Annotated in this window: 55 protein-coding genes (2 of these 55 cut by a window edge); 10 read left to right on the top strand and 45 right to left on the bottom strand. The window is 67.8% G+C overall.

The features are described 5' to 3' along the window. Both hpaB and BLQ10_RS06185 read right to left on the bottom strand, forming a co-directional pair. Window positions 1–37, bottom strand: the 5' end (the start) of a protein-coding gene (gene hpaB / locus BLQ10_RS06190) for a 4-hydroxyphenylacetate 3-monooxygenase, oxygenase component (protein ID WP_091559604.1). Its footprint begins 1,418 nt before the window's first position; 37 of the gene's 1,455 nt are visible here — the first part of the coding sequence; the start codon lies at window positions 35–37; its stop codon lies off the left edge, out of view. Window positions 38–93: 56 nt separating this feature from the next. Then, a complete protein-coding gene (locus tag BLQ10_RS06185) occupies window positions 94–633 on the bottom strand; it encodes a flavin reductase family protein (protein WP_091559601.1) in 540 nt (179 codons plus the stop codon). 249 nt (window positions 634–882) lie between these two features. Between BLQ10_RS06185 and BLQ10_RS06180 the strand changes: the two genes are divergently transcribed. Next, a complete protein-coding gene (locus BLQ10_RS06180; protein ID WP_091559598.1) occupies window positions 883–1,599 on the top strand; it encodes an IclR family transcriptional regulator in 717 nt (238 codons plus the stop codon). 49 nt (window positions 1,600–1,648) lie between these two features. On the opposite strand, the gene BLQ10_RS06175 is transcribed toward BLQ10_RS06180, so the two are convergent. From BLQ10_RS06175 to BLQ10_RS06150, 6 genes are all read right to left on the bottom strand, one after another. Beyond that, on the bottom strand, window positions 1,649–3,073 hold the full coding sequence (locus BLQ10_RS06175; RefSeq protein WP_175558493.1) for an MFS transporter: 1,425 nt from the start codon (window positions 3,071–3,073) through the stop codon (window positions 1,649–1,651). A 120-nt stretch (window positions 3,074–3,193) separates the two neighbouring features. After that, window positions 3,194–6,277 carry an AAA family ATPase gene (locus BLQ10_RS06170; RefSeq protein ID WP_091559597.1) on the bottom strand — a complete coding sequence of 1,028 codons (3,084 nt, stop codon included), beginning with the start codon at window positions 6,275–6,277 and terminating at the stop codon, window positions 3,194–3,196. Next, window positions 6,274–7,455 (bottom strand): exonuclease SbcCD subunit D, encoded by a 1,182-nt coding sequence (locus tag BLQ10_RS06165; RefSeq protein ID WP_091559594.1) that lies wholly within the window; start codon window positions 7,453–7,455, stop codon window positions 6,274–6,276. The genes BLQ10_RS06170 and BLQ10_RS06165 overlap by 4 nt, the downstream gene beginning before the upstream one ends. An 82-nt stretch (window positions 7,456–7,537) precedes the next feature. After that, a complete protein-coding gene (locus tag BLQ10_RS06160) occupies window positions 7,538–8,572 on the bottom strand; it encodes an MIP/aquaporin family protein (RefSeq protein WP_091559591.1) in 1,035 nt (344 codons plus the stop codon). Between the two features lie 236 nt (window positions 8,573–8,808). Next, complete coding sequence (locus BLQ10_RS06155) at window positions 8,809–9,150, bottom strand: DUF202 domain-containing protein (RefSeq protein ID WP_091559590.1); 342 nt, start codon at window positions 9,148–9,150, stop codon at window positions 8,809–8,811. Next, entirely contained in the window at window positions 9,147–9,503 is a 357-nt protein-coding gene (locus tag BLQ10_RS06150) for a YidH family protein (protein ID WP_091559587.1), read from the bottom strand. Before BLQ10_RS06150 ends, BLQ10_RS06155 begins: the two co-directional genes overlap by 4 nt. 186 nt (window positions 9,504–9,689) lie before the next feature. On the opposite strand from BLQ10_RS06150, the gene BLQ10_RS06145 reads away from it, so the two are divergent. After that, the gene (locus BLQ10_RS06145) at window positions 9,690–10,856 is read left to right on the top strand and encodes an ADP-ribosylglycohydrolase family protein (RefSeq protein WP_091559586.1); all 1,167 of its coding nucleotides are present in this window, start codon (window positions 9,690–9,692) and stop codon (window positions 10,854–10,856) included. An 865-nt stretch (window positions 10,857–11,721) separates the two neighbouring features. Here BLQ10_RS06145 and BLQ10_RS06140 read toward each other — a convergent pair. Together BLQ10_RS06140 and BLQ10_RS06135 are read right to left on the bottom strand one after the other, a co-directional pair. After that, window positions 11,722–12,303: a DUF4395 domain-containing protein gene (locus tag BLQ10_RS06140; protein WP_254785414.1), complete on the bottom strand. Its 582-nt coding sequence runs from the start codon at window positions 12,301–12,303 to the stop codon at window positions 11,722–11,724. A gap of 78 nt (window positions 12,304–12,381) precedes the next feature. Further along, window positions 12,382–13,398, bottom strand: a complete 1,017-nt coding sequence (locus BLQ10_RS06135) for a 3'-5' exonuclease (protein ID WP_091559583.1) — start codon at window positions 13,396–13,398, stop codon at window positions 12,382–12,384. 101 nt (window positions 13,399–13,499) lie between these two features. Here BLQ10_RS06135 and BLQ10_RS06130 point away from each other — a divergent pair, with 101 nt between their 5' ends. Next, the gene (locus tag BLQ10_RS06130; RefSeq protein WP_091559580.1) at window positions 13,500–14,267 is read left to right on the top strand and encodes a VTT domain-containing protein; all 768 of its coding nucleotides are present in this window, start codon (window positions 13,500–13,502) and stop codon (window positions 14,265–14,267) included. 40 nt (window positions 14,268–14,307) lie between these two features. On the opposite strand, the gene rdgB is transcribed toward BLQ10_RS06130, so the two are convergent. The 6 genes from rdgB to clpS all read right to left on the bottom strand — a co-directional run bounded on the left by rdgB (window position 14,308) and on the right by clpS (window position 18,674). Beyond that, complete coding sequence (gene rdgB / locus BLQ10_RS06125) at window positions 14,308–14,985, bottom strand: RdgB/HAM1 family non-canonical purine NTP pyrophosphatase (RefSeq protein WP_091559578.1); 678 nt, start codon at window positions 14,983–14,985, stop codon at window positions 14,308–14,310. Further along, the gene (rph, locus tag BLQ10_RS06120) at window positions 14,982–15,740 is read right to left on the bottom strand and encodes a ribonuclease PH (protein ID WP_090581458.1); all 759 of its coding nucleotides are present in this window, start codon (window positions 15,738–15,740) and stop codon (window positions 14,982–14,984) included. The genes rdgB and rph overlap by 4 nt, the downstream gene beginning before the upstream one ends. Before the next feature lie 92 nt (window positions 15,741–15,832). Beyond that, window positions 15,833–16,630, bottom strand: a complete 798-nt coding sequence (locus tag BLQ10_RS06115; RefSeq protein ID WP_091559576.1) for an MBL fold metallo-hydrolase — start codon at window positions 16,628–16,630, stop codon at window positions 15,833–15,835. Further along, window positions 16,627–17,664, bottom strand: coding sequence for a glutamate racemase (murI, locus tag BLQ10_RS06110; RefSeq protein ID WP_254785413.1), 1,038 nt, complete (start codon window positions 17,662–17,664; stop codon window positions 16,627–16,629). The genes BLQ10_RS06115 and murI overlap by 4 nt, the downstream gene beginning before the upstream one ends. Window positions 17,665–17,749: 85 nt before the next feature. Beyond that, on the bottom strand, window positions 17,750–18,316 hold the full coding sequence (locus BLQ10_RS06105) for a DUF2017 domain-containing protein (RefSeq protein WP_091559572.1): 567 nt from the start codon (window positions 18,314–18,316) through the stop codon (window positions 17,750–17,752). Next, entirely contained in the window at window positions 18,309–18,674 is a 366-nt protein-coding gene (clpS, locus tag BLQ10_RS06100; protein ID WP_091559570.1) for an ATP-dependent Clp protease adapter ClpS, read from the bottom strand. Before clpS ends, BLQ10_RS06105 begins: the two co-directional genes overlap by 8 nt. A gap of 37 nt (window positions 18,675–18,711) precedes the next feature. Here clpS and BLQ10_RS06095 point away from each other — a divergent pair, with 37 nt between their 5' ends. From BLQ10_RS06095 to BLQ10_RS06085, 3 genes are all read left to right on the top strand, one after another. Then, entirely contained in the window at window positions 18,712–20,040 is a 1,329-nt protein-coding gene (locus BLQ10_RS06095; RefSeq protein WP_254785412.1) for a nicotinate phosphoribosyltransferase, read from the top strand. Then, window positions 20,041–20,694, top strand: coding sequence for an isochorismatase family protein (locus tag BLQ10_RS06090; RefSeq protein ID WP_091559567.1), 654 nt, complete (start codon window positions 20,041–20,043; stop codon window positions 20,692–20,694). Between the two features lie 120 nt (window positions 20,695–20,814). Next, window positions 20,815–21,162, top strand: a complete 348-nt coding sequence (locus tag BLQ10_RS06085; RefSeq protein ID WP_091559566.1) for a hypothetical protein — start codon at window positions 20,815–20,817, stop codon at window positions 21,160–21,162. Window positions 21,163–21,273: 111 nt separating this feature from the next. On the opposite strand, the gene BLQ10_RS06080 is transcribed toward BLQ10_RS06085, so the two are convergent. The 8 genes from BLQ10_RS06080 to BLQ10_RS06045 form a co-directional block, all read right to left on the bottom strand. Continuing rightward, a complete protein-coding gene (locus BLQ10_RS06080) occupies window positions 21,274–23,061 on the bottom strand; it encodes a DEAD/DEAH box helicase (protein ID WP_091559564.1) in 1,788 nt (595 codons plus the stop codon). Between the two features lie 245 nt (window positions 23,062–23,306). Then, window positions 23,307–23,633, bottom strand: coding sequence for a DUF3039 domain-containing protein (locus BLQ10_RS06075; protein ID WP_091559562.1), 327 nt, complete (start codon window positions 23,631–23,633; stop codon window positions 23,307–23,309). Between the two features lie 51 nt (window positions 23,634–23,684). Then, on the bottom strand, window positions 23,685–24,467 hold the full coding sequence (nagB, locus tag BLQ10_RS06070) for a glucosamine-6-phosphate deaminase (RefSeq protein ID WP_091559559.1): 783 nt from the start codon (window positions 24,465–24,467) through the stop codon (window positions 23,685–23,687). 51 nt (window positions 24,468–24,518) lie between these two features. Beyond that, entirely contained in the window at window positions 24,519–26,090 is a 1,572-nt protein-coding gene (locus tag BLQ10_RS06065; protein ID WP_091559556.1) for a transporter, read from the bottom strand. Continuing rightward, window positions 26,072–26,869, bottom strand: a complete 798-nt coding sequence (locus BLQ10_RS06060) for an ABC transporter ATP-binding protein (protein WP_091559555.1) — start codon at window positions 26,867–26,869, stop codon at window positions 26,072–26,074. The genes BLQ10_RS06065 and BLQ10_RS06060 overlap by 19 nt, the downstream gene beginning before the upstream one ends. 90 nt (window positions 26,870–26,959) lie before the next feature. Continuing rightward, window positions 26,960–28,060, bottom strand: a complete 1,101-nt coding sequence (locus BLQ10_RS06055) for an NADH:flavin oxidoreductase/NADH oxidase (RefSeq protein ID WP_091559552.1) — start codon at window positions 28,058–28,060, stop codon at window positions 26,960–26,962. After that, window positions 28,060–29,085 (bottom strand): tetratricopeptide repeat protein, encoded by a 1,026-nt coding sequence (locus BLQ10_RS06050; protein ID WP_091559549.1) that lies wholly within the window; start codon window positions 29,083–29,085, stop codon window positions 28,060–28,062. The genes BLQ10_RS06055 and BLQ10_RS06050 overlap by 1 nt, the downstream gene beginning before the upstream one ends. Before the next feature lie 56 nt (window positions 29,086–29,141). Next, window positions 29,142–31,073: a hypothetical protein gene (locus BLQ10_RS06045; RefSeq protein WP_254785411.1), complete on the bottom strand. Its 1,932-nt coding sequence runs from the start codon at window positions 31,071–31,073 to the stop codon at window positions 29,142–29,144. 313 nt (window positions 31,074–31,386) lie between these two features. Between BLQ10_RS06045 and BLQ10_RS06040 the strand changes: the two genes are divergently transcribed. Next, window positions 31,387–32,571, top strand: a complete 1,185-nt coding sequence (locus BLQ10_RS06040) for an AI-2E family transporter (protein ID WP_254785428.1) — start codon at window positions 31,387–31,389, stop codon at window positions 32,569–32,571. A 30-nt stretch (window positions 32,572–32,601) separates the two neighbouring features. Here BLQ10_RS06040 and BLQ10_RS06035 read toward each other — a convergent pair whose 3' ends face one another. Next, a complete protein-coding gene (locus BLQ10_RS06035) occupies window positions 32,602–33,399 on the bottom strand; it encodes an alpha/beta hydrolase (protein WP_091559543.1) in 798 nt (265 codons plus the stop codon). Window positions 33,400–33,409: 10 nt separating this feature from the next. Then, entirely contained in the window at window positions 33,410–33,781 is a 372-nt protein-coding gene (locus tag BLQ10_RS06030) for an ATP/GTP-binding protein (protein ID WP_091559542.1), read from the bottom strand. 149 nt (window positions 33,782–33,930) lie between these two features. Between BLQ10_RS06030 and nucS the strand changes: the two genes are divergently transcribed. Together nucS and BLQ10_RS06020 are read left to right on the top strand one after the other, a co-directional pair. Further along, a complete protein-coding gene (nucS, locus tag BLQ10_RS06025; protein WP_091559723.1) occupies window positions 33,931–34,626 on the top strand; it encodes an endonuclease NucS in 696 nt (231 codons plus the stop codon). A 289-nt stretch (window positions 34,627–34,915) separates the two neighbouring features. Beyond that, window positions 34,916–35,119, top strand: coding sequence for a cold-shock protein (locus tag BLQ10_RS06020; protein ID WP_011692441.1), 204 nt, complete (start codon window positions 34,916–34,918; stop codon window positions 35,117–35,119). Window positions 35,120–35,372: 253 nt separating this feature from the next. Here the strand turns inward: BLQ10_RS06020 and BLQ10_RS06015 are convergent, their stop codons facing one another. From BLQ10_RS06015 to BLQ10_RS05950, 14 genes are all read right to left on the bottom strand, one after another. After that, window positions 35,373–37,976, bottom strand: coding sequence for a DUF2156 domain-containing protein (locus BLQ10_RS06015; protein WP_254785427.1), 2,604 nt, complete (start codon window positions 37,974–37,976; stop codon window positions 35,373–35,375). 83 nt (window positions 37,977–38,059) lie between these two features. Next, on the bottom strand, window positions 38,060–39,436 hold the full coding sequence (locus BLQ10_RS06010; protein ID WP_091559537.1) for an alpha/beta hydrolase: 1,377 nt from the start codon (window positions 39,434–39,436) through the stop codon (window positions 38,060–38,062). A 5-nt stretch (window positions 39,437–39,441) separates the two neighbouring features. Further along, the gene (locus BLQ10_RS06005; protein WP_091559534.1) at window positions 39,442–39,873 is read right to left on the bottom strand and encodes a DUF2550 domain-containing protein; all 432 of its coding nucleotides are present in this window, start codon (window positions 39,871–39,873) and stop codon (window positions 39,442–39,444) included. A 10-nt stretch (window positions 39,874–39,883) separates the two neighbouring features. Beyond that, complete coding sequence (locus tag BLQ10_RS06000; protein WP_091559532.1) at window positions 39,884–40,168, bottom strand: F0F1 ATP synthase subunit epsilon; 285 nt, start codon at window positions 40,166–40,168, stop codon at window positions 39,884–39,886. A 1-nt stretch (window position 40,169) separates the two neighbouring features. Continuing rightward, window positions 40,170–41,624 carry a F0F1 ATP synthase subunit beta gene (gene atpD / locus BLQ10_RS05995; protein ID WP_091559529.1) on the bottom strand — a complete coding sequence of 485 codons (1,455 nt, stop codon included), beginning with the start codon at window positions 41,622–41,624 and terminating at the stop codon, window positions 40,170–40,172. An 83-nt stretch (window positions 41,625–41,707) separates the two neighbouring features. Further along, window positions 41,708–42,601, bottom strand: coding sequence for a F0F1 ATP synthase subunit gamma (locus tag BLQ10_RS05990; protein WP_091559527.1), 894 nt, complete (start codon window positions 42,599–42,601; stop codon window positions 41,708–41,710). A gap of 76 nt (window positions 42,602–42,677) precedes the next feature. Beyond that, window positions 42,678–44,315 (bottom strand): F0F1 ATP synthase subunit alpha, encoded by a 1,638-nt coding sequence (atpA, locus tag BLQ10_RS05985; protein ID WP_091559720.1) that lies wholly within the window; start codon window positions 44,313–44,315, stop codon window positions 42,678–42,680. Between the two features lie 83 nt (window positions 44,316–44,398). Next, a complete protein-coding gene (locus tag BLQ10_RS05980) occupies window positions 44,399–45,226 on the bottom strand; it encodes a F0F1 ATP synthase subunit delta (RefSeq protein ID WP_091559526.1) in 828 nt (275 codons plus the stop codon). Next, window positions 45,226–45,777, bottom strand: coding sequence for a F0F1 ATP synthase subunit B (locus BLQ10_RS05975; protein WP_091559522.1), 552 nt, complete (start codon window positions 45,775–45,777; stop codon window positions 45,226–45,228). Before BLQ10_RS05975 ends, BLQ10_RS05980 begins: the two co-directional genes overlap by 1 nt. 48 nt (window positions 45,778–45,825) lie before the next feature. Then, a complete protein-coding gene (gene atpE, locus BLQ10_RS05970; protein WP_091559519.1) occupies window positions 45,826–46,044 on the bottom strand; it encodes an ATP synthase F0 subunit C in 219 nt (72 codons plus the stop codon). Between the two features lie 125 nt (window positions 46,045–46,169). After that, window positions 46,170–46,970, bottom strand: a complete 801-nt coding sequence (gene atpB, locus BLQ10_RS05965) for a F0F1 ATP synthase subunit A (RefSeq protein WP_091559517.1) — start codon at window positions 46,968–46,970, stop codon at window positions 46,170–46,172. A 91-nt stretch (window positions 46,971–47,061) separates the two neighbouring features. Continuing rightward, window positions 47,062–47,412, bottom strand: coding sequence for a hypothetical protein (locus tag BLQ10_RS05960; RefSeq protein WP_254785410.1), 351 nt, complete (start codon window positions 47,410–47,412; stop codon window positions 47,062–47,064). Continuing rightward, window positions 47,405–47,890 carry a Cg1360 family ATP-synthase-associated protein gene (locus BLQ10_RS05955; protein WP_091559514.1) on the bottom strand — a complete coding sequence of 162 codons (486 nt, stop codon included), beginning with the start codon at window positions 47,888–47,890 and terminating at the stop codon, window positions 47,405–47,407. The genes BLQ10_RS05960 and BLQ10_RS05955 overlap by 8 nt, the downstream gene beginning before the upstream one ends. A 129-nt stretch (window positions 47,891–48,019) precedes the next feature. Further along, window positions 48,020–49,144 carry an MraY family glycosyltransferase gene (locus BLQ10_RS05950; RefSeq protein WP_091559512.1) on the bottom strand — a complete coding sequence of 375 codons (1,125 nt, stop codon included), beginning with the start codon at window positions 49,142–49,144 and terminating at the stop codon, window positions 48,020–48,022. Between the two features lie 305 nt (window positions 49,145–49,449). Between BLQ10_RS05950 and BLQ10_RS05945 the strand changes: the two genes are divergently transcribed. Then, window positions 49,450–50,346, top strand: coding sequence for a glycosyltransferase (locus tag BLQ10_RS05945; RefSeq protein WP_091559510.1), 897 nt, complete (start codon window positions 49,450–49,452; stop codon window positions 50,344–50,346). A 33-nt stretch (window positions 50,347–50,379) separates the two neighbouring features. Here BLQ10_RS05945 and BLQ10_RS05940 read toward each other — a convergent pair whose 3' ends face one another. From BLQ10_RS05940 to rho, 5 genes are all read right to left on the bottom strand, one after another. Then, on the bottom strand, window positions 50,380–51,147 hold the full coding sequence (locus tag BLQ10_RS05940; protein WP_091559507.1) for a WecB/TagA/CpsF family glycosyltransferase: 768 nt from the start codon (window positions 51,145–51,147) through the stop codon (window positions 50,380–50,382). Further along, complete coding sequence (locus tag BLQ10_RS05935; protein ID WP_091559504.1) at window positions 51,144–51,884, bottom strand: L-threonylcarbamoyladenylate synthase; 741 nt, start codon at window positions 51,882–51,884, stop codon at window positions 51,144–51,146. The genes BLQ10_RS05940 and BLQ10_RS05935 overlap by 4 nt, the downstream gene beginning before the upstream one ends. A gap of 15 nt (window positions 51,885–51,899) precedes the next feature. After that, entirely contained in the window at window positions 51,900–52,847 is a 948-nt protein-coding gene (gene prmC, locus BLQ10_RS05930; RefSeq protein WP_254785409.1) for a peptide chain release factor N(5)-glutamine methyltransferase, read from the bottom strand. Between the two features lie 16 nt (window positions 52,848–52,863). Beyond that, window positions 52,864–53,937 carry a peptide chain release factor 1 gene (prfA, locus tag BLQ10_RS05925; protein ID WP_091559501.1) on the bottom strand — a complete coding sequence of 358 codons (1,074 nt, stop codon included), beginning with the start codon at window positions 53,935–53,937 and terminating at the stop codon, window positions 52,864–52,866. A 233-nt stretch (window positions 53,938–54,170) separates the two neighbouring features. Beyond that, window positions 54,171–56,142: the 3' portion of a transcription termination factor Rho gene (rho, locus tag BLQ10_RS05920; RefSeq protein WP_091559499.1), read on the bottom strand. Its footprint extends 182 nt past the window's final position; the window shows 1,972 of its 2,154 coding nt (coding positions 183–2,154); its start codon lies beyond the right edge, outside the window; it ends in the stop codon at window positions 54,171–54,173.

The following is a 56,142-nucleotide window of genomic DNA, read 5'->3' as shown; positions in this document are numbered from 1 at the left end:
GCTTGTCCAGGTACTGCCGTCCGGTACGGATACCCATTGGTCTTCCTCCAGTCGTCGTTGAGCTGAGCTGTCTTGATTGGATGCGGCGCGGCGCTAGAGCAGGTCCTCCATTCCCAGCTGGCTTTCCGGGATGGTGGTGAACGTGCTGTTGGCGAAGGCCAGGGCATCGCCGTTGCGGTAGTTGAAGTCCACCACCTCGCCGATATACAGGGTGTGGTCGCCGCCGTCGTACGCCGCCCAGGGCTTGCATTCGAAATAGGCGAGGACATTGGACAGCCGCGGCGCGGTGTCCCCCTCCACCCACAGCGGCTCGGGGCCGGGACGGCCGGCGAAGTGCATGGCCAGGTGCCGCTGCTCGGCGCCGAGGATATTCACGGTGAAGGGCCGGCCGGCGAGTTCATCGTGGGCCTTGGCAGTGCGGGCGATGCTCACCAGCACCAGCGGCGGGTCCATCGAGACCGAGGTGAAGGAGTTGACGGTGATGCCGTGGCGCTTGGTTACCCCGTCGAAGGTCACGATCGCGACGCCGGTGGCAAACCTGCCGAGGCTGCCCCGGAAGTGGCTGGCCCGCGGGGCAGACAGCGGGCCGTGGCCCTGGACACCCCCGGCGTGGTCGTGTGGCTTGGCAATCATCACTGAACCCTTGCGTTCGTTGCGGTCTTCCTCAGCTATGGTTTGGGTGACCTGCGTTCTGGACGGGCTATGTTCTGGACCGGCTATATTCTCGACAGACTGCGTTCGAGACAGGCTGTGTTCGAGACAGAACGTGTTCTATAATCGAACAAGTAGTTCCCATATAGAACGCTAGCTGACCGTGAGCCGGAACACAAGGGTTGCCCGGCACGCCCGGCGTCCAGCGACCCCGCACCTAGGATGGACCCCATGACCCCGAACGCCGGCACCGCCCAGGCTTCCCCGTCCCAGACGCTGTCCCGCGGCATCAGGGCGTTGGAGATCCTGGCCGAGGCGCAGCAGCCGCTCACCATTGCCGAACTCGCCGATGCCCTGGGCGTCCACCGTTCCGTGGCCTACCGGATCCTGCGCACCCTGGAGGACCATTCGCTGCTGGTGCGCGACGACGGCGGCCGCGTCCAGCCCGGCCCGGGCCTCGCTGTCCTGGCCCGCGGGGTCTCCCGCAACCTGCAGTCGGCGGCCCTGCCGGAACTGACCCTGCTGGCCAACACCCTGACCATGAGCGCCTTTGTGGCGGTCTGGGACCGGGAAGAGTGCGTGACGTTGGTGACGGTGGATCCGCGGCACAGCGGCGCCGCGGTGGTGCAACACCCGGGGTCGCGGCATCCCATCAGCGCCGGGGCCCCGGGCATCGCCATCCAGTCCGCCTTCCCGGAACAGGAGTGGGGGGCCTTGGTCCCGGGCATCCCGTACCGGGCCGAAGCGGCCGAGGCCCGGCGCCGCGGCTTTGCCGCCAGCCATGACGAGGTGATCCCGGGCGTGACCTCCATTGCGGTGCCGCTGCGCGTGCCGGGCGGCCGGCCGGCCGCCCTCGCCGTCGTCTATATCCGCGCCGCACAGGATCCGGGCGAGGTCGCCGGGGCCCTGACGCAGGCGGCCCGGCGCATCGAGGCACAGCTGGGCTAAGCGCGTGTCCCACCTATCCCGCGGCGCCGTCGTCCTGCCGCGAGCGGGCTTAGGCGGCCGGCGCCGTCGTCCTTCCGCGTTGCCGGAGTACGACGGCGGCGGCCGTTCCCAGCAGGAACAGCGCCGCAGCGGCGCACACCGGAACCAGGAACGCCGTCGAATACCCGAAGTTCTGGGCCAGCTGTCCGGCGATGGAGGATCCGAGCGCCGTGCCGGCGACAATGCCGCTGGCCAGGGCCGTCATGACCGTACCGAGCTTTCCGGCCGGAGCCACGAGGCCGCCGATGGCGAAAACAGTGACCATGAGCGGGCCAACGGGCAGGCCCAGGACCAGCAGCACAAGGACCATGGGCAGCGCCGTCGTGGGCAGCAACAGCAGTGATGCGAGCCCGGCCATGAGCCCCGCGCACGCAATCCAGCGGACATTCACCGTGAGGCGGCGCGGCCAGTATGCAACCGAGAGGGCGGCAGCCGCAGAGCTCAGTCCCATGGCAGCGTAAAGCAGGCCGGCGAGCTCGGATGTGGCGAAGCTGGCGGAGAAGGAACTCAGGGATGCCTGGGTGGAGCCGAAGAACGTGCCCATGCACACCATCGCCAGCACGGGCAGGGCGACGGCGGTGAGGGTTCCGGCCCGCTGGGCTACCGTGCGGGCGTCCGGGCGCCGGTCCCCCGTCGCTGCGGGAGCCGAACCGGCTGACGGCCCGGCTGCCGGTCCGGCGGTCCGACGCCGTACAGTGCGGATCACCGCGTGGTGCGTGGGGTGGACGGCGAAGGCGGGTACGAGCACAACCGTCAGTGCCGCGGCCAGGGCCAGCGGCAGCCACGGCGCGAGCAGGCTCGCGAGGATACCAACGAGTGCCGGGCCGAGCACGAACGTGAGCTCGTCCGCGGTGCTCTCATAGGAAAGCGCGGTGTCCAGGTCCGCGGAGTTCGCGGCCGCCCCGCGCCCGGACGTACGGGAGGTCAGCGCCATCCAGCGGACCCGGGCCAGCGGACCAACCTGCGGGCAGCTTGCCCCGGCCACGAAGGCCGCGGTCAGCGCGGGGACGGCGGCGGCAAGGTCCTGCGCCCCGGCAATAAGGTAAGCCGCGAGAATCAGGGCAACGATGGCCACGGTGTTGGCAATGGCGGACACGAGCAGCACCCCGCGCTGGCCGAGCCGGTCTGCGAGGACGCCCAAGACGGGAGCACCCAGCGCGGAACCGATGCCGACGGCGCCGGCCGCGGCGCCACCCACGGCGTAGGAGCCCGTCACGGAGGTGACGAGCGTCAGGGCGCCGACGGTGAGCATGGCCAGCGGCAGGCGGGCGAAGAGCCCCAGCGGGATGAAGCTCCGGCCGGCGAGCTGCGGCAGCCGCGCGAAACGGCCGCCCTTGGCCGGCGCGGGGGCCGGCAGGACGGCAGTCGAAATTAGGGCGTCGGCCGAAATTGGGGCGTCAAGAGTAGACGCCGGAGAAGACGGTGAAGGGTTCATGGTTTCCGGGTTCGCTCAATAGTGCGCATCGTCCCTCCTCCCGATGCGCGCGACCCGGTAACACGTCAATGATAGCTGATGCCCGGACGGCTGGCCTGGGACGGCCGGCCCGGACGGGGCTCAGACCCGGGTGTCGTCGCTGATGTGCAAGGTGGAGCCGCTGCGGCCCTTGACCACCTGGAGCTGGGTGCCAATGCGCTGTTTCATTTCCGCCACATGGCTCACGAGCCCCACCACCCTGCCGCCGTCGCGGAGGCCTTCGAGGGCGTCCATGACTTGTTCCAGCGCCTGCTCGTCGAGGCTGCCGAAGCCCTCGTCCACGAAGAGCGTCTCGATGTCCACGCCGCCGGACTCGTGCTGCACGACGTCTGCCAGCCCGAGTGCCAGCGCCAGTGAGGCCATGAAGGATTCGCCGCCTGAGAGCGTGGCGGTGTCCCGGCGCTGGCCGGTCCACTCATCCACGACTTCCAGCCCGAGGCCTGACTTTGCGCCGCGCGCGGCCTTGGCGTCGGTGTGCTGCAGCGTGTAGCGGCCGTCGCTCATGCCGATCAGGCGTTCCGAGGCAGCGACGGCCACCTGCTCAAGCCGGGCGGCGAGGACGTAGCTGTTCAAGCTCATGCGGTAGGTGTTGTCGCCTCCGCCCTTGGCGGCGTCGGCCACGGCGGCGAGCAGCGCGGCCCGGTCCCGCGGTTCCCTGCCGGCGGCGGCGAGTTCCGCGTAGTCACCGGCGATGCGTCCGAGGGTCCGGAGCGAGTTTTCCGCCAGCCCGGCCGCCAGCACGGCTTCCCGGGCCTTGCGGTCGGCCGCCACCGACCCCGTCCTGAGCTCCTCGAGGGCGGCGTCGCTGACGAGGTCCCCGGCGGCCCGCTCGGCTGCTGCCAGGGCGAGCTCTTCTCCGGCGAACAATTCCTGGATCCTGGCGGCTTCGTCCTGTCCCGCCCGGATGGCCGTTTCGAGACTTGTTGCCACGGGCGTCGGCAGCAGCGCGTCCCGCGCCGCGGTTTCAGTGCCGAAACCGGCTGCCGGCAGGGCCTGCTCAAGTTGCCGGCGTGCCTCCGCAGTGCGTGCAGCGGCCTGTTCGAGGGCCGACTGCGCGGCGGCGGCGTGCTCGAGGACCGCTGCGGTTTTCGTCAGGGCGGCGGTCCGTTGTTCGAGGGTAGCGTGCCCGGCGCGCAGCTTGTCCAGGGCGTCTTCCAGGGCCTCTGCCTGTCTGTCGATTTCGGCGATCGCGAATTGCGTTTGGGCGATGCCGGAGGCGGCGTCGGCCTGCGCCCGGTCCGCGGCGGCGATGGCCGCCTCGAGTTCTGCCAGCCGGGCCCGGCTGGCAGCAAGGTCCGTGGCGGCACGGCTGGCGTCCTCGGCCCGTTCGCGGGCCAGGGCCGCCTCCGCGCGGGCTTCCCCGGGAGGTGTGCTGCCGCCCTGGGCCGCCAGGACGGCGACGTTCTGGTGGGCGTCGGCGAGATCGCGCCCGAGGGCAGCGAAGGCTTCTTCCGCGATGTCGCTCGCGAGTTGCGCGGCCTTCTCAGCCTCGGCGACGGCCAGTGCGGAAGCTGCGGCGGGGGCCGGGGCCGGGTGCTCCGGGCTGCCGCAGACGGGACATGGGTCTCCGGCCAGGAGTTGGGTGGCGAGCTCGGCCGCGGCGTTCGTGAGCCGTTGCTCACGGACGTCCAGCCAGTGCTGCCGCCGGTCCTGGTGTACGTTCCGGGCCGCGGCGTGCTCTTCCACGATTGCCGAGCATTCGGCCTCGGCGGCGAGGAAGCGGCCAACGATGGTCACGAGTTCGTCAGCTGCCGTGGCCTCCTTGGTGCGCAGTTGGACTTCCGCGGCCAGTTCCTCGAGGGGGCGGATTCCGGCGGACAGGGCCGCCGACTCAGAGCGCAGGGAATCCAGGGCGGCGGCACCGGTCCGCCGCCCGGTCTCCAGCTCCTGCAACTGCTGGCGCAGCCGGCGGCCGCGGTCAGTGAGTCCGATGAGCCGGGATTCGTCGGGCAGACGTTCTATGAGCACGGCGTGCAGGGACCGCAGCCGTGTGAGCGTGCTTCGGACGGCTGCGCTGTCCAACGGGGCCTGCGGGCCCGCGGCGTCGCCGGCGGCGTCCCCAGTCCCTGCGTCGATGAGGTCCTGCCCGGCGAGCTCCGCGTCCGTCGCTGCCGCGGACCGCAGCTGGCGCGCGGCCTCCAGCAGGGCCGCTCCTGCCAGGTCCTCGGCTGCCGCGGCACTTTCGACGGCTCGCAGCTGGCCGCCAAGCACTTCGGCTTGGCGGTGCAGTCCCAGGGTGGCGGCTTTGCCCGCGAGGACGGGGGCGGCGGCTTCGGCGTCAATCCGTCGCAGTTCCGCGGCGGCAAGTTTGGCGTGGCGGTTGGCCCGCGCGTTTGCGGCCTCCAATGCGGAGGCATGTTCAGCGGCCTGCTTCTCGGCTGCTGCGGCGGCGCTCCGCCGGTCCTCCGCGGCGGTTGCCGCAGCGTCGTCGAGCCAGGCCAGCAGGGCATCGGGCTCGTCCCTGCCGGGGCCGCCGGCGGGGTCGAGTTCGAGGGCCGCGGTTTCGGACTCGGCCTGCGCCAGCAGCAGGTCCAGCTTCGTGTTGAGGCTGGCGACCTCCGCCTTGGCGGTTTGCGCCTGCCGGGACAGTTCCTGTTCCACGGCTTCAAAGCGCTGGGTGCCGAAAAGGCTCTGCAGGAGTTCCAGGCGGTCAGATGCCTTGGAGCGCAGGAACGCCGCGAAGTCGCCCTGCGGCAGCATGACAACGCGCGTGAACTGTTCCCGGTTCATGCCCAGGACATCGGCGATTTCTGCCCCGGCCTCATCATTCCGGCCGGATTTCTCCACCCACGCGCCGTCGATGCGTTCGCGCAGCAGCGTGTTGGCCTGCTGGACCGTGAAGCCGTTCTTGCCCCGGGCGCTCGGCTTGTCCCAAGCGGGCGATCTGGAGACTTCGAAATGCCGGCCCTTGGCCGAGAACTCGCAGGTGACGCGGGGCTCGGTGGCGGTCTCAGCGTGGTCACTGCGCAGCCGCTTCCCGTCCTGCCGGGCTCCGGGAACCGATCCATAGAGGGCGAAGCAGATGGCGTCCAGGACGCTGGTCTTCCCCGCACCGGTGGCGCCGTTGAGCAGGAACAGACCGTGTGCGCTAAGCCGGTCGAAGTCGATCCGCTCCGTGCCGGCAAACGGGCCGAAGGCGGAAATCTCCAGGCGGTGGATCCTCACAGGGATACCCCTTCCAGGCGCACGGCATCGAGCGCCTCGGCGAGAACGGCTGCTTCGGCGTCGGAAGCGGGCCGGCCGCGGACGTGATCGAGGAATCCGCAGCAGACGGAGAGGTCGTCCTCGGCTTCGGCAAGCCTGCTGCTGTAACTGGCCCTCGGCGCCGCGCCGGGGCCATCGGGATCGAAGCCGAGCACCAAGGTGTCGGGGAACCGTGCCCGCAGGCGGTCCATCGCTTGGGCGGGGCGCGCAGCGTCCGTCAGAGTGATTTGGCAGTAGGTGGCCTCGGCCCAGGCGAAGTCCTCCGACTCGAGGAGGTCATCCAGCTTCCCGCGGAGCACGGCGAGGGCCCGGGGCGCGTCCCAGTGCACCTCGCGCACCCCGCCGATTCCCTCGGCGTCGACCTCCACGAGCCAGCTGCCCTTCCTGTGCTTCGCTTCCGAGAAGGAGTACGCCAGCGGCGAGCCGGAATAGCGCACCGCCGGGGAGAGCTCCTGCCGGCCATGCAGGTGGCCCAGTGCGGTGTAGCCAAAGCCGTCGAAGAGATCCAGCGGGACTGCCCCGACGCCCCCGATGCTCAGATCCCGTTCGCTGTCAGAGCTGATGCCTCCGCTGGCAAAGGTGTGCGCCAGAACCACCGAATGGACGGTCCGGGTCCCGCTCCGGTGCCTCACGTCTGCACGGATCCGTTCGGTGGCGGCGCGTGTGACCTCGAAGTGGCTCGCGGTCTCGACGCCCAGCTGCTCGGCGACAAGCCGGGGCTCCAGCCAGGGGATGCCGTAAATGGCCAGCACCGGCCCGGCGTCGTCTACCGTGTCGTCCCCGAGGGGAAAGAGTACGGGCTGGTCCAGTTCGTTCAGCCGCGTGCGCAGGTGCACTCCCCCGCGCTCAAGCAGCCGCGACGCGAACCCCAGCCTGATGGCGGAGTCGTGGTTGCCGCTGGTAAGGACAACTTGGGCGCCCGCACCGGTAAGGCGCACCAGGGCGTCATCCAGCAGGCCGACGACGTCGACTCCCGGCAGTGCGCGGTCGTAGACGTCCCCGGCGATGAGGACGACGTCCACGCTCTCTTCCCGGACAAAGGTCACTAGCTGGTCGATGAAGGCCCGCTGGGCGTCCAGCATGCCGATGCCGTGGAAGGACCGGCCCAGGTGCCAGTCGGAGGTGTGCAATAACCGCATATTCCTACGGTATCGGCTGGCACCGACACTCTTGCGCCACCACCCCGTGAGGGTGACGAAGCTTAAGTGTGGTCGAAAGTGGCTACTTTTCACCCTTGCGGTCGAAGAAGCTGCGGGCCTCGTCGTCCTGGGCGAGGGCGCGGTCGGTGCGGTCGGGCGAAGCGGCAGCGGCGGCGGCCTTCCCGTTGCCCCTGTGCCCGGTGCCGGCCCTCTGGCCATCGTCCACGCCGTCGGCCAGCTCCGCGTCACCGAAGTCCGCGTCACCGAAGTCCGCGTCATCCAAGTCTGCGCCGGTGAGCGCTGCATCGGTGAGCGCTGCGCCGGCCGGGTCAGTGGTCTGCGCAGGCTGAACAGTGGTCTGGGCGAAGCCGCGGAAAACCAGCCCGGCGATGGCCGCACCGACCACGGGCGCCACCCAGAACAGCCACAGCTGCCCGAGCGCATCCGGGCCGCTGAAGATGGCCGACGCCGTGGCCCGGGCCGGGTTGAACGGAACATTGCCGAGCGCCTGGCCCAACTGCAGGAGCATCGCCGTCGTCAGGCCGACCGCGAAGGGGGCAGCCGCCCTGGCGGGATTCCGGCTGGCCGTCGTGGCCAGGAAGACGGCCACGAGCAGGGCAGTGCCGAGGACCTCCACGAGCAGGACGCCGGCCATGGGCACCTGGATGATCGAGTGCTCGCCGAATCCGGCCGCCACGGTGGCGAATGCGCCCTGGCTGTCGTTGATCGTCGGCACGGTGCGCAGGACGCCGAACAGTGCAACGGCCCCGAGCGCCGCACCCACGAGCTGGGCGCCGATGTACGCGGCGGCGTCGGCCAGCCGGATCCGGCCGGCGATGACGTTGCCCACGGTGACGGCGGGGTTAAAGTGGCCGCCGGAGACGTACCCGACGGCCAGCATCGCCGCCGTCAGCGCCAGCCCGGCGGCCAAGGCGGCCGGCAGCGGGCTCGACTGCGGAATGGTGAAGAGCGGCACGCCCAGGCCTGCGACCACGACGATCAGTGACCCCAGCGCCTCAGCGGACAGCCGGGCCACGAGCCGGGGTCGGGGCGGAACGTCGCTGGCGGCCGTCGGCTGGACGCCAACGGATTCCCGGGCGGGCACAAGCAGGGTCATGGTCAGGATTCCTTTGCTGGTGGCGGCGCGCCCTGGGCCTGCAGTTGCGGCGTCGCTGGCCCGCCGCCGGGCGGTGGTCCGGGTGCGGCCTCGACCGCCCGGAGAATGGGTCCGCCAGCAGTCTGCCAGCGGAATCTGGAGGTTGGCTGGATCCTGGCTGAGTGCCCGGCTTGGTGAGCCGGCCCGGTGCCTATGCCTGTGCCTGTGCTTAGTGCTCAGTGCCCTGTGCTTAGTGCTCAGTGCCCCAGGGCCACCGCGGCCACGGCGCTGGCGGCCAGGGCCACGACGGCGGCGGCGGCCCAGCGCAGGAGCGCGGCCGGCGGCGCGGCGTTGGACCGCCGGAGCTCCCGGCCGCGGACCAGCACGCACACGCCAAGGACCAGGGTCGCGGCCATGGCGGCAAGCGCGCAGACGCCAAGATAGTCGACGGGACCCGGAGCGCCGCCCCTGGACCCCGCGAGCGCCCAGCTTCGCCATATGAGCAGGTCCGCCACGATGAGGCCCAGCAGGGTCCGGCGCCAAGACAGGGATGTCCGCTCGGGCTGCAGCCCGAGATCCCGGGCCGCCTCAGGGCTCACCGCGCCACCAGGACCAGGATGGCGAAGACCAAGGCCGCGGCCGCGACGCCGATCGTCATCACCAGCATCACGGCAGAAAACGGCAGTTCCCTGTTGTTCCGCATGGCAGCTTCCATGAGTCCCCACCGGCGGTAGGCCAGGGCCGCCAGGCCCGCGCCGAGGAATGCGAGGATGACGCACAACACGATCCGCACGGGTCCGGGCGCGATCTCCGGGGCCAGCTGGTCAATCGCCAGGGCGCCGGCAATCAGGGCCAGCGATGTCCTGATCCAGGCCAGGAACGTCCGCTCGTTGGCCAGGGAGAACCTGTAGTCGGGAGTGGTCCCGGTCTTCCGCCACGCTGGTTCGCGCATTCGTTTCCTCCGCTGCCGGACGGATACGCCGCCGGCGGTTGCTTCGCCTGACCGCTGGACGGGTCCTACCAGCACCCTACCGGCGTTCTGCATCCGCCGCCGCCCTTTGAGTCCGCGGCATTGCGTCCGCCGCGTTGGGTCGGCGGCATTGCAGAGTGCGGGGCGGCGCCGGGTAAATTTGAGGGCATGAGCACCGAGCCCGGGACCACGCCCGCACCCGCCCCGACACCCGGGGATCCGCACTCCCCCGCCCCGAACCACGGCTCGCGCATCCACGGCTGCCTGCTGGGCGGTGCGCTCGGTGATTCGCTGGGCTACGCCGTCGAGTTCGACGATATTTCCGCGATCCGCGCCCGGTTCGGCCCCGCGGGCCTGCAGGATTTTGCCGCGCTCGACGCCGGCAGCCCGTTCTCGGACGACACGCAAATGACGCTGTACACCGCCGACGGCCTCCTTGAGGCGCTGGAATGGGCGAACGACGGCGTGGCGTCGGACATCAACGCGTGCCTGTGGCTCGCGTACCTGCGCTGGCTGGGCACCCAGGGCGTCTCGGTGCCGGCGTCGGCCCCATTCCAGCCGCCACGCTGGATCGATGCCCAGGCTGTCCTGAAGAACCGACGTTCTCCCGGCAACGCCTGCCTGAGCGGACTCGCCACGGGCGAGATGGGCACCGTGATGCGGCCGGTCAATCCAGATGCGAAGGGCTGCGGCACCGTAATGCGCTCCGCCCCGTTCGGCCTGATCCCCCACCTCGAACCCGAAACGGTCTATAAGCTCAGCGCCGATGCCGCGTCCCTGACGCACGGGCACCCCGCGGCACGGCAGAGCGCAGGAGTGTTCAGCCTGGTCATCCATGCCCTGTCCTCCGGCCACGGCTTGCGCGAAGCGGCGGAATCGGCCCTCGGGCACCTGCGCGGCGGCATCCTGCGCAAGGGCGAAGATCCCGATCAGGATGTTGTGGCACGGCTGGAGGCGGCCCTGCGGCTGGCCGGTGACCTGCCCGGCGGCGGAAACGTGCTCAGCCCCGAGGACCTGGTCAGCGAACTCGGCGAGGGGTGGGTGGCCGAGGAAGCCCTGGCCGTGGCACTGTACGCCGTGCTGGCCACCGTCCCGGAGACGGCGACGGCGGACGCCGGCACTGCCGAGGCCGATGCCCGGGCGCATTTCCGTGCGGCCATTGCGGTGGCCGTGAACCACAGTGGGGACAGCGACTCGACGGCGTCGATCGCCGGGAACATCCTGGGGGCGTACTACGGCGAGCGGTGCCTGCCGGCAGACTGGCTGGCGGCGCTCGAGGCGCCGGAGGTCATCCGGGGCATGGCGTCGAGGCTGGCGGCCGTCACCGGCGCGTAGCTTCGGCGGATCCTAGGCGCCTGGCGTTAGGCCTTCGGCATTCGTGCAGCGCGGGACCGTCCTTCTGCCGTTACCTGGGCCGGCTTCTCCGCGGGACATGCCCCGCCCCCTCACTGCGAGGAGCATGTCCATCCCAGGCTGCCGCGCTCCCCCGGACAGACCCAGTCCCCCCTCGCTGCGAGGAACATGTCCATCTGCCCCTTCCTCGTAACCAAGACATGCCCAGTCGCGCCTCACTGCGAGGAACATGTCCATCCGCCTCTGCCGCGAAACCAGGACATGCCCAGTCCCCCCTCGCTGCGCGGGACATGTCCATCCCTGGCCGCCGCATCTCAGTACATGCCCATCCGCGGCGGCGAGGACTGGAGATATTGCCACTATGTCCAGCCGTCAGAGCCTCCCGAGAACATGTCCAGGGGCAGAACCGCCGGAGGGCATGTGGGAGATGAGGGCCAGGAGCTATCCAATCAAGGAGCTATCCAATCAGGGGTATCAGTCTGAGTATGAATGGACTGAATGCGGTTGAGGCGGGGTGAAGGCATGGAGCGCGAAGACGGCCAACCATGCAGCGCACCGAGGGACATGTCCGTCCCTGGCTGGGCGCGGTTCAGGCGTCGGAGATCATCCGCGGTATTCGCGTCGAGGCTGGCGGCACTCACTCGCGTCGAGGCTGGCGGCACTCACCGGCGCCGAGCTTCGAGGATCCCAGGCCTGCCGGATCCCAGGCCTGCCGGGTCCCAGGCCTGCCGGGTCCCAGGCCTGCCGGGTCCCAGGCCTGCCGGATCCCAGGCCTGCCGGGTCCCAGTCCTGCCGGATCCCAGGCCTGCCGGGTTCCAGCGTCACCGGCGCGTAGCTTCGGCGGATCCTAGGCGCCCCGGAGCGAGATGTTGTTGCAGGCCTCGCAGACGTCCGCGGGGATGAGCCCGCGGCGCTGCAAGAAGCCGAAAATGGTGCAGCCGAGGCAGAACCCGGCGAACGCCTCAAGGGACGCGGCGGCTATCAGCACGGCGAGCAGGACCCACGCCGCAGGCTCGAGGCCCCCAGCCAGCAGCAACGCGGCCGCCGTCGACACGGCGGCACCGATGCCCTGAGCGAATCGCTTTGGCGGACCGGGAACGAGGCGGGTCCGGCCGAGCCAGGGCGTCAGGACCTTTACCGAGAGCTGGGCCAGGGGCGAGATCCGGGGGCCGAACAGCACGCGCAGCCAGAACCCAGCCGCGATGACGGCGAGCCCCCAGCCGAAACCGGTCAGCAGGGTCACCGCGGACAACGCCACCACCAGGGCGGCGGTGATGCGGGCGGCGTATTCGTTCACCGGGTTGGGGAACGCGAACACCCTCCGCCAGTCAATGCCGCGCGTCGACGGCACTGATTTCGACGGCACTGGCTTCGACGGCACTGATTTCGACGGCACTGCGGGAGCCTGCGCATCCGTGGGTTTGCTCATCCGCCAAGGCTACGAGCGGGCGCGCCGTGGCCCGAATGATTGTTGCGCCATGTGACTGCGGGTTCAGGCGGGCCCGGTTCAGGCAGTTGCTGCGGCCAGGTGTCCGCCGACCATCTGGAGGAATTCACCCTCGGACAAGACCTCGATCCGCTGCCCGCGTTCGTGCAGTTCCAGGACGCGGCGCGCCTTGCCGGTGAGCCGGCCGGAGCGCAGGTCCGCGGCCACAAACCCGTCGCCCACCACCAGGACGGTGGTGCGGGCCGTGACCCGGCTTTCAGGCCTGGCACCTAGCTCGGCGGAGCGGACCTTGGCAACGGGGCGGGGAATCGCCAGTTCGCCGGTGAACACGACGGTCTGGCCGAACAGCGGATGGTCTGGGCTGGCGGCGGCATTGGGCACCGGGTTGGGGCCTTCCTCCGGCCACCCGGCCACGAACCGCCGGCCCACGGGCGCGCCCGCACTTCCCCCGGCGAGCGCCTCCAACGCGGCCAGGGTGGCCTTGGACAGCGGGTCGTGCCGGGGGTCGAACGCCGGCTGGTGCGACACCGCCAGACCCAGCGACAGATAGAGTTCCCGGATGCTCGCCGCCCCGTTGCGGGCGGCGATGTCGATCAGGATGCCGGCGCAGGCCCGGGCGTCCTCGGCGGCATCGTGGTGGTTGACTAGCGGGACGCCTGCCTCCTCGGCGGCGTAGGGCAGCGAATTAGACACCAGGGAGTAGCAGCGCCGGGACAACATCACCGTGCAGACGTAGTCGTAGGCGGGTCCGGCCAGCCCGGACACCTCCAGCCCGGAGCGGATCACACCGAGATCGAACGCTGCATTGTGGGCCGCCAGCACGTCGCCGCCGATGAACGCGCCGATCTCCGGGAACAACTCACCGAACCGTGGCAGTCCCGCTACCTGGTCCGGCCGGATGCCGTGGATCCGGACGTTGTGGTGATCGAAGGCGTCATGGTTTTCCGGCGGCCGCATGAGCCAGGAGGCTTCCTCTACGACGACGCCGCCACGGACCTTGCTCAGGCCCACTGCGCACGGTGAACCGCGGAATCCGTTCGCGGTCTCAAAGTCGATCGCCGTAAAGTCCAAAGCCACGGCCCAACTTTACCGCCCGCTGGCGGCTCCTCCCGCACCGGGAATGGCCCGGGGGCCGGCCGGCGGCCGTCAAGTACCCTTAACGGGTGAACGTAATAGCAATGAGCGACCTCGCCGTGTCCGCCCTTGGCGGCGCCGGCCCCGTCCAGCCGCAGCTGGCCTCCTTCCTGCCCGACTGGCTCAACCCGCAGGTTTTCCTGGCGAATCCGGCCTTCGCACCGTGGGTGGTCCTCCTTGTCTGCGGCATCATCTTTGCCGAAACCGGGCTGTTGATCGGCTTTTTCCTGCCCGGGGACTCCATGCTGTTCACCGCCGGGCTGCTCGTCGCCACCGGCACCATCCAGGTCAACATCTGGGTCCTGACCGCGCTCATCATCGTCGCCGCAATCATCGGCAACCAGGTGGGCTACCTCATTGGGGCCAAGGCCGGACCTGCCCTGTTCAACAAGCCGAATTCCAAGCTGTTCAAGCGTGAAAACGTGGAAAGCGCGCACGCCTTCTTCGAAAAGCACGGCGGCAAGGCCCTGATCCTGGCCCGGTTCGTTCCGATCATCCGCACCTTCGTCCCGGTGATCGTGGGCGTCGCGCAGATGAGCAAGCGCAAGTTCTTCACCTACAACGTGATCGGTGCGGTGCTGTGGGGCGGCGGCGTCACGCTCCTCGGCTACCTGCTGGGGGACAAAGTGCCGTGGGTCAAGGACAACCTGGACATCATCTTCATCGCCATCGTGCTGGTTTCCGTGATCCCGATCGCCATTGAGGTCATCCGGGGCGCCATCGCCAGGCGGCAGTCCGAGGAGTACGGCACGGACGTCGTGGATGAGTTCATCGAAGAGCATGAGCCGGAAGAAGAGCGCAGGACCCCGTAGCCCAAGACCCGGGACCGTCCGGCGTGCCCACGCGGGCCGGCTACTTCCCGGCCAGGGCCTCGACGATGGCCGGCAGGAGCGCCCGGAACGCATGGCCACGGTGGCTGATGGCGTTCTTCTCCTCGGAACTGAGCTCGGCGCAGCTGCGGTCCAGCCCGCTCGGCTGCAGCACGGGGTCGTAGCCGAAGCCGCCCTCCCCGCGCGGCTCCCGCAGCAGTGTCCCTTCCAGCTGCCCGTACTCCACGACTTCCCGGCCGCCGTCGGGCGAGGACCCGGGCACCGCCAGCGCCGCGGCGCAGACAAACGCGGCACCGCGGTACTCATCCGGCACGTCGGCCAGCTGGGCGAGCAGCAACTGCAGGTTCGCGGCGTCGTCGCCGTGCCGGCCGGCCCAGCGGGCCGAGAAAATCCCGGGCGCGCCGCCAAGCACGTCCACGGAAAGTCCGGAGTCGTCGGCGATCGCCACGAGCCCCGTGGCCTCGGCCACGGCCCGCGCCTTCAGCAGCGAGTTCTCGGCGAAGGTCACGCCGGTCTCGGCGACGTCGGGGGCGCCGACGGCGCCGGCGTCCACCACCTGCGTGTCGACGTCGAGGCCGGGCACCTGGCCGCGCAGCAGCTCGCGGAGTTCCCGGAGCTTGCCTTTGTTGTGGGTGGCGAGGACCAGCCGCGGGGCCGGGCCGTCAGCTGCCGGCCGGCCCGCGAACGGCGTCTCCGTCACGGGGCCTCCGCCAGGGTGTCGCGCTGGATGGCGGCGAGCTGCTCGGTGCCCAGCAGCGCCAGGTCCAGCAGCTTGTTCAGCTCGTCGCGGTCGAAGGGTGCGCCCTCGGCGGTGCCCTGGACTTCCACGAACTTTCCGGAGCCGGTCACCACGACGTTCATGTCGGTCTCGGCGCGCACGTCTTCGACATAGGGCAGATCGAGCATCGGGACGCCGTCGATGATGCCGACGGACACCGCGGCGATCGTGTCGATCAGGGGCTCGGCGTTGCGGGCGATCATCTTCTTCTCCCGGGCGAACCGGATGGCGTCTGCCAGTGCCACATACGCGCCGGTGATGGCCGCGGTGCGGGTACCGCCGTCGGCCTGCAGGACATCGCAGTCCAGCACGATCGTGATCTCGCCGAGGGCCTTGGTGTCGATGATGGAGCGCAGGGAGCGGCCAATCAGCCGGGAGATCTCGTGGGTGCGGCCGCCGATTTTGCCCTTGACCGACTCGCGGTCGGAGCGGGTGTTCGTGGCCCGGGGCAGCATGGCGTATTCGGCGGTGACCCAGCCGCGGCCCTCGCCCTTGAGCCAGCGTGGCACGCCTTCGGTCAGGGAGGCCGTGCACAGGACCCTGGTGTTGCCGAACTCGATCAGGGCCGAACCTTCGGCCTGCTTGGACCAGCCGCGCGTGATGCTGATCGGGCGCAGCTGATCGGGAGTACGGCCGTCGGCGCGGATGACGGGGACACTGGGAGCTTGGGAAGTCATGCCTTTAGCTTATCGACTCACCCGCCCCCGCCCGCGCCGGCGGTCAGCGTCCGCCGTGAGCGCAGCGGTCAGCGCCGGCCATCAACATAGCGCTAGACGGTGTAGTGCACACCCGCGACGGCGACGGCCACGTCCTTGCCGAAGACGTTCTTGGCCTCGGCCATGACGGTGGTTGGGGACGTCCAGACGGGGATGTGCGTCAGCAGCAGCCGGCGCGCTCCGGCGGCGACGGCCGCCTCCCCCGCCCGCTTGCCGGTCAGGTGCACGTCCTTGATCGCGTCGTCGCGGCCTTCCTCGAACGCCGCCTCGCACAGGAAAAGGTCGGCGTCGCGGGCTGCGTCCTCAAGGCCCGCGCAGGAGTCCGTGTCCCCGGAGTAGCTCAGGATGCGGGTCACGGGCGTGCCGGCCCTGGCAGGCTCGGTGACCTCCACGCGGAGGGCGTAGGCCTCCTCGACCGGATGGTTCACCGTGTAGGGCGTCACCGTGAACGGGCCGATGCTCACGGGCTTGCGCTCGGACCAGTTGCTGAAGTCGAATTCCTCGTGCATGCCCGGATCCAGGTCCAGGCCGTAGGCCGTGGCCATCCGGTCGGCCGTGGCGGCGGGCCCCCACACCGGAATCCTGCCCCGCCCCCAGCCGCCCGGCTTCCAGCGCACGGCGACGTGGAGCCCGCACAGGTCCATGCAGTGGTCCGGGTGCAGGTGCGTGAGGAAGATCGCGTCAATGTCCTCCAGGTCCGTGTAACGCTGGATGGCGCCGAGCGCCCCGCTGCCGAGGTCCAGGACGATCTTCCAGTTCCGCTCGCCGTCGTTGGCGGTCAGCAGATAGCACGACGCCGGCGATCCCGGCCCCGGGAAGGACCCGGTACAGCCCACGATGGTCAGCTTCACAGCAGTGTTCCTCCGCCCGCGGATCCGCCCACAAAGTTGGAGATCCGCGGGCGGCCCGCGGCGGCCTGGGCGGCGGCGATCATCTCCGGGGTGATCCGGGCGAGGCTGCCGGTGGGGTACTGCGCCGCGACGTGGTCCACGTGGCGGACACTGAGGACCTCGGGGCCGAGGAAGCGCCGGGCGAGGTGCTCGAACTGGGCGGCGTCACCGGTGGCAATGAAATTGTGCTCAGGAGCCGCGGCGTCAGTGCGCTCAAGGCCCCGGGAGGCCAAAGCCCGGTAGACGTCCTTGGCCGTTTCCTCGGCGCTGGAGACCAGCGTGACGTCCTCGCCCAGGACGAACGAGATCACGCCGGTGAGCAGCGGGTAGTGGGTGCAGCCGAGCACCACGGTGTCCACCCCGGCGGCCTTGAGCGGTGCCAGGTAGTCGCGGGCGACGGCCAGCAGTTCCGGTCCCGTGGTGATCCCGGCCTCCACGTACGGCACGAATGCCGGGCATGCCACTGACGTGATCGACAGGTCCGGGGCCGCGGCGAAGGTGTCCTCGTAGGCGCGCGAGCCCACCGTGGCCGAGGTCCCGATCACGCCCACCCGGCCCGTGCGGGTTGCCGCGACGGCGCGCCGCACGGCCGGCTGGATCACTTCGATGACGGGAATCCCGTACCGGGCCGTGTACCGTTCGCGGGCGTCGCGCAGCACGGCGGCGGACGCGGAGTTGCAGGCGATGGTCAGCAGCTTCACGCCGGAATCCACGAGCTCGTCCATGACGCCGAGGGCGTTTGCCCGGACTTCGGCGATGGGAAGGGGGCCGTAGGGCCCGTGCGCGGTGTCGCCGACATACAGGATGGATTCATTGGGCAGCTGGTCGATGATCGACCGGGCCACCGTGAGGCCGCCGACGCCGGAGTCGAAGACGCCAATGGGGCGTGAGCCCAGTGCTGATGCCGGTTCGGGTCCCGTGGGGCCGGTTGCGGTGCTGCTGGCTGGGGAGTCCGCAGCAGCCACTGCCGGGTCCATACTCGATGCTGAAGTCATAATTATTCGAGGATAGGACAACGCCTGCGGGGCGGCCATCACATTGTGGTGAGCAACTCGTGTCTCATGGGTCACACGCTCGCGCTCAGCGCCGGGCATCGAGCGAGTGCACCATCGCCTGGACCAGCGACTCCTGCAGCCAGGTGGTGAAGTTGTACACGAGGGCCAGGTAGCTTTCCACGTCCTCGGCCTGGGCCCAGTCCTGCATGAGGTGGACGTTGTCCGCGTCAGCGTCGTCACGGATGTCGAGGCGTTCGGCCAGCACCAGCCGGACATCGTTGAGCGCGGTGGCCCAGTGCCGGGCGTCGGCCGGGGTCAGGACGAGGTCGTCCCGGTCCAGGCTCAGGGCGGCCGCTTTCAGCGCCCCGATCTTGTTTTCGCGCAGCGACCGCTCGGTGTACCGGCGGAACTCAAGGGAGGCGTCGTCGTCGTTCTTCATCACGTTCGGCAGCAGCCGGCGCATGGCGCGGTCCGTGGGTTCGCGGGCTTCGGTGTCCAGGCCGACCAAGGCGGCCAGCGGGTCCTCGTTGGCGCGCTCCTCCGGCTCAAGCATGGAGATCACGTCGTCAAAAAGGCTGCGCAGCAGTTCCCGCTCCGCCGGCTCAAGATAGCCCCTGATGCCCTTGAGCCCGTACTTGAATGCCTTAGCCACGTTTTCCCTTGCCTTTGCCGGAACCGCCCGCGTTGCCCCCCGTGGCTTTTTCCACCGTCGCCCAGAGGCCGTAGCCATGCATGGCGACGGCGTGCTGCTCCACCTGTTCCTTGCTGCCGTGCGCCACGATCGAGCGGCCCTTCTTATGGACCTCCATCATGAGCTTGTTGGCTTTGGCCTCCGAGTAGCCGAAATAGCTGCGGAACACGTAGCTCACGTAGCTCATCAGGTTCACGGGATCGTTCCAGATCACGAGGTTCCACGGGATGTCCGGGGCGGTCAGCACGTCGCCGGACGTCACTGTTCCGGTCTGGGTGCTCTCCCGTGTGTCGGGGCCGAGCGCAACGCTGAGAGTCATCTGTCCATTCTATGGGGATGCACACTAGAGTGAATTTGTGAGTACCTCCGCTGGCTGGGACCGTCCCCGCACGTCCCTGTACACCGACCATTACGAGCTGACCATGCTGCAGGGTGCTCTGCAGTCCGGCGCGGCCCACCGGAAATCGGTCTTCGAGGCCTTTGCCCGGAGGCTGCCGGACGGGCGCCGCTACGGGATCGTGGCAGGCACCGGCCGCCTGCTGGAGGGGATCGCGAACTTCCGCTTCGGCGAGCCGGAACTGGACTACCTGCGCCGGACCAAGGTGGTCAACGACCAGACCCTGGAGTACCTGGCCGATTACAGCTTTTCCGGCGATATCTGGGGCTACCCGGAGGGTGAGGCGTACTTCCCGAACTCCCCCGTGCTGATCGTGGAGTCCACGTTCGCCGAGGCCTGCATCCTTGAGACGTACCTGCTCTCCGTGCTCAACCACGACTGCGCGATCGCCTCGGCCGCCTCCCGGATGATCTCCGCGGCCGGAACCCGCCCGTGCATCGAGATGGGGTCACGCCGGACGCACGAGGAAGCGGCGGCCGCCGCGGCCCGGGCCGCCGTCATTGCCGGGTTCGACAGCACCTCCAATCTGGAGGCCGGATTGCGCTACGGGCTGAAGACGGTGGGCACGGCCGCCCATTCCTTCACCCTCCTCCATGACACCGAGCGTGAGGCCTTCGAGGCCCAGATTGCCGCCTTCGGGCCGGACACTTCCCTCCTGGTAGACACGTACGACGTCGAAACGGCCGTCCGCACCGCCGTCGACCTCGCCGGGGACAAGCTGGGCGCCGTCCGGCTGGACTCCGGCGACCTCGTGGCCCAAGCCCAGTGGGTCCGGCAGCTGCTCGACGAGCTCGGCAACGACCACACGAAGATCGTGGTGACCTCAGACCTCGACGAATTCGCCATCGCGGCGCTGGCGTCCGCTCCGGTGGACTCCTACGGCGTGGGTACCTCGCTCGTGACCGGATCCGGGGCACCGACGGCGAGCATGGTCTACAAGCTCGTCAGCCGCAGCGACGACACCGGCGATTTCATCTCCGTCGCCAAAGCCGCCAAGAACAAAGCCAGCAAGGGCGGCCGGAAGTACGCCCTGCGCAAGCTCAACGAGCGTGGGACCGCCACGGCGGAAATCGTCGGCGTCGGCCACCACCCGGAAGACGACGGCAACGACCGGCCGCTGCTGGAGCAGTTCGTCAAGAACGGCGAGCTCCTGCCCGGGTGGACCGGCCCCGAGGGGGTCCAGCGCGCGCGCCGGCGCCACGCGGAGACCATGCGGGAGCTTCCCGCGGTGGTCAACCGGCTGCAGCGCGGCGAGGCGGCCATCCCCACCATCTACGAGGAGGACTAAATGTCCCGCGCCCTGATCATCGTTGATGTCCAAAATGATTTCTGTGAGGGAGGTGCCCTGCCCGTCGCGGGCGGGGCGAACCTCGCCGGGGAGATCAGCGAGTACGTTGACGCACACCACGGCCAGTTTGACCATGTCGTGGCCACCCAGGACTGGCACATCGATCCCGGGTCGCATTTCTCGGAGGAGCCCGATCTCGTAGACAGCTGGCCGCCGCACTGCGTGGCGGGCACCCGCGGGGCCGAACTGCATCCCGATCTCGATCCCGAACACATCCAGGCGTACTTCCGCAAAGGCCAGTTCGCCGCCGCGTACTCCGGCTTCGAAGGGCTCCTGGCCCCTGAAGACGACGTCCCCACCGGGGACCGCAAGCCCGGCGCCATGCCCGTATCCGGCACCGACGACGGCGCCGCCGGGAGCCCTTTCGCCGCTGACGAGGACGCGATCGGACTGGACGACTGGCTGCAGAGCCACGACGTCGAGGACATCGTGGTGGTGGGGATCGCCACGGACTACTGCGTCAAGGCGACCGCCCTCGATGCCGTCCAGGCCGGCTACTCCGTCACAGTGCTGCGCGGTTTGACGGCCGGAATCGCCGAAGACCTGGACGACGCCGTGGCCGAGATGGAGCTCGGCGGCGTCGATGTCCTCTGAGCGCCAACGCCCGCGCCCGGGGAGCCGGGCGGGCCTTAACGGCTGGCGGGAAAAGGCCGCCGCCGCAGTAGACTCGAAATCTACCCCTATAGTCAGACCCGTAGAACCCCGGAGTACACCATGAAGAAGACCCTGACCGTTCTGATTGCCGCCGGAGCGCTGCTCGGCGCGGCCGGCTGCTCGGCCACGCCGCAGCTGACCAACCAAGAAACCTGCGCCCGGGTCAAGACCGTGGTCTCCGCCCAGTCGGCCACGTCGGACAAGGCCGGCATGACCAGGGTCGCCAACCAGCTGCGGCCCATCAAGGCGGCAGCCTCCGAGGACCTGCGGGCTCCGCTGCAGACCATCATTGAATACTTTGACGAGTCGGCCAAGCCCGCCCCGGACACCGCCAAGCTCGAGGACATGAAGGCCGACTACACCGCGGCAGGCCAGACCTACGGCCAGGTCTGCGGCAGCGGCCAGTAACCGAAGCGCGCCGCAGAGCCGAGTAAACAGTGGAGGGACCAGGCCATCGGCCTGGTCCCTCCACTTTTGCCCTTGCTTTTGCCTCTGCTCTTTGCCTCTGCTTGTCCGAGGCTACTTCCGGCCGATGAACCAGTCCTGGAGCTTCCGCAGACGGGTCTGCAGCTGCTCCTCATTGGCCTGCGCGACGGCCGGGCCGCCGCAGACGGTGCGGAGTTTGGTGTGGATGACGCCGTGCGGGGTTCCGGTGCGGGCTGACCAGGCCGCGACGTTCTTGGCCAGCTCAGTGCGCAGGTCCATGAGCATCCGGTGGTCCGGCACGGCGGGGGCCGCCGCGGGCACGGCGTCCGCCTGCGGGGAGCGCTTGTTCTTCCGGTTCAGTTGTTCGTGCTGGCGCTGGCGCAACAGCGTGCCGACCTGTTCAGCGTCCAGCAGACCGGGGATTCCGAGGAAGTCGAGCTCGTCCTCCGAGCCCACCTCGCCGCCGGTGCCGAACTCGCCGCCGTCGAAGAGGACGCGGTCAAAGGACGCCTGGGAGTCGAGGGCCTCGAATTTGCCCTTCATCAGGGAGTCGGAGGCCTTCTCCTCGCGGTTCGCCTCGTCCATGAGCGAGTCCTCAGGATTGAAGAGGCCGTCGCTGTCTTCCTTCTCCGGGCGGTCCAGCGCGTGGTCGCGCTCGGCCTCCATCGAGTTGGCCAGCGCCATCAGCTGCGGCACCGAGGGCAGGAAGACCGACGCCGTCTCGCCGCGCTTGCGGGCACGCACAAAGCGCCCCACGGCCTGGGCGAAGAACAGCGGAGTCGAGGTCGAGGTGGCATAGACGCCGACGGACAGCCGCGGAACGTCCACGCCTTCGGAGACCATCCGGACGGCCACCATCCAGCGCTTCTCGCTGGCGGTGAATTCCTCGATCTTGCTGGAGGCCTTGGCATCGTCGGAGAGGATGACGGTGGGTGATTCGCCGGTGATCTTCTTCAGCTGGCCGGCGTACGCGCGGGCGTCCTCGTGGTCGGTGGCAATGACCAGGCCCCCGGCATCCGGGACGCTGCGCCGGACTTCGCTGAGGCGTTTGTCCGCGCCGGCAAGGACGGCGGGGATCCATTCGCCGGCCGGGTTCAGCGCGGTGCGCCAGGCCTGGGAGGTGATGTCCTTCGTGACGGCCGACTCTCCGAGCGAGGCCGCCATTTCGTCCCCGGCGCTCGTGCGCCAGCGCATTTGGCCGGAGTACGCCATGAACATGACCGGGCGGACCACATGGTCGCGCAGGGCCTTGCCGTAGCCGTAGGTGTAGTCGGCCTTGGAGCGCCGGATCCCGTCGCGGTCCTCGGCATACTCCACGAACGGGATGGGCGAGGTATCGGAGCGGAACGGGGTACCGGTCAGGGACAGCCGGCGGGCGGCGGGATCGAACGCCTCGCGGAGGCCGTCGCCCCAGGACAGTGCCTCGCCGCCGTGGTGGATTTCGTCCAGGATCACCAGCGTGCGGGCGGCTTCGGTCTTGGCCCGGTGCAGCATGGGCTTGCTGGCCACCTGGGCGTAGGTCACCGCGACGCCGATGAACCCGCGGCCGTGCTGGCCGTCGGCGTTCTTGAAGTTCGGGTCAATCGCGATGCCCACCCGGGCCGCGGCGTCGGCCCACTGGCGCTTCAGGTGGTCGGTGGGCGCCACGATGGTCACGCGGTTCACCACACCGGATTCGATGAGCATGGATGCCACGCGCAGGGCGAACGTGGTCTTACCTGCGCCTGGGGTTGCGACAGCAAGGAAATCCTTGGGATGGATGCTGAAGTAGCTGTCCAGCGCCTCCTGCTGCCAGGCGCGCAGCTTGGGGGCGGTGCCCCAGGCAGCCCGCTCGGGATAGGCGGGGGGAAGCGTGGGTCCGCCGAAAAGTGTCTCTGTCATTGAGGCGCCCTCCACCCGCGCATGGCTGCAGCCGACGGAGAAACCCAATTAAGCACAAAAACACCAATCTTTTTTGGATGGACCCGGCGGAACCCCGCACAGGGCAGTACCCGGACAGCATGGACCGGCAGGCAGGACAGCAGGGAACCGGAAAAGGAACAGAAAACCGGGGCGCACCGGCGCGCCGCCATAGAGAAACGCCGTCAGGGACGGCTAACGGATCCTGATTGATCCGTTAATTGCCGTTACTTGTCGCCGGAGCCCTTGCCGCCGTCGTTCCCGGGGCGCAGGCCGTCGTAGACTTCCTTGCATTCAGGGCAGACGGGGAACTTCTGCGGATCCCGGCCCGGTGTCCAGACCTTGCCGCAGAGCGCGATGACAGGGTCACCGGTCAGCGCGGATTCCATGATCTTTTCCTTGCGCACGTAGTGCGAGAAGCGCTCCCGGTCACCGGGCTCAACTTCCTGGCGCAGTTCCTCGCGCTCGATCGTGGCCGTAGACGTACCGGCTCCGGAGAGCTCGCGCATCGGATCGTTTTCGAGAGGATCGGTCATGCTAGTCATGACACCCATCTTAGCCGTTGGAAGTCCGCCGCCGGACCTGCGGGATGCCGGCGCCGGAGCCTAAAGCCCCTGCCAGGCAGGTTTGTGGTCATAGCTGTGGCGGTAGTAGTCCGCCAGCCGCAGCGACGACGCCGCCGCCTCGTCCACGAGGACGGTGGCGTGCGGGTGCAACTGCAGCACGGAGGCCGCACAGATGGCGGCGACGGGGCCCTCGGCGAGATCCCGGACGGCCTGGGCTTTTTGGGCACCGGTGGCGACCAGGATGACGTGACGGGCATCCAGGATTGTGCCCAGGCCCTGGGTCAGGACGTGGTGCGGCACGGCGGCCAGGCTGCCGAAAAACCGTGCGTTGTCCCGGCGTGTCTGCTCGATCAGAGTCTTGATCCGGGTCCGGGACGCCAGCGACGAGCCTGGTTCATTGAATCCGACGTGACCGTCCGTTCCGACGCCAAGGAACTGCAGGTCCACTCCCCCGGCATCGCGGATGGCGTCTTCATACCCCTGGCAGGCTGCCAGGATGTCCGCCGCGGCGCCGTCGGGCACATGGACGTTGGCCGGGCTGATGTTCACGCGTGCGGTGAATTCGCGCGCGATCACTTCGCGGTAGGACTCCGGGTGGCCGGCTGGCAGGCCCACGTACTCGTCCAGGGCGAAGGCGCGGGCCTGGCTGAAGTCCAGGCCGTCGCGCTCGTGCCGCAGGGCCAGCTCGCCGTAGATCGGCAGCGGCGAGGAGCCGGCCGCCAGGCCCAGCACGGCGTCGGGCTTGCGGCGAAGAAGGGCCTCCACCGCATCCGCCGCAAGCGACGCGATCTGCTTGCTGCCGGGAAGGATGACAACTTCCATGATCCTGCCTTTGCCGGGTGATCGAGTCTGCGCACTCCCAGCATGCACCCGTCAGCGGTTGACGGCCAGTTGTGCCAGCAGCTCCGGCCCCCGCCGGTCCAGCCACGCACCGCCGGCCCGGACGCCTGTGGCGAAAAGCGCGAGGCCCAGCACGGGTCCGAGGACCAGCGTGATCCAGCCCGGCACGGTGCTGCCGGTGATGAACTGCGCGGCCACAAGCGCCACTTCAGGCGCCACGAGGATCATGAGCACGGCCATGCCGCCGAACTGCACGGCGAGGGTCTGGGCCACGTTGCCCGGCGGTTTCTTGAACGGGCTGTCTCCCGGCAGCGGGACGCTCACGGTGTAGCGCGCCGAGATCACCGAGGCCAGGCCCAGGCCGGTGAAGAGGACGCCGAGCGAGAGGCCAAGGACCGCGGGCAGCTTGTCCCAGTCACCGGTGAAGAAGAACGGCCCCACGCTGAAGATGAGCACCACGGGCAGCGCGAAGCTCAGGCACGCCAGTGCCCGGCCGAGCCGGTCGTCGGCACCGCGCACCCCGGTGGCCACGTGCAGGGCGAACGCGGTGCTGTCATAGGAGACGTCGGTGGAGATGGACCAGGCCAGGAGGAAGGCCGTCAGCGGCCCCACAAACTGGAACGGGCCATAGAAGCCGCTTTGGCTGCCTTGGAAGAGCATCAGCACGGGCAGGAGCGGAACGACCACGAGCGCCCCGGCGTAGCGGGGGTCCCGCAGCCAGTAGTACAGGGACCTCGCGGCGACGGCGGCGGCCGGCGTCGCCGGGAGCAACCTGAACAGGCCCGCGCCACCGGTCCGCCGCTTGGACGTCCCGGCGTAGGGCGGCGTCACCAGGGCACGCTGCAGCAGGACTTTCCACGCCAAGGCCAGGGCCGCCAGTGTGGCCACGGCGATGAGGAATTTCGCGGCCGCAGCCGCGTAATTGCCGGCGGCGAGCTCGCCGCCGAGCGCGAAGGCCGCCCCGGCCGGCGTCCAGGACAGTGTCCGGGCCAGGCCGGCCAGGAAATCGCCCGAACCCGCGATTCCCCTGGCGATGCCCGCCACGATGGGGCCGGTGAGCACGAGCGGGATGAGGAAGGCGACGGCGCTGATGTCCTTGAAGCGCCGGGAGCTTGCCAGGCCGGCCGTGGCCGTGGTCACGACCTTGGAGAGAACGACGCAGCTCAGCACGCCCAGCGCGGCACCCACCAGGGCGCCGGCCGCGGCCGGCAGGCTGCGGGACCAGGTGCCCACCGTGGCGAGCGCAACGAGCGAGGTTGCGAGTCCCGGTATGCCGATCAGCCCGCCCAGCGCCAGCCCTGCCAGCAGCTGCGGCATGGGCACGGCGAAGGTGGTGAAGCGGGCAGGGTCCAGGGTCATGTCGGCGGCGGAGACCGCGACGGGGATGATGGCCCAGCCCAGGAGTGCCGCTGCGCCGCCCAGGACCACGACGGTCTGGGCGAGTTCGATCTCCTGGCCGCGCAGGACGAACAGCCCGGCCGCGCAAACACCGACGATTCCCAGGGCATACAGGGTGCCGATCCCGAGGCCAATGAGCTGCCAGGGGCTGCGCCGGACGCTGTTGCGCAGCAAGGTCAGCTTGAGCCTTAGAAGGTGCGCAACCATTCCAGCCCTTCCGTGTGGTTCCGGCCGCCCACGAGCTGCACGAAGCGGTCCTCGAGGCTGGCCCCGGCGCGGACTTCCTCCACGGTGCCGGCGGCGAGGACCCGGCCGCCGGCGACGACGGCCACGTGGTCGCACATGCGCTGGACCAGGTCCATGACGTGGCTGGAGACGATGACCGTTCCGCCCGAGGCAACGTAGCGGTCCAGGATGTCGCGGATGTTCGCCGCGGAGATGGGATCCACCGATTCGAACGGCTCGTCGAGGACCAGGAGCCGCGGTGCGTGGATCAGCGCAGAGGCCAGCGCGATCTTCTTGGTCATGCCGGCGGAGTAGTCCACCACCAGTGTGCCGGCATCGTTGCCCAGGTCCAGCGCTGCGAGCAGTTCCGCCACCCGCGACGCCACCATCTCCCGGTCCATCCCGCGCAGCAGGCCGGCGTAGCTCACCAGCTGCTCGCCGCTCAGGCGGTCGAACAGCCGGACGCCGTCGGGCAGGATCCCCATCAGCTTCTTGGCCTCCAGCGGATGCTGCCAGACGTCGACGCCGTGGACCAGCGCGGTCCCGAAATCGGGGCGCAGCAGGCCCGTCGCCATGGACAGCGTGGTGGTCTTGCCGGCGCCGTTGGGGCCGACCACACCGTAGAAGGAACCGGCCGGAACGTCCAGGCTGATGCCGTCGACGGCGATTTTGTCCCCGAAACGCTTGGCAAGGCCGAGCAGGGACAGGGCGGGAACCGGCGGCGAAGTCGGGCCAGGGGGCACCGGGGGCTGGAAAGTCATGACGCCAGACTAACCGTCCCCCGGCGCGAAAAGGGTCGTCCGCAAGGCGTAAGTTTTCACCCGCAGGAACCGGCCCCGCGACCGGGCGTTCTAGAACAAATGCCGAGGTATGGCGCGCTCGTACTGCGGCGGCCAAGCAAGGTCATGGCCGAGCTCGAACGCGGCCCGCAGCCACCAGTGCGGGTCCCGCAGCGCGGCACGGGCTATGAACACGCCGTCGGCCTGGCCGGTGGCCACCGCGTGCTCGGCCTGCCCGGCGGACGTCAAGAGTCCCACGGTGCCGGTCCTGACTCCGGCCTCGCGCCGGATCCGGGCGGAGAACCCGGTCTGGTAGCCGGGGCCCACGGGAATCTCTTGGTAGGCAACGGCCCCGCCGCTGGAAACGTCCACCAGGTCCACCCCGCGCTCCGCGGCGGCGCCGGCCATCCGGACCGAGGCCTCGGCGTCGATCCCGCCCGGCGCCCAGTCCGAGGCCGAGATCCGCAGCAACAAGGGCATGGACTCCGGGATGACCGCGCGGACGGCGTCCACCACGGCAAGCGTCAGCCTGTTCCGGCCCGTCTCGTCGCCGCCCCAGCGGTCTGTGCGGTCGTTGACCAGTGGGCTCTGGAACTGGTGCAGCAGGTAGCCGTGGGCGCCATGGATTTCGATCGTGTCGAACCCGGCGTCTACGGCCCGCACGGCGGCGGCGGCGAAGTCGGCGATCACGCCGTCGACCTGCGCTTCAGTCATGGCCGACGGCGGCGCGTAATCGTCGAACGCGCCGGTGCCGGGACCCACGGTGTCCCAGCCGCCCTCGGACGCCGGCACGCTGCCCTTCCTGCCGGAGAACGGCCAGTAGGAGGACGCCTTCCGGCCGGCATGCGCCAGCTGCGTGCCGATCTTGGTCTCCGCGGTGCCGTGGCGGTGCACGAAGGAGGTGATGCGTTCCCAGGCCGCGGCCTGGTCGTCGTTGTAGAGGCCGGCGTCGCGGGGGCTGATTCTGCCCGCGGCGTTCACGGAGTTGGCCTCGGTGAGGATCAGGGCAGCTCCCCCGGTGGCAAAGGAGCCCAGGTGCATGAGGTGCCAGTCGGTGGGCACGCCCTCACCAGTCCCGGGCTCGCAGCTGTACTGGCACATCGGGGATACCCAGCCGCGGTGCTGCAGCCGCAGGGACCTCAGGTCCAGCGGCGCGAAGAGTGCCGATCCCACTAGAACAGCACCCGGGCCAGTCCCTGGCGGGCCTTGGCGACACGCTCGTCACCGGCGCCGACGACGTCGAAGAGTTCCAGCAGCCGGACCCGGGCAGTTTCCCGTTCCGGGCCGAAGTTCCGGCCAATGAACGTCACGATCCGGCCGAGGCCGTCCTCGATGTGGCCGCCGGCGATGTCCAGGTCGGCCACGCCGAGCTGGGCTTCGAGGTTGTCCGGCTCGTCGGCGGCGAGCCGGCGGAGGGCATCTGCCTCGGGCCCCGAGAAGGACTGCAGGCGCTCCATGAGTTCCACCTGCGCCAGGCCGGCCTTGGCCTCTGCGTCCGCGGGCATCTCGTTCAGGGCCTGCCGGTAGGCGGCGGCCGCGGCCGCGTAGTCGCCGGCCTCGATCGCGTCGAACGCCGCCTGATGCAGGGGCGGCAGCGGCGGAGCCTCCGGTTCCCCGGTACCGGGACCGCCGGCGCCAATCCGTCCGGTCACGCCGTTAGCGGCCGCGACCTTGAGGAGTTCGTCGAACAGGCTGCGTACCTGCTGTTCGTCCGCGCCGCCCTGGAAGAGCGGAACGGGCTGGCCCTTGACGACGGCGACGGCGGTCGGCACGGCCTGGACCTGGAAGGCCTGGGCAAGTTCCGGGAAGACGTCGATGTCCGCGGCCCCGAGGACCAGCCGGCCGTCGTAGCTCTCAACGATGCCTTCGAGGACCTCCACCAGCTGGTCGGAGCCCGGTGAGTAGGAGGCCCAGAGCGCGATCACCACGGGCACCTGGGCCGAGAGCTGCACGAGATCCTGGAAGTTGCCCTCGGTCACGTCCACGCGCAGCGGCCGGCCGGCGTGGTCGGCGCCGCCGGCTGCCGGTGCGGGGGCTGCGGCAGAACCGGCCGGGCCGGGGGCCGCAGGACCCGGACCCGCAGGTCCGGGCGCGGCCGGTGCCGGCCGCTGTTTCAAGGCGGAAAGGTCGACGGCGCCGCGCAGGTTCAGCGGGCTGGCGGCAACTGGCGGGACCGGGCGGGAAGCTGGCGTAGTCATAGCTCCACTCTAGCCATTGAAGTCCCGCCCGGCGCCACCGTCCCCGCCGGCGAAGGCTACTTGAAACTCGCCCCGACCAGGCCCCGGGTGGCGGCCACGAGCTTCATCGGATCCTTGGAACCGGCCGGCGGAACATAGACAGCCACCGACTCGGCGAACTTCAGCACCATGCCGGTGCTGGTCTCCTTGCCGCCGGCCAGGGCGGCCGCGTCATCGCCGATCGTGAGCTTGTCTCCCTCGGCCTTCGGAGTCCCGTCGAAGGAGAAGTTCAGGCGTCCCAGGACCAGTGCCCCGCCGTCGGCGGTACGGAACACGACAGTGTTCTCGGGGGCCACCTTGTGCGTGAAGGCGAAGGTGCCGTTGACGCCTGATTTGACGACGTCGGTCTGGTAGGCGAGGGTGTCCGCGATGTACGGGGAGGACTGGCCCTCGACGAGCTTGTCCTTGAAGGCGGAGTTGGCCGTGGTCAGGCGGTCACCGAGCCCGGCGAGGGCTTCGTCGCCGCTGTACAGGAGTCCGGACTTGTCCGCGGACGCCATCGTCTCCGTGCCGGCCCGCCCGATCGCCGGGAAGGTGGCACCGGGCTGCAGCGGCGTGCTGCTGACCAGCTTGTAGTTCTCCCGCGGGGAGGCCTGGGTCAGGGTCAGCAGTTGCGGGACGACATTGCCCTGGCCCTGCGTGACGGCCATGACCGAGCGGGGCCAGCTGCGCTTGTTGGTGACTACCGTGGTCAGCAGCTTCATGGAACGGACAGGCATGCGGGACTCGTAGGAGCCGACCCGCGAGCGGATCTTGTAGTTCTGCGTGCGCACCTCGAGCTCGGACTTAGCCACGCGCGGCGCCAGCTTTGCGGCGTCCTTGGCGGCATCTCCTGCATCGACAGCGCCGGCAACCTGCTCCAGGACTCGGCGGAACTGGGCGTCCAGCAGCACCGGCGCATCGCCGGCCTGGTCCTCTTTGGGACTGCCCGGGGCTGCGTTGCTGGAGGCCGGGGCAGTGGCGGCCGGGGCACTGGACACGGAGGCACTGGGCGACGGCGCGGGTGTCTGGCTGGCCTGGGCGGCCACCGATGTTCCGCCGACGGCGGTGGCCGTCAGCAGGGCCACCGCGATGCCGGAACGGCGCGCCGTGCCGGAGCCCTTCTTCTGCTCGGGCGCTGCCTTCTCCGGCAGTGATTTCTCCGGCAGTGATTCCTCCGGGGTGGCCGGCTGCGGTGCCGTGTCGGGTGCTGCGGTGTCGGGTGCTGCGGTGTCGGGTGCTGAAGGCTGCAGCGTGCTTGCCGTCGAACCCTGTCCCCCGCGGCGTGCCGCGGCCTTGGCCTGCGCGCGGCGGGCGAACATGCTGCCGCCCCCGCCGCCGGTCCGGTTGCCTGACCGGTTGCCTGGCGTCGGCTTGAGGACCAGCAGCGCCGCGCCGGCGATGATCAGCAGGCCGCCGAGCACCATGAACGGAATAGCCCAGGGCGTGGAGGTGTCGTTCGGGAACGTCATCGTGATGGAGCTCGGTGCGGGCTTGGTGCCGTCCGCCGCGAGGAGGAGGGACCAGTCGCCGTCGGCCGGCGCGTTCCACGAGTAGTTCATTTCACCGCTGGCGTTCTCGGTACTGACCCAAAGGTCCGATCCGGCGGGCGAGGGTGCGGTGGCGTCGCCGTCGGTGTGCGCCAGCTGCAAGGCCTTGCCGTCCTCCGAGAGGCCGGCGACAGTGTTGTGTGCCGTCTTGCCCACCCAGGCGTCGACGTCGTCCGGCCGCCCGGCGGCCAGCACGAAGGCACCCTCACCCTTGACTTGGATGTTCACGGTCCCGGGGTGCAGCGCCCTCAGCTTCGCGTCGAAGACGGTCAGCGGCGCGGCAGTACCCGTCGGAGCGGTGGCTGTGATCGTCTCCGGGGGAGCCCAAAACGTCTTCTGGCCAATTCCGGCCAGCAGTGTCAGGAGGCCGAGCAGCACCAGGGCGACTGCAGTCTTGAAACGCAAAATACTACCAATCATCAGCGGACAGTTAGCTTCAATAGTAACCATTTTGTTACCCGCGAGTCAGATCGGCGGCCCGGCCCACCCCCGCCCGCGGCTTCCGGGCCGGGTCCCCACCCTTGAGCTGACAAGGCTGCTGATAGTGTTTGCGGTGATCATCACACCCGCGCCGCCTCTGTGGCGCCGCACAGAAATAAGGGCATTCAACGCAGTGACTGAACATACGGATTCGTCCTCCGCCGGACAAGAAGAAGCCCAGGAATCCGGCAGCCAGGAACGCGGCCCCGAGGAAACGCTCGCCAGCCCCCGGCCCATAACCTCCCGCCCCCGGATTGCCGCGGCGAATGTCTTTTTGTCCGCGGCCCGGCGCCTGCGTCAGCCCCTGCCGGGAGCCCAGCCGCGAATCCGTTTCGAGATGCCGCCGGAGCATGAGGCCGAGGCCGGGTCAGAGGCCCCCTTCGGCAGTCCCGGTCCCCGGATGTCGGCCCAGCACCCCCTCTATGTGGGCTTCATGGGCACGGTGGGCGTCGGCGTCGCGCTCCTGGTCTACTGGATCGGTTCGAATACGACGCAGCTGCTCTTGTGGATCATCACGGCGCTCTTCATCACCCTGGGGCTGGACCCGGTGGTGCGCTGGCTCGAACACAGGAATGTCCCCCGGGCCGCCGGCATCCTCCTCTCCGTATCCGCCCTGGCAGTGGCAGTAGCCGCATTCTTCGCCACCCTGATCCCCACGATCGTGCAGCAGGTGACGCAAATCGTGCAGCAGGCGCCCAAGTGGGTCCAGGAGTTCATTGACTCGGAATTCTTCCGGAGCATTGACAGCCAGTTCGGCATCCGGGACCGCATCAGCCAGGAGCTGGAGAAGTTCGTCAACAACCCCGAGGCCATGGGCGGCATCTTCGGCGGTGTTGTCGGCTTCGGCTCCACCGTGGCAAACGGGCTGTTTGGCGCGCTGATCGTGCTGGTCCTGAGCCTGTACTTCCTCGCCGCACTTCCCGCCATGAAGAAGTGGGGCTACCGGCTCGCCCCGCGCTCGCGCCGGCCCCGGGTTCAAGCCCTGTCCGAGGAAATCACCGGGTCGGTGGGCAACTACGTGATCGGCCAGGCCGCCGTGGCACTGCTGAACGCCACCTTCGCCTTCATCGTGATGTCGATCATCGGAGTGCCGTTCGGCACGCTGCTGGCGTTCGTGGTGGCCCTGCTGGCGTTCATCCCGCTTGTGGGCGGCATGATTGCCGGGTTCCTGGTGACGATCGTTGCACTGACCGCCGGCTGGCAGACGGCGCTTGTCTTTGCCATCTGCTATTTCTCCTACCTCCAGTTCGAGGCGTACTTCATCTCACCGCGGATCATGCAGAAGGCCGTGGCGGTGCCCGGGGCCGTCGCCGTGATCTCGGTGATCGCCGGCGGCAGCCTGCTCGGCGTGCTCGGCGCCCTGATCGCCATCCCCACGGCTGCGGCGATCCTGCTGCTGGTCAAGGAAATCTTCATCGCCCGCCAGGACAGCCGCTGACCGGTTTTTCCCTTTCCGGGGCGGTGTTGCTCAGGCGTGCGCCGTGGCGACCGGCCCGTCCCATTCCGGCGGAAGCACAGTTCCGGCGCTGCCGGGGATAACCTCGTCCACGATCTCGTTGAGCACCCGTCCGGCGTACTTCTCCCCCACCCACAGGTGCTTGGCGCCGTCGACCCCAATCACCTGCGCCTGCGGTACGAGCGCGAACCTCGTGGCCGCAGCCGCCGGCTGCAGGTAGTCGTCGTGTTCGGGGACCAGCACTTTGAGCGGCTTGCCCGCTTGCGCCCACTCCTTCAGGTGCACGTCCGTGGCCCGGTGCAGCGGAGGCGAGAGCAGGACAGCCCCCTCGATCTCTGAGGCGACGGGCTCAGCGGCGCCGTACATGAGGGCAAGCTCGGTGCCGAAGGACCAGCCCACCAGCCACCGGTTCGGCAGGTCCCGGTCCACGGCGAACTGCACGGCGGCCTCGACGTCCAGACGCTCGCCGATGCCTTCCGCGAACGCTCCCCCGCTGGTCCCCCGCGGCGATGACGTGCCGCGCGTGTTGAAGCGCAGCACGGCGATTCCGGCGAGGGCCGGCAGCCGGTAGGAGGCCTTGCGGTAGACATGCGAATCCATGAAGCCGCCGTGCGTCGGCAGCGGGTGCAGCGTGATGAGTGTTGCCTTGATCTCGCCGGATTCCGGGAGGGCGAGCTCGCCCACCAGCCGGTGTCCGTCCGAGGTGCGGAGTTCGACGTTCTCGCGGTGGGCCGGAAGGACGGTGGACGCGCGGATGGCAGTTGGCGCGGACGGCTGGGTGAAGATGTACGACGCGGGATCAAAGCTCATGCTGACCAGCTTAGCGATACCGATAGCTCCGCGAGGTCCAGCAGTTGGTGTGCCAGTGGCGCCGCTCGGCGAGCCCTGCGGCGGCGCCAAAGAGGTGGTCCTCGGACCACACCACCAGGTGGGCTATCCCCGGCAGCACCGCCGTGGAGCAGCCCGGGCAGATGTACGTCTTCTCCGCACGGCTTGCGGTGATCGAGCGGACCATCCATTCGCCGTCCGGCGCGCTTTCCCGGCGGGCGAAACCTGAGCGGGCGCGCTCCAGATCAAGCTCCGGTGCCGGGCCGTGCTTGGCTCCGGGGGCTTTGCTCTTTCCGGGCGCTGCGCCCTTGCCAGAGCCTGTCTTTGCAGAACCGGCGCGGCGGGGTCGGTTGGAACGGGGCATGCCTCCATTCTGCCCCAGCCCGGCCGCCACGCATTGCGCCACCGCCGGCGCCACCGGTCGAGCCACCGCCCCGCTGCCCCGCTGCCCGCCAGCCCGGCCGCCCCGCTGCCCATCCCGGGGACTCCCGCGCAGACGGTAGAGTGGACCGGGTGCGTTTAGTCATAGCCCGCTGCTCCGTTGATTACGTCGGCCGCCTCAAAGCCCACCTCCCGCTGGCCACCAGGCTGCTGCTGGTCAAGGCCGATGGCTCGGTCCTGGTCCATTCAGACGGCGGATCCTACAAACCCCTGAACTGGATGAGCCCGCCTGCGTCCTTGCGGGTCTCCTCCCCGGATGAGGTCGACGTCGAGGTCGGCGTCGTCGAGCAGTGGACGGTCCAGTCGGCCAAGACCGATGACCGGCTCATTATCAACATCCATGAGCAGCTGCACGACACCTCCCACGAACTGGGCCAGGACCCCGGCCTGATCAAGGACGGCGTCGAGGCGGACCTCCAGCGGCTCCTGGCCGCCCAGATCGAACTGCTCGGCAATGGGTTCTCGCTGATCCGCCGCGAGTATTTCACCGCGATCGGGCCCGTGGACATCCTGGCCCGGGACGCTGACGGCGCCACCGTGGCCATTGAGCTCAAGCGGCGCGGCGACATCGACGGCGTCGAGCAGCTCACCCGGTACCTGGAACTGCTGAACCGGGACCCGCTGCTGGCTCCGGTCCGGGGAATCTTCGCCGCCCAGCAGATCAAGCCGCAGGCCAAGGTCCTCGCGAAGGACCGCGGAATTGACTGCGTGACCCTGGACTACGACGCCATGCGCGGCGTTGACGACAGCGAATCCAGGCTCTTCTAAAGCTTCCTGCGGCAGCCTTTCCGCGGCGGCGATTCGCGTTAAGCGGTTCTTTGCACAAAATTTATGCATTTCTTCCGTTCGCCCGTTGACCTGACGCAAGTGTCATGAAATTCTTATACAAGTCTTTGTGTAGGTGTTATTCATGCTCGCAAGACATGTTGCGAGCGTGAAGCTCCTGCAGCCGCGGTCCGGGAATCCGGATCCGATGCCAAAGGTTCTTCTCGCAGAGTGACCAAGTTCGGTGCGAAGTGCGCCGGACTTATTCAAGATCCACAATGAGGAGAAACAAATGGCACAGGGAACCGTCAAGTGGTTCAACGCAGAAAAGGGCTTCGGCTTCATCACCCCGGATGACTCCGATGGCGATGTCTTCGTTCACTACTCCGAGATCCAGACCGGCGGCTTCAAGACCCTCGACGAGAACCAGCGTGTTCAGTTCGAGATCGGCCAGGGCGCCAAGGGCCCCCAGGCTACCGGCGTAACGCTGGTCTAGTCTCCCGCCTGGAAGTGCTTTAGGGCTTTTCCGGCACCAAGAATGGTCCCCGGCAATTGTGCCGGGGACCATTTTTTTGTGCATTGTTGGGTGCAGTGTTGGGTGCAGTGTTTCGGGTCCGTCCCCTTTTGGGCACACCTTTTTGGTCAAGAGACATTGTTCATCCGAATTGCACGGGCCGCGCGAATGCGTTTGCAGCAGAGCCGGGATCCGCGCCAGGCGCGCCGGGCAATAACCCCCCGCACCCTGCCGGCTAACGCACCAGGGTGCGCAGCAGGCGTGCGCTCTGCCGGACGGACAACCCGGGAAGGTACGCACGGCTCAGGGCCCGGCCCATAGCGGGCAATTGCAAAGGATCCTGGTAGTAGAGGTAAAGCGTGCGGTAGTCCGGTTTAAAGCGCGACTTGAACGTGGCCAGCGAGCGGAAGCCGTAGACAGGTTCCAAGGCCCTGCCCACCACGTCCAGGATCCCCGCCAGCCCCTCCGGCCCGGCATCGCTGCCCCCGGCACCGCTGCCCCCGGCAGCGTCTCCGGAAGCGACTCGGGCAGTGTCTCCGGAAGGCTCTCCGGCAGCGTCCCCTGTTTGGGCATCCCCGGCGTCAACACGACCAGCTGCGTCGTCTCCGGCACGGTCCTTCGCCAGCGGCGAGCCGGAAAGGGAGATCACCTCGACCGTGCGCTTGAGCTCCAGCACTGCGGAGGCAATGAGGAACTCCATGACGCCGGGGAAGGCGTCTCCGCGCCGGCGCATGAAGTCCAGGGTCCAGCTCACCAGCTGTCCGTCCTCGAACACCGGCAGCCAACTCGTGACACCCTGCACCCGTCCGTCGGCGTCCACCGCCAGGCAGCACAGCACCTCGTCGTCGTCGAGCTCGTCGATGCTGCCGAGCGTGAAGCCCATTTCCGGCACGTGCTTTTGCGCCGCCCATTCCTCGGAGACCTCGCTCAGCTGGGCCCGAAGCGGGGCCGGGAATTCGCTGTAGCGCCCCCACACGGCCTGGACACCGGTTTTCGCGGCACGGTTCAAGGCCGTGCGGACGTTCTGCCATTCCTTGCCCTTGAACTCGAGTTCGCGCACGGCGAGCCTGGTTTCCTGGGCCACGGCCACCCGGCGGAACCCGCGGGCGCGGAGCATCGGCCAGAGCCCGGCGGTGCAGGAGTAGAAACACGGGATCAGGGCGTGCTCGGCGCAGTAGCGCATGAAACCCGCCGCGGTCTCCTCATGGACGGCAGCGGGTCCGAAGGGCCCCGCCAGTGTCAGGGCCACGTTGCCGTGCTGCTGATAGGCCACCCCGCCGCGACGGTCCGGCGTGAACCAGTATTTGTTCGGTTCCCAGAGCGCCATCCAGGACAGCGAGTCTCCGCCCCGGCGGATGAGGTCACGGGCAGTGTCCCGGTCCCCGGAGCCGACGTCGGTACTGTTCAGCCCGGTACCATGCAGCCGGCGGCGCAGGACCAGCCAGACCGCCGCCAGTGCCACTCCCCAGAAGATGATGCCGGCATAGGCGAACAGAAAGGACTCGACGGCGTACCGGTTCTGGAAGAGCCGGCTGTAGGCACCGGGAATGGGCAGCGGCAGGTACTGCCGGGCGAGTTCCGCCGCGAGGCCCAGCACTCCCCCGTCGCGGTCCATCCCGCCGGCCGCCAGCCAGGCCACCGCATAGGCGCCGGCGAGCCCCAGCCACGTCCCGCCAACCACAATGCCCAGCATCCGCCGGGCCCGCGGTGCCGTCTCCACCCGGAACTGCCGGCGGTTAAGCCACAGCAGCACAGCGAGCAGCAGCGGAACGGCCACGAGCGGAAGGATGTGGACGAAGCCGGAACCCATCACGGCCGTGTGCGGCCGGTTGGGGTAGTGCGGAATGCGGGCGAACAGGGCGAGGTACACGGCGGCCAGGGCTGTCACGCCCAGCTGGACGATGATGGCGATCCGCAGGGCCAGGCGGCGGCCCTGCCGCATGCCGTCCGCACAGATCAGCAGCAGGACCACCGGGACGACTGCCAGCGCGAGGCCCAGCGGACCGGCGAATCCGGCCCGGCCGGCCTCCATGCAGCTGACGTCAACCGTCCCGCCGCAGTTTTGCTCCAGCTGGCTCAGCGTGGGCAGCGGGTTCAGCACGACGTCGCGCAGCAAGGCCAGGGGCCCGGTGGGGCTGCTGACGGCGGCCGTAAGGATCGGTCCCACCGCGAAGATGGTGACCGTGAGCGCCAGCAGGTTGCGCGTTTCGCGTCCCGTGGAACGGTGGCGGTGCAGCGTCCCCCGGTCGCCCTGGATCCACCAGCCCGCGGCCAGGCCGACGAGGGCACCGGCGAGCCCCACTACCGTCTCCGGATGCCCGACGTAGAGCACCAGCAGCAGGGCCACGGACACGACGGCGGTCCGCAGCCGCCGCTGCCACAGCGTGGGCAGCAGTCCGCTGGCGGCCAGGGCTACGGCCAGGACGGCGGCGTAGGGGCCGATCAGCCGGGCACTGACCATGAGGCCGAGCCAGCCGTCGCCGATATACCGGGCCAACTGGGTGATCAGCAGGAACACGGTCACAGCCGCGAACTGGCCCGCAAAGAAGAACACGGCCGTCCGCCGCGTCCCCAGATGCCGTTCAGCCAGGCCCAGGAGCACGAGGATCATCAGCGATGCGGCGAGGTAGGCCAGCAGATTGGTGGCGAAGAACAGTGAGGTGAACAGGGTCCACCAGTGACCCGCCCTCAGCCCCGGCGCGTTGACGGAGGCGATGGGCAGCAGGGCGCTCGGCGGCCCGGACAGGAAGCTGCCCGTGACGGCACCGACGATCAGGAAGGTCGCGAGGACCGCCAGAGTGAACGGTACGGCACGGAAGTGCGCCAGTGTCCGGCGCATGCCCTGCCGCCAGACGCCCAGCAACGGCGGGCCCCCCGGCCCCGGCCCCGCCGAGGTCCGTGCGCTGCCGGTGTTGGCCTGGCTCATGGGGAGATCCCCCAGCGCCGGGCCAGGAAGTCCAGCCCGCCGGGCAGGCCGTTGGATGCCGTGTCCCAGGAGTGCCCCGCGTGGGCGATCCGGTGTGTTTCGACTGTGAACCCGGCGCGGCGCGCCGCCTCGGAGAGTACGTCCATGTTGCCGATGAATTTCGGGTCACGGTCTCCGGCGGCGAAGTACACACCGTGGCCGTCGAAGTGGTTTTCCGCCATGACGCGGAGCGGGGTCAGCCGGTCGAAGGCCGCAGCGTCGGCGCCGAAGGATGCTTCGATGGTCCTGGCGCGCTCCTTCGCGAGGGCCGGCTCATCCTCGCTGGAGAAGGCCAGCGCCGCGCTGTAAACGTCGGGATGCCTCGTCACCATCTGCATGGCGCACGTGCCGCCGAACGAGAAGCCGCCCGCGGCCCACTTCCGCGGGTTCGGGTCGACATCGAGCGTGCGGTTGATCCAGTCCGGTACGTCGCGCGCCAGGAAAGTGTCCGCCTGGGCAATCCGGCTGTCCTGGCACAGCGTGTTTCCCGACGGCGAGCCATTGGGATCGACCACCACCGCCACGGGCGCCACCCCGGCGTGCTGCGCGGCGAAGCCGTCCAGCCGGCTCTGGAGCGCGCCGCCGGTCAACCAGTCGGCGGGACTGCCCGGCTGGCCGGAAAAGAGGACCAGCACCGGCAGCGCAGGCCGCGGGGAGCTCTGGTAGGCCGGCGGGAGGTAGACGTAGGCGTCCCGGCTCTGGAAGCCGGAGACCGTGCCGGGGATGACCGCCTTGCGGATGACGCCGTCGGGAAGGTCGGCGGGTGCCTGCCAGCGGGCGAGCCCGGTGGCGGCCGGGCCGCCGGCCGCGCGCGTCAGGCCAGCCTCGAGCGGCTGGATCCTGCTCACTGCCGTTCCAGTGAGATCGCCGGCGGTGCGGTTCAGGCCGAAGTAGATGTTGATCTGGACGGCGGAAAGCGCGAGGACGGCCAGGAAGGCGGCCGTGGCTGCAGCGCTTGAGCGCCAACGTTTGGTGCGGCTGCGGCCGCGGCCCCAGAGACCGAACAGACGCATGAGCCACAGGAGCAGGGCGCCGACGGCGGCAAGGGACCAAGCGAGGTTCTCGCCTGGCAGTTCGTCTGGGAGGACCGTGATCGCGTAGATCAGGAACCAGTGCACGGCCGCGACGAGAGCCGCGGCGAGCAGGATCACGGCAGCCACGACGACGGCCGCACTGGCCAGGCCACGCCTGATTTGCCGAAAAGCGGGGTCCCGAAATCCCGTGTGCCGGAGTCCGGCGTGCCAGAGCAGGTACGCCAGGCCCGCCGCACCGGCGGCCCAGGCGAGCCACACCACCGGGCCGTCGACCAGGCGGAGGCCGTCAAGGGAGTCCACCGGGGCTAGCGCCAGGTGCCGACGCCGATGACCGGTCCGGCCTCAAGCCAGGATGACAACCCTGTGTAGGCATCGAAGCGCATCGCGAGAAGGACCTGCTGGCCCTCGTAGCGGAGCTCCACGATTACAGCGTCGGGCTGGACCTTGAGGAGCTCGGATTCGGTAGGCTTGCGCCGGCCAAGCAGCTCCAGCGAGCTGCGCCGGAAGGTGTGTTTGGGACGGACACTGAGTGAGACGAGGCGGAACCACTCGAGGTCGTTGTCCTGATAACGACAAACCCCCATCTGCCAGCTTTTTCCAGCCGTGCAGATGGAGGCGTCCACCGTGCCGAGGGCGCGCCGCAGGTTGAAGCGGCGCACCCCCATGAGGCACAGTGCAAATACCAGCAACGCAAACGCAGTTGCCAGGACGATGAACGGCAAACCAATACTGTTCATCAAGGTCGTGCTAGCGGATCCCCGCAGTGGCCGCTTCGCCCATTTGGGCGTTGTCAGCAACAATGACCACCCTGTTGTTGTCAACGGAGAAGAATCCCCCGTCGACGGCTACAGCGATGCGGTCACCGGATACCGGCTCGATTGCCAGCTCACCTTCGGCCAGGATCGCCAGCAGGGGCGAGTGGCCGGGCAGGATTCCGATTTCACCATCGCTGGTGCGGGCCTTGACCATCTTGGCCGCTCCGGACCACACGAAGTGATCCGCTGCGACAATCTCAACCTCAAGCTCAGCCATATTACTTGGTCTGTTCCTGGATCTTGGCCCACTGGCGCTCGACGTCGTCCAGGCCGCCGACGTTGAAGAACGCCTGCTCTGCAACGTGGTCAAGGTCGCCGTCGCAGATCGCGGTGAAGCCTTCAACAGTGTCCTTGATGGAGACGGTGGAGCCCTCGACGCCGGTGAACTGCTTGGCGGTGTAGGTGTTCTGCGAGAGGAACTGCTGGATGCGGCGTGCACGCGACACGACGATCTTGTCTTCTTCAGAGAGCTCGTCAACGCCGAGGATGGCGATGATGTCCTGAAGTTCCTTGTTCTTCTGCAGGATCTGCTTGACGCGGACGGCCGTGTTGTAGTGGGCCTGTCCGATGTACTGCGGATCCAGGATGCGTGAGGTCGACGTCAGCGGGTCAACGGCCGGGTACAGACCACGTGATGCGATTTCACGGGAAAGTTCCGTGGTCGCGTCGAGGTGTGCGAAGGTCGTGGCCGGAGCCGGGTCGGTGTAGTCATCTGCGGGAACGTAGATGGCCTGCATCGAGGTGATGGAGTGGCCCTTGGTGGACGTGATGCGCTCCTGGAGGAGACCCATCTCGTCAGCCAGGTTGGGCTGGTAGCCCACAGCCGAGGGCATGCGGCCGAGGAGGGTGGAAACCTCGGAGCCTGCCTGGGTGAAGCGGAAGATGTTGTCGATGAAGAGCAGCACGTCCTGGTTCTGCACATCGCGGAAGTACTCCGCCATGGTCAGGGCCGAAAGGGCCACGCGCAGACGCGTTCCCGGCGGCTCATCCATCTGGCCGAAGACAAGGGCGGTGTCCTTGAGGACGCCGGCCTCTTCCATTTCGACCCAGAGGTCGTTGCCTTCACGGGTACGCTCGCCGACACCGGCGAATACCGAGGTGCCACCGAAGTTGCGGGCAACACGGGTGATCATTTCCTGGATCAGCACGGTCTTGCCGACGCCGGCACCACCGAACAGACCGATCTTGCCACCCTTGATGTACGGGGTGAGGAGGTCGATCACCTTGATGCCGGTCTCCAGCATCTCGGTAGAGCCTTCCAGGGTCGCGAAGGCGGGAGCCTTGCGGTGGATCGGCCAGTAGTCGGTAGCCTGGATCTCGGACTCTTCAACGTCCAGCGGCTTGCCGAGCACGTTGAAGATGTGACCCTTGACGCCGTCGCCCACGGGCACGGAGATCGGGCCGCCGGAGTCCACAACGTTGGTACCGCGGACAAGTCCGTCGGTGGCCTGGAGGGAGATGGCGCGGATGAGGTTGTCACCCAGGTGCAGGGCAACCTCAAACGTGACGGTTCGGGTCTCACCGTTGAGAGTGATCTCGGTGGTGAGTGCGTTGTAAATCGAGGGGATTGCGTCAGCCGGGAATTCGACGTCGACAACCGGGCCAATAACACGTGCAATACGGCCGGTAGCACCGGACGTTGCGGCTACGTGTTCGGTAGCAGTGGCAGTCATCTCTCTCACTTCACTCAGTAGATGGCGTGGGGTTAAGTTTATTCTTTTTGGTGCAGGTACAGCTGGATCCGGGCTCGTGCTGGCTAGGACGCGGACAACGCGTCGGCACCGGCAACGATTTCGGAAAGCTCCTGCGTAATTTCAGCCTGGCGGGCAGTGTTGCGCAGACGCGTGTACTTCTTGATGAGATCCGTCGCGTTGTCGCCGGCGGACTTCATCGCGCGCTGGCGGGCTGCGAGCTCGGAAGCTGCTGCCTGCAACATTGCGGCGAAGATACGTGACTCGATGTAGCGCGGCAGCAGGGCATCGAGAACCTGCTCCGTTTCCGGCTCGAATTCGTAGAGGGGAAGCAGGTCCGATTCGGACGCGGCTTTCTCTTCGACAACCTCGAGCGGCAGCAGACGAACGACCGTCGGCTCCTGGGTCACCATCGACTTGAAGCGGGTGTACACGACGTGGATTTCGTCGACGCCGCCCTCTTCGTAGGCGGTAGCGAAATCAGCCAGCAATGCTTCGCTGACTTCCCGCGCGGTCGCAAACTCCGGCGCGTCCGTGTTGCCGGTCCATACGCGATCGTATTCACGGTTCCGGAAGTCGAAGTACGCCTGCGCCTTGCGGCCAACCAGGAACGTCTTGACTTCCTTGCCTTCCGCGTGGAGCAGCTCATTGAGGCCTTCGGCCTGCTTGAGGATGCTCGCCGAGTAAGACCCCGCGAGGCCACGGTCCGACGTGATGACCAGGACGGCGGCCCGGCGGATCTGCGCCGGCTCGGTCACCAGCGGGTGGTCAATTTCGCTCTGGCTTGCGACAGCAGAAACGGCACGCGTGATCGCGTTCGCGTAAGGCAGTGAAGCTGCTACGCGTGCGCGGGCCTTGCCGATGCGCGAGGTAGCGATCAGTTCCATCGCCTTGAAGATCTTGCGCATCGACGTCGTCGAGCTGATCTTCTGGCGGTAGACCCGGATCTGGGCTCCCATACTTATCCTTTCCTAAGATCCCGATGGCCGGGACTGCCGGAACCTGTGCGGGTCCCGGCAGTCCCTGCCAGCGAAACTAGCGCTTCTGCTTGACGATTTTTTCCTGGTCGACCTGATCCTCGCCGATGGCGTCGTGCTCCTCGTGCCCCGCACCGACCAGGAGGTTGTCTCCCTCGCCGAAGAAGCCCTTCTTGAAGTCCACGATTGCGGTCTTCAGTGCTTCAGCGGTGTCATCGTCCATGACGTTGGTCTGGGCCAGCGTCGTCAGGATGGAGGACTTGTGCTTGAGGTGCTCCAGGAACTCGGTCTCGAAGCGGTTGATGTCTTCAACCGGAACGTTGTCGAGGTAGCCGTTGGTGCCGGCCCAGATGGAGACGACCTGGTTCTCGATCGGGAACGGCGAGTACTGGCCCTGCTTGAGCAGTTCCATCAGGCGTGCACCGCGGGTCAGCTGCTGGCGCGATGCTGCGTCGAGGTCCGAGGCAAACATGGCGAAGGCCTGCATGTCGCGGTACTGGGCCAGTTCCAGTTTCAAGGTACCGGAGACCTTCTTCATGGACTTGACCTGGGCGGCGCCACCGACGCGGGAGACGGACACGCCGACGTCCACAGCGGGACGCTGGTTGGCGTTGAAGAGGTCCGACTGCAGGAAGATCTGGCCATCGGTAATGGAGATCACGTTGGTCGGGATGTAGGCGGAAACGTCGTTCGCCTTGGTCTCGATCAGCGGCAGGCCGGTCATCGAGCCTGCACCGAGCTCGTCGGAGAGCTTGGCACAACGCTCCAGCAGACGGGAGTGCAGGTAGAAGACGTCCCCCGGGTAAGCTTCGCGTCCCGGCGGGCGGCGGAGCAGCAGGGACACTGCACGGTAGGCCTCAGCCTGCTTGGACAGGTCATCGAACACGATGAGGACGTGCTTGCCGCCGTACATCCAGTGCTGGCCGATGGCCGAACCGGCGTACGGTGCCAGGTACTTGAAGCCTGCGGGGTCGGACGCGGGGGAAGCCACGATCGTGGTGTATTCCAGTGCGCCGTTGTCCTCCAGGGTCTGGCGGACGGCCGCGATCGTGGACGCCTTCTGGCCGATGGCGACGTAGATGCAGCGAACCTGCTTGGTGACATCGCCGGAAGCCCAGTTGGCCCTCTGGTTGATGATCGTGTCGATCGCGATCGCCGACTTGCCGGTCTGGCGGTCACCGATGATCAGCTGACGCTGGCCGCGGCCAATCGGGATCATCGCGTCGATGGCCTTCAGGCCAGTCTGCATCGGCTCGTGGACCGACTTACGCTGGGTTACGCCGGGCGCCTGGAGTTCCAGGGCACGGGTGGCCTCGGCCTTGATCTCGCCGAGGTCGTCGATGGGCTGGCCCAGCGGGTCAACCACACGGCCGAGGAAGGCATCGCCAACCGGCACGGACAGAACCTGCCCGGTCCGGTGGACTTCCTGGCCTTCTTCGATTCCGGTGAAGTCACCGAGGATGATGACACCGATCTCGCGGACGTCAAGGTTCTGGGCCAGGCCCAGAGTGCCGTCTTCGAAGCGAAGCAGCTCGTTCGCCATGACCGAGGGAAGGCCCTCAACACGGGCGATGCCGTCACCTGCGGTTGTTACACGGCCGACCTCTACGCGCTCAGCGTTTCCGGGTTCGTAGGACGCCGCGAACTCGTTCAACGCATTACGGACGTCGTCGGCGTTGATGGTCAATTCGGCCATCTGCAGTCCCTGCTCTCCTGTTTTCGTGATCATCGTTGCTCACGATGACCGGGGTTTCTTGTCGTTAGGTTGTGCTTGTCCGGCTAGCCGGCAAGCTGACGGTGGAGTTCACCCAGACGGGTCAGGACGGAAGCGTCAACCACTTCATCCCCAACCTGGATCCGGATTCCACCGATCAGTGCCGGGTCAACGTTCATGTTGATCTTGAGCTCGCGCCCGTAGAGGGCGTTGAGGCCCGCCTGCAGGCGGCTGGTCTGGGCCTCCGTCAGCGGACGGGTGACACTGACCGTTGCAATCCAGCGCTGCTGGCGTTTGGCGGCAAGCTCGGCGAAACGGCCAACGAGCTTGGTGACCTTGAGCCCGCGCGGAGCCGTGACGGCCTGTCCGATCAGGACTTTCGCTTCCTCGCTCGCACCGGGTACGAGCTTCTCGGCGAGGGACACCTTGGCGGCCGGGCTGGCCTGCGGCTCGGACAGAGCACGCTGGACCTCGTGGCTGGACTCAACGACCTGGTTGAAGGAGAACAGATCGTTCTCCAGCGCTTCCAGTCCGGTGAGCCCGGAGGCGGAGACGGCCGACTTGTTCTCGGCAACAGCGATGACCACCGAAGCGGCAAGAGTCTCGAGTGCATCGCCGACATCCCGTGCCGATGCCCAGCGGGAGCTGGCCAGTCCGGCGGTGATCTCAACAGCGTCAGCGGATACTTTTCCGCTGAAGAGCTGCTTCACCAGCGCCGACTTTTCGTCACCGTTGCGGGACGGGTCAGTCAGGGCGCGGCGCAAACCGGCCGAGCTGTCCACCGTGCCCAGGATTCCGAAGAGTTCCGTTGCCAACTGCAGCGACGCGGAGGGAAGCTTGGCTTCCAGGGCCGCCAGCGCAGCGGCCAGCGATTCGCTCGATACACCTGCCATTACTTAGCTACACCCGCGTTCTGGTTCTCCAGATCTGCCAGGAAGCGGTCCACCACTCGGGCTGACCGTGCATCGTCGCTCAGTGCCTCGCCGACGATGCGGCTCGCCAGCGTCGTGGCCAGCGTGCCGACCTCCGTGCGGAGCGACACAACGGCCGCCTGGCGCTCGGATTCGATCTGCGCGTGGGCCTGTGCGGAGATGCGGGCAGACTCGGAAGCCGCCTTCTCCTTCAGTTCTGCAAGGATCTGGGCACCTTCGGCGCGTGCTTCCTCGCGGATGCGGTTGCCTTCGGCGCGGGCATCCGTGAGCTGCTGCTTGTACTCTTCGAGTGCTGCGGAGGCCTCGGCCTGGGCCTTTTCGGCCTTGGCGATACCACCTTCGATGGCCTCGGCCCGCTCTGCGTAGGTCTTCTCAAACATCGGGACAACGTACTTGACCACGATGTACATGAGGACAGCAAAGCCGGCGAAGACGACAAGCATCTCCCAAGGATTGGGAACGAGGGGGTTAGTACCGCCTTCGGTGGCGGCTGAGATGATCGCTTGATTCATATTTCACCCGTCCTTATCTACTCGGTTCTGGATGTTCGGTTGTTCTGTTTACTTGAGAACGAACGCGAAGACCAGGCCCAGGATGGCGAGGGCTTCAGTCAGCGCGAGGCCGAGGAATGCGATCGGCTGCAGGACGCGCTGGGCTTCCGGCTGACGTGCAACACCGTTGATGTAAGCGGCGAACACGAGACCAACACCGATACCACCGCCGATGGCGGAGAGGCCGTAGCCGACGAGGTTGATGGAGCCGTTGATGGAGCCTTCCATTTTTCTTCCTTTCAAGATGCCACCCATGTGGCAGGTTGTTTGGGTTGCTTCATCCCCGTGAGGGGAAGACTATGTTGTGCCTGCTGGCGCTGCCCCGGAAGGCGCTGCGCCTGTTGGCGTTTCGCCTAGTGACTGTCGGCGTGCAGCGCGCCTTCGATGTAGATCGCGGTCAGCAGCGTGAAGACGTAGGCCTGCAGCACCATGATCAGCGCTTCGAGCATGTACATGGCGATCGCGCCGCCAAGGACGAGTACGGACGCGCCCTTGAGGAGGACGTTTTCCTGCATCACGAGGTATTCGATGCCCGCACCCGAGATCATCACGATCAAGTGGCCGGCCAGCATGGTGGCGAACAGACGGAGGCTGTGCGTGACCGGGCGGACCAAGAAGTTGGAGATGATTTCGATCGGGACGACAATCGGGAGGATGTAGAACGGCACGCCTGTGGGAACCGTTGCCAGCTTGAAGTACTTCAGGCCGTTCCTCTTGATGCCAATGCCGATCCAGGTGACGTACACGATCAACGCGAGCACGTAGGCCCCGCCGACGTGCGAGAAGGTCGGAAGCTGGATCAGCGGGATTGCACCGTAGATGTTGTTCACGAGGATGAAGAAGAACAGGGTGAACAGCAGCGGGACATACTTCATGAAGTCCCGGCCGCCGATGATGTCCTTGGCGATGCCGTTGCGGACGAAGCTGTAGGCAGCCTCGCCTGCGAACTGCAGTTTGCCGGGAACGAGCTGCTGCTTCCGCGCAGCGATCACAAAAAATGTACCGATAATGACAACCGACAGGATTACCAGCAGCATCTGCTTGGAAAATCCATCGGCTGCACCCCAGGGGATGATAGCCGGCAGGTGAAGTTCTTCAATTCCAGGAGGCGTGAAGGTTCCTGAATCTTGGGCCGGGAGCGCAAGCGCGATCAACGCGTTTCCTCTCTGCTGTGTCCATCATTGGGCGTTGGGCGGGGACCGGCGACATAGGTGCCCGCCTCTCCCCCTGTGAAATTATTTGGCATTACTGTTCCTCGTCCTGGGACGGGCCACGTGCAGCATTGCCGTCACCAGCTGAAGTTCTGTTACTGGTGAGGCCGTGCATATGAGAAAGATAGAACCCGCCCGCAGCTCCAAGCAGGGCGCCTGCGAGCACAATCCAGCGGGTTCCCCACAGATTATCCAGTCCCCACCCTATCAAACTCCAGACGATGATTCCGCCAACAATGTAGCTGAAGACGGCGATTCCGGCGTTGTATCCGCCGTCGCTGCCATCCGTCGATACACCGGGGGCACCGGCTGTAGTTTTGGGTGTTTTGGCTGGCTTGTTATTTGGACGGGTAAGTGGCCTGCGGCCAGTTTTGCGGCTAAACATCGGTGCCGTCTTTTCCGGTTTCGGGATCGTTGTAAATCTGGAGCCTCGCCTTGCTGAAACCGTAGATTTCTGCGGCCTGCCAAAACACCACGGTCACGACGGCGCCGATCAGGAACCAGCGCCCGTGCAGCCAGGCCGGAGCGCCGATGACGAAGAGGACCACGGCAAAGCCGACAACCTTGACGAAGTATGTCGCGACGAACAGTCCGATCGCTCCGGAGGGGTTGTTGCGGCCGACGAAGTGGCCCACCGCCAGGCTGATGGCGAAGAACGCCATCACCAGCGCTCCCCCGAAGAGCGCGGACCAGAACCCCACGGCGCCGTTGACGACGAAGGCAGCGACGCCGGTCAGCACCAAGGCGGCGGCGGAGGCTGCGGAGCTCATGGCCAGCAGTCTGAGCCACAGCGATTTTGTGGGGCCAGAGACGCCAACGGGTCCGTTGCCGGGAGCGGGTCCCGGTTCGGCGTTGGAGGTCATGAGATCCCAATCGTCGCTGGCGTGATGCTGGTCAAGGTGGGCGGCGAAGTGCCGCCCCTGAATTCTACATTAGATAGAAATTATCCGGTAAAGCGCGTCGGAGCAGGTTCCTCCGGCATGCCGGGCAGGCTACTCGGGGGTCCTGGCCAGCTGTCTCGGCCCCCGCTGGCGCAGGTACGGCCAGGCAGTCACCACGGCCATGATTGCCGCGGCGGCCAGATCGGCGGCGAGGACTATATGCCAGGGGAAGATCGCGAAGGCGAGGCCGCCGAAGGCAAGGATGCAGGTCCACAGGTACATCAGCACGACGGCGCCGCGGTGCGAGTATCCGATGTCCAGGAGTTTGTGGTGCAGGTGTCCGCGGTCCGCCGACCACGGCGAACGGCCCAGCGCGGTCCGCCGCACAACCGCCAGGCACAGGTCCAGCAGCGGCAGGAACAGTACTGCGAACGGCAACAGGATAGGGATAACGGTGGGAATGCCGTTGGCCCGGTCGTAGAGACCGGAGCTGATTTGGCCGGTGGAAACGACGCCGGCCGAGGCCATCAGCAGGCCGATCAGCATGGCCCCGGAATCGCCCATGAAGATCTTCGAGGGAAACCAGTTGTGCGGCAGGAAGCCGACGCAGCTGCCGACCACGATGGCGGTCAGGAGGGTGGCCAGGTCCGAGCGATCCAGCAGGACGGCCGTCCTGTGGACCCAGTAGGCCGTGAGGAAGAACGCCGCTCCCCCGATGATCGCCACGCCCGCGGCGAGGCCGTCCAGTCCGTCAATGAAGTTGAAGGCGTTCATCGTGGTCACGATCAGTCCGGCGGTCAGCACGATGCTTACGGCCTCATTCTGAATCACGATCGGCTCCGGGATGAACGGGATAACCGTCATCCGGACACCCCAAGTGGCCACGACCAGTGCTGCGGCGCTTTGGCCGATCAGCTTGACCCACCACCGAAGATCCAGCAGATCGTCCGCCACACCGACAAGCACGATCACGGAGGCCCCGGCCAGGATTCCCCACGGCGCCGTGTTGTTCCGGAAGATGTCCATGACGAAAAATGAGTTGCTTGCCATGACCAAAGCCACCAGGACCCCCGCGAAGATGCCCAGGCCGCCGAGCCGGGAGATCGGGGTGGAGTGCATGTCGCGGCTGCGGATCGGAGAATACAACTCCAGCTTGTTGCCCACAAGCCGGGCACCCCAGGTCGCCGCGTAGGTCACGATCGCTGCCGTCAGCATCATGAGCAGGTACATGATCACGGGAAGACCACCAACCAAGTACCGTCAGTGCCGTCAGCGCAGGCACCACACGCCAGCACGGTCCGCAGCGGCGGACGCACCGGTGAGCTGCGGAAATGGGGTGGATTCAATTGCCGTGGAACTGTCTTTCGAAAAATGAAACTTCTCCGTCGCCGTGCTCAGGGCAGGCAGTGCGTAGTGCCTGACAGGGCTGTATTACAGTGGACTCTAGTCAAGATACTAATGCCAACGGCCACCTGTCTTCGCGTCACACGGCCCTCCGCCGGCGGGAAAACCACTGACGGTCGTGCTGAAAGGACCCCGCGATGACCCCCTCGGTTGCAGTCGCTGCCGTGACGTTTAACCGTCCCAGGGAGCTGGCAGTCCTGATGGACGCCATCAACAACCAGACCGCTCCGGTACGGTCCATTTGCCTCGTCGACAGCGGAACCGTGCCATCGAAGGACGTTGCCGGGCGGCACGCCAACGTGGACTACATCCGGTCCGAGGCCAACCTTGGCGGCGCCGGCGGATTCTCGCTGGCCATCCTCAAGGCCGTGGCCAGCGGGGCTGACTGGATCTGGATGATGGACGACGACGCCGAGCCGGCAGACCCCGACTGCCTTGCCACGCTGCTCCGCGAGGCGCAGGAACGCGGCCTGGACGCCGTGGTCCCGCTCGTGCTGGCCCCCGGCCACCCCGACCAGCTGTCCTTTTTCTTCCGGCTCAACGGCAAGGTCACACATGAGCGTGCGGAGGTGGAAAAGGTCGGGTTCCTGCCCGACAACGGACACTTCTTCAACGGCGCCCTGATCCGCTCCGATGTCTTCTTCAAAGTCGGCCTGCCGGACATGCGCCTGTTCATCCGCGGCGACGAAGTGGACTTCACGCTGAGGCTCAGGAAGGCCGGGATCCGTTTCGGCACGGTCACCACCGCTGCCATCACGCACCCGCACGCCTTCGCCGAAACCAAGCACGTCTTCGGTGCGCGGTGGCACGTGATTGTTCCGGATTCCGCCTTCAAGCGCTACTTTTACTACCGGAACCGCGGCTACATGATCCGCCGGCATTTCCGGGTCAAGTCCTTCATCGCGGATGTGGGCGGCTACCTCGGCTACTTCCTGCGCAGCGGCGACTTCCGCGGGCTCGCTGACTGGTTCCGCGCCTTTTCCGCCGGGCTCCGCGGCAAGGGCTTCGGTCCGCTGGAGAACCAGAAGTTCTGACCGTCCGCGTCCCAGGCTCTAGGGTTAACGCCCCTAGGGCTGCCGGCGCAGCCGTCTGCGGAGCAGCAGGCCGAGCAGCACCCAAGGCTCCCCGAACACCCGGTAGGCCACCCGCTGCGGGTGGAGCATGAGCCGCCAGGCCCATTCGAGCCCGAGCCGCCCGATCCAGCGCGGCGCCAACTTCTGCACACCGGCAATCTGCTCGATGGCGCCGCCGACGGCGCAGTAGATGGCCGGCGGGAGCACGGCAAGCCGGCGCACCAGGACCTGTTCCTGCAGCGGCATCCCGAGGCCCAGGAGCACAAGCTGCGGGCGCAGCCGGTTAAGCCATTCGACCGCGGTTTCCTCAACGTCCTCGTTCCAGCCTTCGCCGGGCATGCCGTCGACCCGCGCCCCGGGGACGATCTCCCGCAGCCTGGCCACGGCGCCGGCGTTGGCCACGGCGCCTGCGCCGATGACCGCAATACGCTTCAGGCCCGCAACGTTGCCCAGTGCGGGAATCCAGTCGGTCGACCCCAGCCGGTAGTCCATCACAGGTCTCCGGCCGTCATCCTCTTCGCCGGTCTTGGCCCAGAGCCAGAGCACCGGCGCGCCGTCGATCAGCACCACGTCGCTGCGCTCGTAGAACGACCGGAAGGCCGGATCGGAGTGCAGCAGCGTCACGCTATGCAGGTTGTGCCCCACCATGATCCGGGTCCGGCCCTCGGCCACGTAGGTGCTGAGGACCGCGGTCAGCTCGGACACCGTCATGGGGGTCGCATCGACATCGAGGAAGGGGACGTGCTGGCGCTCCAGCGTCATGCGGTGCCGGGCTCAGGCGCGTCGCCCTCAGGCGCGGCGTCGCCGTCCGGAGCAGTGTCCACAGCATCGGGGGCGTTGCCGTCGACGTCCAGCAGCCCGGGAACCACGCCGCGCAGGCGTTCGAGGCTGATGGCCCCCTGTCGGACTACGCGCAACGGCAGGGCCGTCGCGTCGACGATGGTCGAGGCGAGAGCCTCGGCACCCTCGGCGGGCCGGGGTCCGCCCTCAAGGTAGACCTCCACGGATTCCGCCAGCTGGGCCTCGGCGTCCGCGGCGGTCTGCGCCGCTGCGTGCCCGGTGCGGTTCGCGGAGGAGACAGCAAGGGGCCCGGTGAGCGTCAGCAGGTCCTGGGCGATCTCGTCGGCCGGGATCCGCAGGGCCACAGTCCCTCTGGTCTCACCGAGGTCCCAGTCCAGTGACGGCTGGGCATGCAGGATCAGGGTCAGGCCGCCGGGCCAGAACGCCTCGGCCAGCCGCCGTGCCTCGGCCGGAACATCGGTGGCGAGGCCGTCGAGGGCATTCAGCCTGGGGATCAGCACGGGCGGGGGCATCTTCCGGCTCCGGCCCTTGGACGCGAGCAGCAGGGTCACGGCGAGAGGTGAAAAGGCGTCGGCGGCAATGCCGTAGACCGTGTCCGTGGGGAAGACCACGCACTTGCTCTCCCGGATGGCCCGTTGGGCGTGTTCAAGTCCCGCGGCGCGCTGCTCTGCTGCCGTGCAATCGTAGCTAGTCGTCACTGGCCTATTCTTTCATCACTTGTGGCACGATTTTTTCGAAGGCTTCAGGTCTGGCGGTGTCAGCCTGACAGTCTCTGTCCTGACCTTGTCAGGATCAGACGGTGTCAGGACGGCGCTGGTGGCACGGTCCTTGCCGTTGAGGTCGCGGTGCGTTCTCACCTCGGAGAACACCCCCGTGCGGTTAAGCATCGCGGCGATCCATTCCGACTGGACTTCGGCGTGCTCCATCACGAAGTAGCCGCCAGGGACCAGCAGGCGGGCAGCCGAGGCAGCCGCCGCCGTCGGAAGTTCCATCCCGTCCGCTCCCCCGCCGTAGAGCGCCTCGGGCGGGTCGTGCAGCGCCACTTCGGGTTCGTTCGGGATCGCTTCGGCCGGAATGTAGGGCGGGTTGGAGACGACGACGTCGAAGGTGCCGTTGTGTTCGCCCAGCGCGTCGCGCAGATCGCCGCGGATGAGGTGGACGCCCAGGGGAGCCAAGTTTTTCGCAGCCCAGGCGTGCGCAAATTCGCTGTACTCCACCGCATGGACTTCCGCACCGGGAACCTCATGCGCGATCGATCCTGCGATCGCGCCGGATCCGGTGCCCAGGTCCACCACTTTGGGGTGCGCCAACCCGTCCCTGCCCTTGAGCCAGTCCAGCACCAGCTGCACCACGGATTCGGTTTCCGGCCGCGGGATGAACACGCCGGGACCGACGGCAAGTTCCAGGTAGCGGAAGTGCGCAACACCCGTGATGTGCTGCAGCGGGATCCGCTGCGCCCGCTCGGCAACGAGGTCGGCATAGCCCGCCGGCGCCGGCGAGTCGCCGAGCATCAGCGCGCGCAGCCGGCCGAGCCCGACGCCGAGCAGGTGCTCGGCCAGGAGCTCGGCGTCCACGCGCGGGCTGGGCACGCCGGCCGCCGCGAGAACCGCCGTCGCCTCGCTGACGGCCTCCGCGAGGCTCGGACCATCGCCTGCTGACATCACAACTGCCCCGCGCCTATTCGCCGATGGCGTCGAGCCGGGACTGCTCGTCCAATTCGATGGCTGACTGGATCACCGGTTCCAGGTCGCCGTTCATGACCTGGTCCAGGTTGTAGGCCTTGTAACCGGTGCGGTGGTCCGCGATCCGGTTTTCCGGGTAGTTGTACGTGCGGATGCGCTCGGAGCGGTCCATGGTGCGGATCTGCGACTTGCGCTGCGCCGAGTTTTCGGCGTCGATCAGCTCCTGCTGGTGTGCCAGGATGCGGGCACGCAGCACGCGCATGCCGGCCTCACGGTTCTGCAACTGCGACTTCTCGTTCTGCATGGCGACGACGATTCCCGTGGGAAGGTGGGTGATGCGCACAGCGGAGTCGGTGGTGTTGACCGACTGCCCGCCGGGGCCCGAGGAGCGGTAGACGTCGATCTTGAGATCGTTCTGGTTGATCTCCAGCTCCTCGGGCTCGTCCACCTCAGGCAGCACCAGCACGCCGGCGGCCGAAGTGTGGATGCGGCCCTGGGATTCGGTGACGGGGACACGTTGCACCCGGTGCACGCCGCCCTCGAACTTGAGGCGCGCGAACACGCCCTCGGCGGGATCGTTCGAGTTGCCCTTGACGGCCATCTGGACGTCCTTGTAACCGCCGAGGTCCGATTCGGTGGCGGAGATGATCTCGGTCTTCCAGCCTCGGGTTTCCGCGTAGCGGCTGTACATCCGCAGGAGGTCCGCGGCGAACAGGGCCGCCTCGTCGCCGCCTTCGCCGCCCTTGACCTCAAGGATCACATTGCGGGCATCGTCCGGGTCGCGCGGGATCAGCAGCCGGCGCAGCTTGGCCGCCGCCGTCTCCAGCGCGGCCGCCAGCTCGGGTACCTCCGCCGCGAACTCGGGGTCCTCGTCCGCCATTTCCTTGGCAGCCGCCAGGTCATCGCGGATGCTTTCCCAGCGGTGGTAGGCCTCCACAATGCCGTTCAGCTGAGCAGAACGCCGCCCCAGCTTCCGGGCCAGCCGCTGGTCAGCGTAGACAGCAGGATCCCCCAGCTGGGCCTGGATAGAGTCGTGCTCATCCAACAGACCCTGTACGGACTCAAACATTTTCAAACCTCTTTCGACTTGAAACCAAGTCTAGTTACGACAACAAAAACTGGACCGCGGCTGGCGACTTAACGACGAAGCCGCACGGATTTTCCGCCCCGGGAGTGGCTTCGGGCCTGCCGACGCCGGGTGGCTTGCGATCGTAGATCGTAAGCCACCCGGCGGAGGGGCGGGGGCGGAAAATCCGTGCGGCGTTAGCGCGCGGGACCGCCAGAATCTAGCGGTTGGAGCAGCTATTTGTCGTTATCGGACTTCGCACCAAGCGTCGTCTTCTGCACCTGCATGAGGAACTCGACGTTGCTCTGGGTCTCCCGGATCTTGTTGGTCAGCAGCTCAAGGCTCTGCTGCGTTTCGAGTCCGGACAGGACGCGGCGCAGCTTCCACATGATCTTGACTTCCTCGGGGGAAAGCAGGTTTTCCTCACGGCGGGTACCGGACGCGTTGACGTCCACGGCCGGGAAGATGCGCTTGTCCGCGAGCTGGCGGGACAGGCGCAGTTCCATGTTGCCGGTGCCCTTGAACTCTTCGAAGATGACCTCGTCCATTTTGGAACCGGTCTCGACGAGCGCGGTGGCCAGGATGGTCAGCGAGCCGCCGTTTTCGATGTTGCGGGCTGCACCGAAGAAGCGCTTCGGCGGGTACAGCGCGGCAGAGTCCACACCACCGGACAGGATGCGGCCGGAAGCCGGTGCTGCCAGGTTGTAGGCACGGCCCAGGCGGGTCATGGAGTCCAGGAGCACCACGACGTCCATGCCCATCTCCACGAGGCGCTTGGCGCGTTCGATGGAGAGCTCGGCCACGGTGGTGTGGTCGTCGGCGGGACGGTCGAAGGTGGAGGCAATGACCTCACCCTTGACGGTGCGCTGCATGTCCGTGACTTCTTCGGGACGTTCGTCAACAAGCACCATCATGAGGTGGACCTCAGGATTGTTGGTGGTGATGGCGTTGGCGATGGACTGCAGGATGAGCGTCTTGCCGGCCTTCGGCGGCGAAACGATCAGGCCGCGCTGGCCCTTGCCGATCGGGGCCACGAGGTCGATCACGCGGGGGCCGATCTTCTTCGGGTCCGTCTCGAGGCGCAGGCGCTCGGAGGGGTACAGCGGGACGAGCTTCGCGAACTCGACGCGGTCCTTGAGTTCTTCCGGCGTCTTGCCGTTCACCGAGGTGACGCGGACCAGGGCGTTGAACTTCTGGCGGGCGGACTGCTGGCTGCGGTCCTCGCCGTCGCGGGGTGCACGGATGGCACCGACGCAGGCGTCGCCCTTGCGCAGGTTGTACTTCTTGACCTGGGCGAGCGAGACGTAGACGTCGTTCGGGCCCGGCAGGTAGCCGGAGGTGCGGATGAACGCGTAGTTCTCGAGCACGTCGAGGATACCGGCGACCGGCAGGAGGACATCGTCCTCGGTGACCTCGACGTCGTCGACGTCCGGTCCCTGCTGACGCCCGCGGCGGCGGTCGTTGCGGTCGCGGAAGCGGTCGTTGCGCGAGGAGTTGTCGCGGCTGTCCTGCTGGCCTTGGCGGTCACCGCGGTCGTTGCGGTCACGACGGTTGCGGCGGTTCCGGCGGCTTCCGCCGTCTGAATCGTCACTGTCGCGGTTGTTGTCGCGGGTGTTCTCGCGGCTGCCGGCGGTTTCGTCGCGGCCGCCGCGGGTGCGGGTGTCGCGGCGCTGGCCGTCTTCGCTGCCCTGCTCGCCCTGGCGCTGCTCACGCTGTTCAGCGCGCTGTTCACGCTGTTCAGTGCGCTGTTCACGCTGCTCGGCGGCGGGCTGTTCAGCCTGGGCCTCGGCGTTCTGGCCAGCGCCCTCGGGGGCCTGGGCTGCGGCTTCGCCGCGGCGGCGGTTGCGGGTGCGCGGCTGCCGCGTGCGGTCGCCGGATTCCGTGCCGGAAACGGCAGCGCCGGACTCCGCAGCGGCGGATTCCCGGGCGCCGGAGTCGGTGGAAACCGCGGGGGCTTCAACCGCGGCGGCGGGTGCTTCAGCGGCGCCCGACGTGACCACGCCGTCGCTGCCTGCGCGGCGGCTGCGGCCGCGGCGGGCGCGGGGGCTTTCCTGGACGGCGTTTTCCCTTGCCAGGGACTCGTCGTCGGCGGCGGGCGCGGCTGCCGGGGCGGCCGCGCGGGAACGGGAAACAGTGCCGTGGTCGCTCGCCTTCTCGGCAGCGCGGGCCGGAGCCTTGCTTACCGGGGTGCCTGCGCGGTGGGCGGAA

It is taken from the genome of Arthrobacter sp. ok362 (genome assembly GCF_900102785.1).
In the GTDB taxonomy this organism is placed as follows: Bacteria; Actinomycetota; Actinomycetes; order Actinomycetales; family Micrococcaceae; genus Arthrobacter.
The sequence above is the reverse complement of the archived record's forward strand: the minus strand, read 5'-3'. Positions and strand labels throughout refer to the sequence as shown.

Bases quoted from the DNA above. Each gene is read 5' to 3' on its own strand.
- BLQ10_RS06185 (WP_091559601.1), bottom strand. From the start codon at position 633: ATGATTGCCAAGCCACACGACCACGCCGGGGGTGTCCAGGGCCACGGC.
- BLQ10_RS06180 (WP_091559598.1), top strand. From the start codon at position 883: ATGACCCCGAACGCCGGCACCGCCCAGGCTTCCCCGTCCCAGACGCTG.
- BLQ10_RS06175 (WP_175558493.1), bottom strand. From the start codon at position 3,073: ATGAACCCTTCACCGTCTTCTCCGGCGTCTACTCTTGACGCCCCAATT.
- BLQ10_RS06165 (WP_091559594.1), bottom strand. From the start codon at position 7,455: ATGCGGTTATTGCACACCTCCGACTGGCACCTGGGCCGGTCCTTCCAC.
- BLQ10_RS06160 (WP_091559591.1), bottom strand. From the start codon at position 8,572: ATGACCCTGCTTGTGCCCGCCCGGGAATCCGTTGGCGTCCAGCCGACG.
- BLQ10_RS06150 (WP_091559587.1), bottom strand. From the start codon at position 9,503: ATGCGCGAACCAGCGTGGCGGAAGACCGGGACCACTCCCGACTACAGG.
- BLQ10_RS06145 (WP_091559586.1), top strand. From the start codon at position 9,690: ATGAGCACCGAGCCCGGGACCACGCCCGCACCCGCCCCGACACCCGGG.
- BLQ10_RS06140 (WP_254785414.1), bottom strand. From the start codon at position 12,303: ATGAGCAAACCCACGGATGCGCAGGCTCCCGCAGTGCCGTCGAAATCA.
- BLQ10_RS06130 (WP_091559580.1), top strand. From the start codon at position 13,500: ATGAGCGACCTCGCCGTGTCCGCCCTTGGCGGCGCCGGCCCCGTCCAG.
- rph (WP_090581458.1), bottom strand. From the start codon at position 15,740: ATGACTTCCCAAGCTCCCAGTGTCCCCGTCATCCGCGCCGACGGCCGT.
- murI (WP_254785413.1), bottom strand. From the start codon at position 17,664: ATGACTTCAGCATCGAGTATGGACCCGGCAGTGGCTGCTGCGGACTCC.
- clpS (WP_091559570.1), bottom strand. From the start codon at position 18,674: ATGACTCTCAGCGTTGCGCTCGGCCCCGACACACGGGAGAGCACCCAG.
- BLQ10_RS06090 (WP_091559567.1), top strand. From the start codon at position 20,041: ATGTCCCGCGCCCTGATCATCGTTGATGTCCAAAATGATTTCTGTGAG.
- BLQ10_RS06085 (WP_091559566.1), top strand. From the start codon at position 20,815: ATGAAGAAGACCCTGACCGTTCTGATTGCCGCCGGAGCGCTGCTCGGC.
- BLQ10_RS06080 (WP_091559564.1), bottom strand. From the start codon at position 23,061: ATGACAGAGACACTTTTCGGCGGACCCACGCTTCCCCCCGCCTATCCC.
- BLQ10_RS06075 (WP_091559562.1), bottom strand. From the start codon at position 23,633: ATGGGTGTCATGACTAGCATGACCGATCCTCTCGAAAACGATCCGATG.
- nagB (WP_091559559.1), bottom strand. From the start codon at position 24,467: ATGGAAGTTGTCATCCTTCCCGGCAGCAAGCAGATCGCGTCGCTTGCG.
- BLQ10_RS06065 (WP_091559556.1), bottom strand. From the start codon at position 26,090: ATGGTTGCGCACCTTCTAAGGCTCAAGCTGACCTTGCTGCGCAACAGC.
- BLQ10_RS06060 (WP_091559555.1), bottom strand. From the start codon at position 26,869: ATGACTTTCCAGCCCCCGGTGCCCCCTGGCCCGACTTCGCCGCCGGTT.
- BLQ10_RS06050 (WP_091559549.1), bottom strand. From the start codon at position 29,085: ATGACTACGCCAGCTTCCCGCCCGGTCCCGCCAGTTGCCGCCAGCCCG.
- BLQ10_RS06045 (WP_254785411.1), bottom strand. From the start codon at position 31,073: ATGATTGGTAGTATTTTGCGTTTCAAGACTGCAGTCGCCCTGGTGCTG.
- BLQ10_RS06035 (WP_091559543.1), bottom strand. From the start codon at position 33,399: ATGAGCTTTGATCCCGCGTCGTACATCTTCACCCAGCCGTCCGCGCCA.
- BLQ10_RS06030 (WP_091559542.1), bottom strand. From the start codon at position 33,781: ATGCCCCGTTCCAACCGACCCCGCCGCGCCGGTTCTGCAAAGACAGGC.
- BLQ10_RS06020 (WP_011692441.1), top strand. From the start codon at position 34,916: ATGGCACAGGGAACCGTCAAGTGGTTCAACGCAGAAAAGGGCTTCGGC.
- BLQ10_RS06015 (WP_254785427.1), bottom strand. From the start codon at position 37,976: ATGCGCCGGACACTGGCGCACTTCCGTGCCGTACCGTTCACTCTGGCG.
- BLQ10_RS06005 (WP_091559534.1), bottom strand. From the start codon at position 39,873: ATGAACAGTATTGGTTTGCCGTTCATCGTCCTGGCAACTGCGTTTGCG.
- BLQ10_RS06000 (WP_091559532.1), bottom strand. From the start codon at position 40,168: ATGGCTGAGCTTGAGGTTGAGATTGTCGCAGCGGATCACTTCGTGTGG.
- atpD (WP_091559529.1), bottom strand. From the start codon at position 41,624: ATGACTGCCACTGCTACCGAACACGTAGCCGCAACGTCCGGTGCTACC.
- BLQ10_RS05990 (WP_091559527.1), bottom strand. From the start codon at position 42,601: ATGGGAGCCCAGATCCGGGTCTACCGCCAGAAGATCAGCTCGACGACG.
- atpA (WP_091559720.1), bottom strand. From the start codon at position 44,315: ATGGCCGAATTGACCATCAACGCCGACGACGTCCGTAATGCGTTGAAC.
- BLQ10_RS05980 (WP_091559526.1), bottom strand. From the start codon at position 45,226: ATGGCAGGTGTATCGAGCGAATCGCTGGCCGCTGCGCTGGCGGCCCTG.
- BLQ10_RS05975 (WP_091559522.1), bottom strand. From the start codon at position 45,777: ATGAATCAAGCGATCATCTCAGCCGCCACCGAAGGCGGTACTAACCCC.
- atpE (WP_091559519.1), bottom strand. From the start codon at position 46,044: ATGGAAGGCTCCATCAACGGCTCCATCAACCTCGTCGGCTACGGCCTC.
- BLQ10_RS05960 (WP_254785410.1), bottom strand. From the start codon at position 47,412: ATGTTTAGCCGCAAAACTGGCCGCAGGCCACTTACCCGTCCAAATAAC.
- BLQ10_RS05955 (WP_091559514.1), bottom strand. From the start codon at position 47,890: ATGACCTCCAACGCCGAACCGGGACCCGCTCCCGGCAACGGACCCGTT.
- BLQ10_RS05945 (WP_091559510.1), top strand. From the start codon at position 49,450: ATGACCCCCTCGGTTGCAGTCGCTGCCGTGACGTTTAACCGTCCCAGG.
- BLQ10_RS05940 (WP_091559507.1), bottom strand. From the start codon at position 51,147: ATGACGCTGGAGCGCCAGCACGTCCCCTTCCTCGATGTCGATGCGACC.
- prmC (WP_254785409.1), bottom strand. From the start codon at position 52,847: ATGTCAGCAGGCGATGGTCCGAGCCTCGCGGAGGCCGTCAGCGAGGCG.
- prfA (WP_091559501.1), bottom strand. From the start codon at position 53,937: ATGTTTGAGTCCGTACAGGGTCTGTTGGATGAGCACGACTCTATCCAG.